This is a genomic window from Aeromonas sp. MR16, from assembly GCF_022549315.1.
GTDB lineage: Bacteria > Pseudomonadota > Gammaproteobacteria > Enterobacterales > Aeromonadaceae > Aeromonas > Aeromonas aquatica.
In genome coordinates this window covers 1-57,671 of sequence record NZ_JAKZFK010000004.1, presented here as the reverse complement: position 1 = coordinate 57,671, position 57,671 = coordinate 1, and the positions used below count along the sequence as shown (strand labels likewise).

49 protein-coding genes and 2 tRNA genes (1 of these 51 running past the window's edge) are annotated in these 57,671 nt (G+C 62.3%); 32 read left to right on the top strand and 19 right to left on the bottom strand.

Annotated features, from left to right (window positions below; translation table 11 throughout):
* Positions 1–1,164, top strand: the 3' portion of a protein-coding gene (locus MM194_RS05165; protein ID WP_241342926.1) for an HD domain-containing phosphohydrolase. Its footprint begins 354 nt before the window's first position; the window shows 1,164 of its 1,518 coding nt (coding positions 355–1,518); its start codon lies beyond the left edge, outside the window; its stop codon occupies positions 1,162–1,164.
* Positions 1,165–1,234: 70 nt separating this feature from the next.
* Here MM194_RS05165 and MM194_RS05160 read toward each other — a convergent pair whose 3' ends face one another.
* On the bottom strand, positions 1,235–2,494 hold the full coding sequence (locus MM194_RS05160; RefSeq protein WP_241342924.1) for a TIGR03503 family protein: 1,260 nt from the start codon (positions 2,492–2,494) through the stop codon (positions 1,235–1,237).
* A complete protein-coding gene (dnaQ, locus tag MM194_RS05155) occupies positions 2,491–3,225 on the bottom strand; it encodes a DNA polymerase III subunit epsilon (RefSeq protein WP_033129347.1) in 735 nt (244 codons plus the stop codon). The genes MM194_RS05160 and dnaQ overlap by 4 nt, the downstream gene beginning before the upstream one ends.
* Positions 3,226–3,278: 53 nt before the next feature.
* On the opposite strand from dnaQ, the gene rnhA reads away from it, so the two are divergent.
* Entirely contained in the window at positions 3,279–3,743 is a 465-nt protein-coding gene (rnhA, locus tag MM194_RS05150; RefSeq protein WP_033129346.1) for a ribonuclease HI, read from the top strand.
* 31 nt (positions 3,744–3,774) lie between these two features.
* Here the strand turns inward: rnhA and MM194_RS05145 are convergent, their stop codons facing one another.
* Positions 3,775–4,497, bottom strand: coding sequence for a methyltransferase domain-containing protein (locus MM194_RS05145; RefSeq protein WP_241342922.1), 723 nt, complete (start codon positions 4,495–4,497; stop codon positions 3,775–3,777).
* An 81-nt stretch (positions 4,498–4,578) separates the two neighbouring features.
* On the opposite strand from MM194_RS05145, the gene gloB reads away from it, so the two are divergent.
* Together gloB and MM194_RS05135 are read left to right on the top strand one after the other, a co-directional pair.
* On the top strand, positions 4,579–5,343 hold the full coding sequence (gene gloB / locus MM194_RS05140; protein WP_033129344.1) for a hydroxyacylglutathione hydrolase: 765 nt from the start codon (positions 4,579–4,581) through the stop codon (positions 5,341–5,343).
* A gap of 69 nt (positions 5,344–5,412) precedes the next feature.
* Positions 5,413–6,954 (top strand): LysM peptidoglycan-binding domain-containing protein, encoded by a 1,542-nt coding sequence (locus tag MM194_RS05135; RefSeq protein WP_033129343.1) that lies wholly within the window; start codon positions 5,413–5,415, stop codon positions 6,952–6,954.
* A 68-nt stretch (positions 6,955–7,022) separates the two neighbouring features.
* On the opposite strand, the gene MM194_RS05130 is transcribed toward MM194_RS05135, so the two are convergent.
* Entirely contained in the window at positions 7,023–7,868 is an 846-nt protein-coding gene (locus tag MM194_RS05130; RefSeq protein ID WP_241342921.1) for an endonuclease/exonuclease/phosphatase family protein, read from the bottom strand.
* Positions 7,869–7,979: 111 nt separating this feature from the next.
* On the opposite strand from MM194_RS05130, the gene MM194_RS05125 reads away from it, so the two are divergent.
* A complete protein-coding gene (locus MM194_RS05125) occupies positions 7,980–8,204 on the top strand; it encodes a hypothetical protein (protein ID WP_033129341.1) in 225 nt (74 codons plus the stop codon).
* A gap of 6 nt (positions 8,205–8,210) precedes the next feature.
* On the opposite strand, the gene yciA is transcribed toward MM194_RS05125, so the two are convergent.
* From yciA to MM194_RS05100, 5 genes are all read right to left on the bottom strand, one after another.
* A complete protein-coding gene (yciA, locus tag MM194_RS05120; RefSeq protein WP_241342917.1) occupies positions 8,211–8,609 on the bottom strand; it encodes an acyl-CoA thioester hydrolase YciA in 399 nt (132 codons plus the stop codon).
* A 206-nt stretch (positions 8,610–8,815) separates the two neighbouring features.
* Complete coding sequence (locus MM194_RS05115; protein ID WP_241342915.1) at positions 8,816–9,628, bottom strand: NAD-dependent epimerase/dehydratase family protein; 813 nt, start codon at positions 9,626–9,628, stop codon at positions 8,816–8,818.
* A 245-nt stretch (positions 9,629–9,873) separates the two neighbouring features.
* Positions 9,874–10,872, bottom strand: a complete 999-nt coding sequence (locus MM194_RS05110) for a LacI family DNA-binding transcriptional regulator (RefSeq protein WP_033129338.1) — start codon at positions 10,870–10,872, stop codon at positions 9,874–9,876.
* A 179-nt stretch (positions 10,873–11,051) separates the two neighbouring features.
* Positions 11,052–12,968, bottom strand: coding sequence for a transglycosylase SLT domain-containing protein (locus MM194_RS05105; RefSeq protein WP_241342913.1), 1,917 nt, complete (start codon positions 12,966–12,968; stop codon positions 11,052–11,054).
* A gap of 84 nt (positions 12,969–13,052) precedes the next feature.
* Entirely contained in the window at positions 13,053–15,560 is a 2,508-nt protein-coding gene (locus tag MM194_RS05100; protein WP_241342911.1) for a GGDEF and EAL domain-containing protein, read from the bottom strand.
* Positions 15,561–15,955: 395 nt separating this feature from the next.
* Between MM194_RS05100 and raiA the strand changes: the two genes are divergently transcribed.
* Positions 15,956–16,300 (top strand): ribosome-associated translation inhibitor RaiA, encoded by a 345-nt coding sequence (gene raiA / locus MM194_RS05095; protein WP_042641944.1) that lies wholly within the window; start codon positions 15,956–15,958, stop codon positions 16,298–16,300.
* Positions 16,301–16,373: 73 nt separating this feature from the next.
* Here the strand turns inward: raiA and MM194_RS05090 are convergent, their stop codons facing one another.
* Positions 16,374–16,898, bottom strand: coding sequence for a VC2046/SO_2500 family protein (locus tag MM194_RS05090; RefSeq protein WP_033129334.1), 525 nt, complete (start codon positions 16,896–16,898; stop codon positions 16,374–16,376).
* Between the two features lie 124 nt (positions 16,899–17,022).
* Between MM194_RS05090 and MM194_RS05085 the strand changes: the two genes are divergently transcribed.
* Together MM194_RS05085 and MM194_RS05080 are read left to right on the top strand one after the other, a co-directional pair.
* Positions 17,023–17,107, top strand: a tRNA-Tyr gene (locus MM194_RS05085).
* A 46-nt stretch (positions 17,108–17,153) separates the two neighbouring features.
* Positions 17,154–17,238: transfer RNA gene (locus MM194_RS05080), tRNA-Tyr, on the top strand.
* Positions 17,239–17,362: 124 nt separating this feature from the next.
* On the opposite strand, the gene MM194_RS05075 is transcribed toward MM194_RS05080, so the two are convergent.
* The gene (locus MM194_RS05075; protein ID WP_241342910.1) at positions 17,363–21,205 is read right to left on the bottom strand and encodes a translocation/assembly module TamB domain-containing protein; all 3,843 of its coding nucleotides are present in this window, start codon (positions 21,203–21,205) and stop codon (positions 17,363–17,365) included.
* Positions 21,206–21,391: 186 nt separating this feature from the next.
* A complete protein-coding gene (locus tag MM194_RS05070; RefSeq protein ID WP_347006495.1) occupies positions 21,392–23,116 on the bottom strand; it encodes an autotransporter assembly complex family protein in 1,725 nt (574 codons plus the stop codon).
* Between the two features lie 591 nt (positions 23,117–23,707).
* Between MM194_RS05070 and MM194_RS05065 the strand changes: the two genes are divergently transcribed.
* From MM194_RS05065 to mltB, 10 genes are all read left to right on the top strand, one after another.
* On the top strand, positions 23,708–24,082 hold the full coding sequence (locus tag MM194_RS05065; RefSeq protein ID WP_241342908.1) for a hypothetical protein: 375 nt from the start codon (positions 23,708–23,710) through the stop codon (positions 24,080–24,082).
* A gap of 59 nt (positions 24,083–24,141) precedes the next feature.
* Positions 24,142–24,420 (top strand): peptidylprolyl isomerase, encoded by a 279-nt coding sequence (locus tag MM194_RS05060; protein WP_033129332.1) that lies wholly within the window; start codon positions 24,142–24,144, stop codon positions 24,418–24,420.
* 178 nt (positions 24,421–24,598) lie between these two features.
* Positions 24,599–25,309, top strand: coding sequence for a DUF1499 domain-containing protein (locus MM194_RS05055; protein WP_033129331.1), 711 nt, complete (start codon positions 24,599–24,601; stop codon positions 25,307–25,309).
* 11 nt (positions 25,310–25,320) lie between these two features.
* Complete coding sequence (locus MM194_RS05050) at positions 25,321–25,914, top strand: carboxymuconolactone decarboxylase family protein (protein ID WP_033129330.1); 594 nt, start codon at positions 25,321–25,323, stop codon at positions 25,912–25,914.
* Complete coding sequence (locus tag MM194_RS05045; protein ID WP_033129329.1) at positions 25,914–28,067, top strand: bifunctional TVP38/TMEM64 family protein/FAD-dependent oxidoreductase; 2,154 nt, start codon at positions 25,914–25,916, stop codon at positions 28,065–28,067. The genes MM194_RS05050 and MM194_RS05045 overlap by 1 nt, the downstream gene beginning before the upstream one ends.
* A gap of 22 nt (positions 28,068–28,089) precedes the next feature.
* Entirely contained in the window at positions 28,090–29,304 is a 1,215-nt protein-coding gene (locus MM194_RS05040) for an ABC transporter substrate-binding protein (RefSeq protein WP_033129328.1), read from the top strand.
* A 3-nt stretch (positions 29,305–29,307) separates the two neighbouring features.
* Positions 29,308–30,969: an ABC transporter permease gene (locus MM194_RS05035; RefSeq protein WP_033129327.1), complete on the top strand. Its 1,662-nt coding sequence runs from the start codon at positions 29,308–29,310 to the stop codon at positions 30,967–30,969.
* A gap of 10 nt (positions 30,970–30,979) precedes the next feature.
* The gene (locus MM194_RS05030; protein WP_241342996.1) at positions 30,980–31,630 is read left to right on the top strand and encodes an ATP-binding cassette domain-containing protein; all 651 of its coding nucleotides are present in this window, start codon (positions 30,980–30,982) and stop codon (positions 31,628–31,630) included.
* Positions 31,623–32,225 (top strand): CDP-alcohol phosphatidyltransferase family protein, encoded by a 603-nt coding sequence (locus MM194_RS05025; protein WP_241342906.1) that lies wholly within the window; start codon positions 31,623–31,625, stop codon positions 32,223–32,225. Before MM194_RS05030 ends, MM194_RS05025 begins: the two co-directional genes overlap by 8 nt.
* A 133-nt stretch (positions 32,226–32,358) precedes the next feature.
* Positions 32,359–33,450, top strand: coding sequence for a lytic murein transglycosylase B (mltB, locus tag MM194_RS05020; protein WP_241342904.1), 1,092 nt, complete (start codon positions 32,359–32,361; stop codon positions 33,448–33,450).
* A gap of 43 nt (positions 33,451–33,493) precedes the next feature.
* Here the strand turns inward: mltB and MM194_RS05015 are convergent, their stop codons facing one another.
* Positions 33,494–33,976, bottom strand: a complete 483-nt coding sequence (locus tag MM194_RS05015; RefSeq protein ID WP_241342902.1) for a MarR family transcriptional regulator — start codon at positions 33,974–33,976, stop codon at positions 33,494–33,496.
* Between the two features lie 94 nt (positions 33,977–34,070).
* Between MM194_RS05015 and MM194_RS05010 the strand changes: the two genes are divergently transcribed.
* Positions 34,071–34,952 carry an EamA family transporter gene (locus tag MM194_RS05010; RefSeq protein WP_033129323.1) on the top strand — a complete coding sequence of 294 codons (882 nt, stop codon included), beginning with the start codon at positions 34,071–34,073 and terminating at the stop codon, positions 34,950–34,952.
* A gap of 95 nt (positions 34,953–35,047) precedes the next feature.
* Here MM194_RS05010 and pgm read toward each other — a convergent pair whose 3' ends face one another.
* Together pgm and seqA are read right to left on the bottom strand one after the other, a co-directional pair.
* Positions 35,048–36,697, bottom strand: a complete 1,650-nt coding sequence (pgm, locus tag MM194_RS05005; RefSeq protein WP_241342900.1) for a phosphoglucomutase (alpha-D-glucose-1,6-bisphosphate-dependent) — start codon at positions 36,695–36,697, stop codon at positions 35,048–35,050.
* A 52-nt stretch (positions 36,698–36,749) separates the two neighbouring features.
* Positions 36,750–37,262, bottom strand: a complete 513-nt coding sequence (gene seqA / locus MM194_RS05000; protein ID WP_241342898.1) for a replication initiation negative regulator SeqA — start codon at positions 37,260–37,262, stop codon at positions 36,750–36,752.
* Between the two features lie 290 nt (positions 37,263–37,552).
* Here seqA and MM194_RS04995 point away from each other — a divergent pair, with 290 nt between their 5' ends.
* From MM194_RS04995 to fldA, 4 genes are read left to right on the top strand one after another with little or no spacing between them, the layout of a single operon-like run.
* Entirely contained in the window at positions 37,553–38,317 is a 765-nt protein-coding gene (locus tag MM194_RS04995; protein WP_241342995.1) for an alpha/beta fold hydrolase, read from the top strand.
* A 55-nt stretch (positions 38,318–38,372) separates the two neighbouring features.
* Positions 38,373–38,594 (top strand): DUF2788 domain-containing protein, encoded by a 222-nt coding sequence (locus tag MM194_RS04990; protein ID WP_033129318.1) that lies wholly within the window; start codon positions 38,373–38,375, stop codon positions 38,592–38,594.
* 20 nt (positions 38,595–38,614) lie between these two features.
* Positions 38,615–38,911, top strand: coding sequence for a LexA regulated protein (ybfE, locus tag MM194_RS04985; protein ID WP_033129317.1), 297 nt, complete (start codon positions 38,615–38,617; stop codon positions 38,909–38,911).
* Between the two features lie 39 nt (positions 38,912–38,950).
* Entirely contained in the window at positions 38,951–39,475 is a 525-nt protein-coding gene (gene fldA / locus MM194_RS04980; RefSeq protein ID WP_033129316.1) for a flavodoxin FldA, read from the top strand.
* Positions 39,476–39,536: 61 nt separating this feature from the next.
* Here fldA and MM194_RS04975 read toward each other — a convergent pair whose 3' ends face one another.
* Positions 39,537–40,010 carry a DUF4442 domain-containing protein gene (locus MM194_RS04975; RefSeq protein ID WP_033129315.1) on the bottom strand — a complete coding sequence of 158 codons (474 nt, stop codon included), beginning with the start codon at positions 40,008–40,010 and terminating at the stop codon, positions 39,537–39,539.
* 243 nt (positions 40,011–40,253) lie between these two features.
* On the opposite strand from MM194_RS04975, the gene fur reads away from it, so the two are divergent.
* On the top strand, positions 40,254–40,682 hold the full coding sequence (gene fur, locus MM194_RS04970) for a ferric iron uptake transcriptional regulator (RefSeq protein WP_241342897.1): 429 nt from the start codon (positions 40,254–40,256) through the stop codon (positions 40,680–40,682).
* Between the two features lie 100 nt (positions 40,683–40,782).
* On the opposite strand, the gene glnS is transcribed toward fur, so the two are convergent.
* Positions 40,783–42,444, bottom strand: coding sequence for a glutamine--tRNA ligase (glnS, locus tag MM194_RS04965; protein WP_241342894.1), 1,662 nt, complete (start codon positions 42,442–42,444; stop codon positions 40,783–40,785).
* Positions 42,445–42,963: 519 nt separating this feature from the next.
* Here glnS and MM194_RS04960 point away from each other — a divergent pair.
* Genes MM194_RS04960 through MM194_RS04940 form a run of 5 tightly spaced genes read left to right on the top strand, consistent with a single transcriptional unit; the run spans position 42,964 to position 49,074 of the window.
* On the top strand, positions 42,964–45,795 hold the full coding sequence (locus tag MM194_RS04960) for a molybdopterin cofactor-binding domain-containing protein (protein ID WP_241342892.1): 2,832 nt from the start codon (positions 42,964–42,966) through the stop codon (positions 45,793–45,795).
* A complete protein-coding gene (locus MM194_RS04955; protein WP_111911271.1) occupies positions 45,792–46,322 on the top strand; it encodes a 2Fe-2S iron-sulfur cluster-binding protein in 531 nt (176 codons plus the stop codon). Before MM194_RS04960 ends, MM194_RS04955 begins: the two co-directional genes overlap by 4 nt.
* Positions 46,319–47,536: a cytochrome c gene (locus MM194_RS04950; RefSeq protein WP_241342890.1), complete on the top strand. Its 1,218-nt coding sequence runs from the start codon at positions 46,319–46,321 to the stop codon at positions 47,534–47,536. Before MM194_RS04955 ends, MM194_RS04950 begins: the two co-directional genes overlap by 4 nt.
* Complete coding sequence (locus MM194_RS04945; RefSeq protein WP_241342888.1) at positions 47,529–48,518, top strand: XdhC family protein; 990 nt, start codon at positions 47,529–47,531, stop codon at positions 48,516–48,518. Before MM194_RS04950 ends, MM194_RS04945 begins: the two co-directional genes overlap by 8 nt.
* Positions 48,508–49,074 (top strand): nucleotidyltransferase family protein, encoded by a 567-nt coding sequence (locus tag MM194_RS04940; protein ID WP_033129308.1) that lies wholly within the window; start codon positions 48,508–48,510, stop codon positions 49,072–49,074. The genes MM194_RS04945 and MM194_RS04940 overlap by 11 nt, the downstream gene beginning before the upstream one ends.
* 198 nt (positions 49,075–49,272) lie before the next feature.
* Here the strand turns inward: MM194_RS04940 and MM194_RS04935 are convergent, their stop codons facing one another.
* Both MM194_RS04935 and nagE read right to left on the bottom strand, forming a co-directional pair.
* A complete protein-coding gene (locus tag MM194_RS04935) occupies positions 49,273–51,936 on the bottom strand; it encodes a beta-N-acetylhexosaminidase (protein ID WP_241342886.1) in 2,664 nt (887 codons plus the stop codon).
* Positions 51,937–52,057: 121 nt separating this feature from the next.
* A complete protein-coding gene (gene nagE, locus MM194_RS04930; protein WP_033129306.1) occupies positions 52,058–53,512 on the bottom strand; it encodes an N-acetylglucosamine-specific PTS transporter subunit IIBC in 1,455 nt (484 codons plus the stop codon).
* Between the two features lie 271 nt (positions 53,513–53,783).
* On the opposite strand from nagE, the gene nagB reads away from it, so the two are divergent.
* Genes nagB through MM194_RS04915 form a run of 3 tightly spaced genes read left to right on the top strand, consistent with a single transcriptional unit; the run spans position 53,784 to position 56,958 of the window.
* Positions 53,784–54,584: a glucosamine-6-phosphate deaminase gene (nagB, locus tag MM194_RS04925; protein ID WP_033129305.1), complete on the top strand. Its 801-nt coding sequence runs from the start codon at positions 53,784–53,786 to the stop codon at positions 54,582–54,584.
* Between the two features lie 9 nt (positions 54,585–54,593).
* The gene (gene nagA, locus MM194_RS04920) at positions 54,594–55,739 is read left to right on the top strand and encodes an N-acetylglucosamine-6-phosphate deacetylase (RefSeq protein ID WP_033129304.1); all 1,146 of its coding nucleotides are present in this window, start codon (positions 54,594–54,596) and stop codon (positions 55,737–55,739) included.
* Between the two features lie 4 nt (positions 55,740–55,743).
* Entirely contained in the window at positions 55,744–56,958 is a 1,215-nt protein-coding gene (locus tag MM194_RS04915; RefSeq protein ID WP_033129303.1) for an ROK family protein, read from the top strand.
* Positions 56,959–57,671 lie beyond the last annotated feature (713 nt).

Here is a 57,671-nt window from a genome sequence, read left to right as displayed (position 1 = left end):
GATGACGTCGTCACCAACTACGACATCAACGACTACAAAGACAAGACCGAGCTCACCTCCCAGAAGTTGCGCACCCTGCTGCGCGCCAGCCTGCGCTCCTACCGGGATATCCGCACCCTGGAGAGCAATCGACAGGGACTGGAGAAGGTCATAGAGGCGTCCAAGGGGATCTTCGAGCAACGGGCACTGCGTCAGTTCGTCGAGGGGGCCCAGACCCAGCTCAGCGCCCTGCTCAATCTGGAAGACTCCCAGATCTACGATGTGAAGCACCTGGCCTACGAGGTCCGGGATCAGGAGCTCGAACCCCTGCTCAGCGATGAGCCGCCCCTGCGACTGAACGAGGCACCCGTCATTCTGCGTCACGCCATGACCAGGGGTGCCAACGTCTACGACGGCAACCAGATGGTGCTCTACTGCCAGAATGCCCGCCACCACCTGCTGTTCCACATCGAAACTTTCCGCCCCCTCAACCAGATGGACACAGGCCTGCTGAGTCTGTTTACCGAGAACATCATAGTGGCGCTGGAAAACATCCGGCTCAACGAGGTCATCGGCGACAACCAGCGCGAGATCATCTACCGCATCGGTGAACTGGTGGAAACCCGCTCCAAGGAATCCGGCCTGCACGTCAAGCGGGTGGCACTCTATACCGAGCTGTTCTGCCAGCTGCTCGGCATGAACGAGGAGCGCTGCGAACTCATCAAACGCGCCTCTCCCCTGCACGACATCGGCAAAGTGGGGATCCCGGATGCCATCTTGCACAAGCCGGGCAAGCTCACACCGGAAGAGTGGGAGATCATGAAGACCCACGCGCAATTGGGGCAGGACATGCTCTCCGGCAGCGATCTGGCGCTGTTCCAGATAGGCGCCACCATCGCCGGCAGCCACCATGAGAAATGGAATGGCAGCGGCTATCCCCGCGGGCTCCGGGGCGAGGCCATCCCGCTGGAGGGGCGGATAGTCGCGCTGGCCGACGTGTTCGATGCCCTGGGATCGGATCGCTGCTACAAGCAGGCCTGGCCGCTGGATCGCGTGCTGGAGCTTATCGAAACCGAACGGGGTCAGCACTTCGACCCGCAGCTGGTGACGCTGATGCTGGCCAATCTGGACAAGTTTCTCGACATCCGCGAACAGCACAAGGACATCTATATAGGTGCGCACTGAGCCGCCCTGGTGCTGGTTTCTCATGAAAAAGCCGCCCACTCGGGCGGCTTTTTCACAACCAGCGTTAGGCCTACTGCTCCGGCAGGTTCAGGTCCAGCGTGGGCGCAGGTGCGGCCTCGCCCTGCGCCTTTTGCGCCGCCATCGCCTTGTGCAGGGTCCGGCGCTTTTGCAGCACGATAAAGCCGCCCGCCCCAAGCAGCAGCAACAGGACACCGCCGCCTCCCAAGGCCCAGGGCAGCCAGCTGCTGTCCTGCTCCTCAGGTTGCGGCTCGACCGGTGTCACCACCGGGGTGGCTGAGGCCGCAGAGGGCTCGGGTGCCAGCACCGGCAGTATGTTGAACGACTTGGTCGGCAGCTGCAGTTGAATTTCACGCCCGAGCCGGGTCGTGCCAAACAGGGTTGCCTCGACCTTGTACTGCCCCACCGCCTTGAGGGTGGGGAGATCGATGCTGATGCGAGGTTCACTCGCCACCGCATTGAACGCCAGGCTCTCCCCCGTGCTGTTGACGGCCTTGCCCTGGATAGCCACCGAGGCCGGATCCAGCTCGTCGGCATCAATGAGCAAGGAGAGCTTGGCCCCCGCCTCACCCGAGGGCGCCGCCAGGGTGTAACTGACCGGCCAGGGATAGAGCAGCACCTGCTGTGACTGAGCGCGGGAGAACACCTGGTTGCCGGTGCTGTAGAGGGCGCGATACTTGCCGGCCGGGACGTCCAGCACGGCCTCGGCGGTCATGACGCCATCACCCGGCACCTCGTCGAGCCCCTTGCCATCGTCCAGATAGCGGCCAAGGGTCTCCTCAAACAGAGGCTCCCCGCTCGGGTCGCCCTCCCCAAACTGCTGCAGCGTCACCGTCATGCCGAGATCGGAGAGGTAATAGCCAGCCCCGGGCGCCGCACCATCGATCAGCAGCCGGGATTGCAGCTTGACCAGCTCCCCCTGATAGAGTCGGGACGGCAGCGGCTCGCTCTCGAGCCGGATGTCAGACAGCAGCCGCACCCGGTTATCGGGGTCGATCCCGCCAATGGCTTGCCAGGGGCCCGCCATGGGATTGCGGACAGTAATGAGATCCTGATCCTGCTGCGCCAGCCAGCCTACGTCCGGTGGCGTGACCTTGCCCACATAGAGCTTGCTGCCATCGGGTTGCACCAGGATCACCGAGGGGGTACCCGGCTTGCGTTTGATGATGAAGGTGATCTCCTTCACCCCGTAATCGATGCGAAAGCGGTTGTCGAGCAGCGGAATGTCGGAGGGGGCAAACACCTCGTTGGCCATGGTCGCCATCGGGAGCGACAGCGAGGCCAGCAGCAACCCGCCCCAAAATGGACTCATTGCCGCCACAGGCAGGCGCCTCCCTTCTTCTGCACCAGATCGAGCCGTCCCTCGTGAGTCGCCACCACCTCGTCACTGGCTCGGATCACCTTGAGCGGCGGGCGGTTGCTCTCCAGCCGGCGGATCCCGGTGTCCTGGTTGCTGTCGTTTTCACTGCTCTCGCTGGCCAGATTAAGCTTGGTCTGGCCACCCGTCATCAGCAGATAGACGTCGGCCAGGATCTCCGCATCGAGCAAGGCCCCATGCAGGGTGCGGTGAGAGTTGTCGATGCCGTAGCGATCGCAGAGCACGTCCAGGTTGTTACGCTTGCCGGGGAAGAGATCCCGCGCCATCGCCAGGGTATCGGTGATGCCGCAGATATCCGCCGTCTTGAAGCTCAGGCCAAGCTTGCTGAACTCGTAGTCCATGAAGCCCACGTCGAAGGGCGCGTTGTGGGCGATGAGCTCGGCGCCGCGGATGAACTCGATGAAGTCGTCCGCTATCTGGCTAAAGGCGGGCTTGTCGACCAGGAAGGCATCGGTGATACCGTGCACCGCGATGGCCTCGGGGTCCACCAGTCGATCCGGCTTGATATAGACATGGAAATGGTTGCCGGTCAGTTTGCGGTTGATCACCTCCACACAGCCGATCTCGATGATGCGGTGCCCGAGGTAGACGGGACCGCCTGCCGTGTTCATACCTGTGGTTTCAGTATCCAGAATGATCTGGCGATTCAGTTGGGGTGTGTTCATGATCCAATCTATGTCAAACTTCGGTTTTACTCGCTAGTTTACCCTCAAGCACCATGCAAAAACAGATTGATTTATATACGGATGGTTCCTGTCTCGGCAATCCGGGCCCCGGTGGCTATGGCGCCGTCATGGTCTATGGCAAACATCGCAAGGAATTGGCGGGAGGCTATCGGCTGACCACCAACAACCGGATGGAGCTGATGGCCGCCATCATGGGACTGCGTACCCTGAACGAGCCCTGCCTGGTTCGCCTCACCACCGACAGCCAGTATGTGCGCCAGGGGATCACCCAGTGGATCATCGGCTGGAAGAAGAAAGGCTGGATGACGTCAAACCGCCAACCGGTCAAGAACGTGGATCTCTGGCAGGCGCTGGATGCGGAGGCAAGCCGCCATCAGATAGAGTGGCTCTGGGTCAAGGGACACTCCGGCCACCCGGAGAACGAACGCTGCGATGTACTGGCACGCGATGCCGCCAGCGGCAAACAACTCGCCGAAGACACGGGCTATCAACCCTGAGGCTCTGGTGCCGCCCGGCTATTAACGCCTGCTACCAGCCCTGACGCGCCATGCCCGGCGCCGCTATCGACTCGGGCAGACGCCAGCGACGGCGCACCGGCGTGATGGGAAAGCGCCGCTTGCGGGCGGCTATTACATAGACCGAGGCCAGGGGCCGGCAATAGTCCTGCCCAAGACTCTCTCGCCACCAGCCGATCCGGCTCTGCTTGCCCATAAAAGAGAAGCCGAAGCGCTCGTCAAACATCACCTCGCACCCCAGCAACTGCAGCCAGTCGGTCACCCGCAGCGGGGTGAACATGCGCGCCGACCAGGGCAGACGCTGGCGCATCACCGGCAGGTAATGGCCAAGCCCCACCAGACTGGCGGGGTTATAGCCGCTGACGATGAGCCAGCCATCCTCGGTCAACACCCGCTCAGCCTCGCGCAGCACCTGATGGGGATCCGGTGAAAAATCGAGGCAATGGGCGAGCAGACAGGCATCCACGCTGCCGGATCGTACTGGCAAGGCCAGGGGATCGCCCTTGATATCCAGCGGTCTGCCGTCGGGGGCAATGCCAATCTGATGACGGATGGAGGAGTTCCCGCAGGAGAGCTCGGCACTCAGGGCGCCAATTTTCAGCAGATGATAACCAAACAGGTGCGGGCACCAGTTATCGAGCCGTTCCTGGATTTCGGCCGCCACCCAATCCCCCATGGGCAGCGCCGACCAGCTGGTCGGGATCTCGATCTGTTGTTCGGTACGTGCCAGCTGCATAATGGGACCAATCCGGGGTTCAAACGCCATTCTGTTATATAAGATCCCTCCCATAAAGAGAACACAAAGAGAAACCGACTCATGTATACCGTCATCACAGTTCCAGCCTTCAGTGACAATTACATCTGGTTGATCCGACACGAGAATCACTGCCTGGTTGTCGATCCGGGCGAGGCGGCGCCCGTGCTGGAACGGCTCGAGGCCCTGGGGCTAGAGCTCGACGCCATCTTGTTGACCCACCACCATCGCGATCATGTGGGCGGCGTGCTCGAGCTGCTTCACCACTTCCCCCATGCCCGCCTCTATGGCCCGAAACTGGATCCCATGCCGGACCATCACGGCCAGTGGCTGGAAGATGGCGATCAGATCAACTGGCATGGCCTGAGCCTGGACGTCATCCATGTGCCCGGCCACACCCTGGGTCACATCGCCTACCACGGTCAGGGCATGCTGTTTTGCGGCGATACCCTCTTCTCCGCCGGCTGCGGCCGTCTGTTCGAAGGCACCCCGGCCCAGATGCACGATTCACTGCAACGGCTCGCGGCCCTGCCCGATGACACCCTCCTCTATTGTGCTCATGAGTACACCCTCTCCAACCTGCGTTTCGCCCACGCGGTCGAACCCGACAACCTGGCGATCCAGCAGCGGATCGGGGTGATCAGCAAGTTGCGCCAACAGGGTCTGCCGAGCCTCCCTTCTCGGCTGGGGGATGAACGGCATTTCAACGTTTTCATACGCTGCGAGCAGGATTCCGTGAGATTTTCTGCTGAGAAATACGCCCTTAAATGCTTGGAAAATCCAGAGGATACCTTCGCCGTGCTGCGGGGCTGGAAGGACGTTTTTTGAACAAACCTTGATCAGGGGGCCATTGCCCCTTATGATGCGAGCTGTTTTTCAATAGATGACCTGAGCGAGATGAAGCTACGAACGGCCTTATTGGCAGCGCTGTTTCTCAGCGGCTGTCAAAACCTGAGCCATCAGGATGACCGGGCGGTAACGGCAATCGAGCCGATCAAATCCCCCCAAGTCAGCAAGAAAACGTACAAGAAACACTCTTCCAGAATGCTGTTCGGCGACGAGCAGTTAGAAGAGATGGATGACACCGATAACCTGTGGGTGCGTATCAGCGATGATATGCAGCTGGACTCGCATGATAATGCCCGGGTCCGCCAACAGCGTGATTGGTTACTGCGTAATGATAAGCATATGGCGACCATTGCCAGCCGGGCTGAGCCCTACCTGTATCTGATGGTAGAGGAAATCGAACGGCGTGAGCTGCCAATGGAGCTTATTACCATCCCCATGATCGAGAGCACCTTCGATCCCAATGCCCGCTCCCGCAGCAATGCGGTCGGTCTTTGGCAATTTGTGCCTGCCACCGGCAGAAACTTCGGCCTGCGCCACGACAACTGGTATGACGGCCGTCGCGATGTGATTGCGTCCACCAATGCGGCGCTGGATTATCTGGAATACTTGAACCGCTTCTTCGACGGTGACTGGTTGCAGACGCTGGCCGCCTACAACGCCGGTGAAGGCCGGGTGCGCAACGCCATCATCCGCAACCAGAAGGCCGGTCGACCGACCGACTACTGGTCCCTGGACTTGCCCCGCGAGACCCGGATGTATGTGCCCAAGATCCTGGCCATGGCGGACATGATCCGCAACGCGGACAAGTACAATGTCCCCCTGCCTGTGCTGGCCAACAAGCCACAGCTGCGGACCATCAACACCGGTGGTCAGATCGATCTGAACGTGGCCGCCCAGTTGGCGGGGGTATCAGCCTCCCAGCTCAAGGCCCTCAATCCCGCGCTCAAGCGTGGCACGACGTCGCCGCAGGGGCCTTACAACCTGCTGGTGCCTGTCGAATATGCCGACACCCTGGAGCTGGCGCTGGCCGACCTGCCCAAGCGTGAACGCACCCGTGGCGTGCGCTCCTATCAGGTCACCAGCGGCGATACCCTCTCCCGCATCGCCCAGAACCACGGGGTGAGCGTGCAGCAGCTCAAGCTCGCCAACAACCTGCGTGGCACCAACCTGCGCCGTGGCCAGAGCCTGGTGATCCCCAACGGCGGCACGTCGAGCCAGGTCGCCCAGAGCAAGCCGCAGCAGCTGGCCAGCCGCAGTGGCAACAAGGTGAGCTACCAGGTGCGCTCCGGTGACAACCTGTGGAGCATCAGCCAGGCGCACGGTGTGGCACACACCGATCTGGCCAAGTGGAACGGATTGAATGCCAAGTCGGCCCTGAAGCCGGGCATGAAACTGGTGGTCTGGCCCAAGCAGGGCAAGGGCAGCAACAAGTCCATGGTCTATCAGGTCCGTCGCGGAGACTCCCTCTCCTCCATCGCCGCCCGCTTCCAGGTCGCCGTCAACGACGTGATGCGCTGGAATCAGCTCGGCAAGCGTGACAACCTCAAGCCGGGTCAGGAACTGACCCTGTTCGTGAAGAACAACAGCTGATGGCTGAGACCCGATAAAAAAATACCCCGCCTGGTGCGGGGTATTTTTTTGTCTGCCATCCGGCCCGATCAGGGCGTGATGGCCTGAGCCGCGAAGCGCGCCATGATGGGGTTGTGATCCGAGGCATCGGTGGCAGGTGAACTCACTTCCACCAGATCCAGGTTGCGGTAGTAGAGGTGATCCAGCGGGCGGCCGAAGGCGGTACGGCGCAGATCCGGCACCGGGATGGCTTCCTGCAGGCCGAGCTCCCCCACCAACTTGTTCAACCAGAATTCCCGCTTGTCGCTCCAGGTGTTGAAATCCCCCGCCAGAATGACCGGGCCCTGATGACGATGGATCAGTGCGGTCAGATCGTTGATCTGCTCGCGGAAGGTCGCCATGCCCAGCTCGAAGTTGACCGCATGCAGGTTCACCACCAGCACACCGTCAGGATCGCCCTGCAAGGGGTACAGGCTCACCAAGCCGGACTTGGGAATACGCAGCAGTGGCTCGGGGGAGCGCACGCCGCAGACGAAGGCCTGTGGCGTCTTGGCCACCGTCATGACACCGAAGGAGACACCCCCCTGGGTAAAGGCTTGCAACTGCTGCCACTGGAAGTCACCGGTCTTGAGCCAGTCCAGCATCTCGGGTCGGGTGACCGACTCCTGCAGCAGCACCAGATCCTGGGACTTGGCGTACTCGTCCAGCCCTTCGCGCCAGTTCTTGCGCTGACCCTTGTAGAGATTCCAGACGGTGATGCCGAACTCGCGGGGCAAGGCGGTGGACGCCAGCGCCACCAGCGGCGGTTGCTGGCAGTTGACGCCGGGCACTATGCCCGCCGCCGTGACCAGATGATCCTGATCAGGCACCTCGAAACAACCGACCAGTCCCAGCGTCAGCAGGGAAGTCCCCAGAATCCGATAACTATTTTTCATTGGCTAACAATCACCTGCCTCTGCAATCGGCCATGACCAACACAAGTGTCATGGTCGCCGACTAGTCTCATTATTCGTGTCCGGCCCGACTCATCCATGAGGGATCCCGCAATGGCGAGACAGCACCAGTACCGCGTGACATTTTATGATCAACAAGGAACTTGTCATCAAGTGGAGCTCTCCACCGTTTACCAGATCAGGCGGGATCCCCAGTGCGATCTCTGCCTGTTTGACGCCCAGCACTGCGTTGGCTCGGAAGAGATGCTGGAGCGCATGATACGGCAAAAAACCGGGCTTGAGCAGGAAATATCCATCATCAGCGCCCGGATCATCTGAGCAGGATCAGACCGGGACGGGACGGGATTTACCCTGATCGTCGATGGCTACGTAGGTGAAGACCCCCTCGGTCACGCAGTAGCGCTGGGCTTCATTCTCCCGCAGCACCGGCTTGACCCAGACTTCCAGCTTGAGGCGCATGGAGCTGCGCCCGATCTTCAGGCAGCGGCCGTAGCAGCACACCACATCCCCCACCTTGACCGGACTGTGAAAAGTCATGCCCTCGACCGACACGGTACAGATGCGCCCCTTTGCCAGCTCCTTGGCCATGATGCCCCCACCTATATCCATCTGGGACATGATCCAGCCCCCGAAGATATCGCCATTGGGGTTGGTATCGGCTGGCATTGCCAGGGTTCTCAGCAGCAGTTCCCCATCGGGGTGACGCTTGGTATCGACCATCATTACGACTCTCTATGACTGGTATGAATGGCGGTATGACGGCGAGAACCCGGCGTCCCATCGAGGCAGGCCGGGTATAGAGCGCCGCATGACCGCACTCAGGATATGGGTGGCGGCATGATAGGGGGCGATCCCGACCTTGGCAAATCGCAATTACCCGCCAAGCTCTTGGATGGAGTGCAGCAGATAATATTGAGCCCCATCTTTTTTCAATCTGATTGTGCTGCCTGTTCGGCAAACCAGTGGGCCGGATCCGGCCAGCGGTAGACGAAGCCGAGCCGCTGGCAGATGCGTTGCCCCTCGATGGGGGCAAAGTCGCCGCTCGGCTCGGTGAAGATCGGCGGCGCCAACCCGAGCAGGCGCGAGGCAAACGGATAGAGCTGCTCGCGCCTGGGGTGCACAGGGGCACTCAGGTTATAGGCGTCCCCATCCTGCCCTTGTGCCAGCATCAGCAGACAGGCGGCCACCACGTCGTCCAGGTGCACCAGGTTCACCGCTTGAGCGCCCCCCGCCAGCGTCTTGCCCGCGAGGAAACGGCCGGGATGGCGATCCGGGCCATAGAGACCGGCGGGACGCAGCACCATGGCGCACTCAAAACCTGCGCCCAGCACCCCCTGCTCGGCGGCCAGCATTCGCATCCCGCGAGCATGAGCAGGTTGAGGGGCTTCGTCCTCCCCCTGCCCCGGTGCCCACACCGAGGTGGCACTGATGAACAGCACCCGCTGCGTGCCCGCCGTCCTGGCCAGCTGGCACAGGCGCGCCACCGCGGCCGGGTAATCTTCCGTCTTGCTCGGCGGCACGCAGACAACCAGCTCGCGGCAGTGAAACGGCAAGGCGTCCAGCTGGGCCGACAGTTGCAGCGGCCAGGCCGGCATCCCTTCGGCCACCAGGCGCGCGGCCTTCTCGCTCGAGCTGACCGTCACCGCGACCGATTGACCCTGCACCTGCAGCACCTTCGCCAGCGGCAATCCCAGCCAGCCAGCCCCCACTATTCCCGTCTGATACTCACTCTCGACTGTCATCGGTAAAATCCTGGCAAAAAAAAACGGCCATCCATGATGACCGTCGAAAGTAACGAAGGAAATAGCTGGATTAACCAGTTACCTCCCACAGCGGGAAAATCGGGAGCGCACGCTCCTAATTCGTGGGCCTATCCTAGTGGCAGCGCGGTCAAAAAGCTTTGAAGCGGATCACAGTTGAAAAGGATTTCTGAAAGCGCTTTCAATGTTTTACGAATAAATTGGCCCGTTCAGGGCCAATTTCTTGTTCAGGCGACGGATTCGCGGGGCACCAGTTCTGCCTCGAACTTGAGTGCCAGGCCGTCGACCGGCTTGTGATCCAGCAGCCGCAAGGCCAGTTCAGCGGCCCGCTCGCCCATCTCTTCGATGGGGTAGCGCACAGTGGTGAGCTTGGGGTAGATGTAGCGGGCGTAGGGAATGTCATCGAAGCCGACCACTGACACCTGCTGGGGGATCTTGTAGCCGCGCTCCAGCAGACAGGAGATGGCCCCCGCCACCATGGCGTCGTTGAAGCCCAGCACGGCGCTGAACTCAACACCGCGCTCCAGCAATTCACTCATGGCCACATAGCCACCTTTCTCATCGGCATAGGCGCGACCGATCAGGGACTGATCCAGCTCGATGCCGGCTCGCTGCAGGGCAACCCTGTAGCCCGCCATCCGCTGTTGACCATCGACGAACGCCTCGTCATCCGAGGTGACGAAGGCAATCTTGCGATGCCCCGCATCCAGCAAGTGCTGACAGGCGGTGGTGATGCCCGCCTGGTTGTCCAGCCAGACGCAGCGATCCTCGCAACCCGGCACCTGGCGGTTGATGAAGACGATGGGAGTGGAGCCCGTCGCCAGCTCGATCAGCTCGGCATCCGGCAGCGCCTTGCTGTGCAGGATCAGGGCGTCACACTGGCGCTGCAACAGCGCCTGAATGGCGTGCCGCTCACGGGTCGCATCGTGGTTGCCGGACACCACTATGGTGAACTTGTTCGCCTTGTCGACCATGCTCTCGATGCCGCGCATCATCTGGGCGAAGAAGGGGCCACCGCAGAGATCCCCTACCAGTACGCCGATGCAGTTGGAACGTTTGCTCACCAGGGCCTGGGCAAAGCTGTTGGGACGGAAACTCAGCTCTTTCATGGCCGCGAGAACAGCCTCGCGCTTCTCGGGGGCGACCTGCGCCGTGTTGTTGATGACTCGCGACACCGTCGAAATGGACACATTCGCCAGCTGAGACACATCTTTGATCGTTGCCACTCTCAATTCCTTTGTTGGGGAAACCTGTCTGTGTTGATCGGGCTATTGTATCGAACCTGCCAGCCCAAGATGCGGTGCCCGATCACCTGGCAGGTTTCCTTTTGTAACAAAGCTTAAGGGATGATAACCATTTTGAGGCAAGAATGGGAGGCAACCGCCGCGGCGACTGCCTCCCCTTCTCAATAGGCGTGATTCAGCTCGCGTTCCGACATGAAACGCAGGGGTTGCTGCAGCTTGTGCTGATAGATGAGATCGAAGGAGAGCACGTTCTGGACGTAGTTGCGCGTCTCCCGATAGGGAATGCTCTCCACCCAGACGTCCATCGGCTTGTTCTCGCTCTGATCGCGCCAGCGTTTGACCCGGCCGGGCCCAGCGTTATAGGCCGCCGCCGCCAGGATCCGGTTGCCGTCATACACATCCAGCAAGCGCTTGAGGTAGGCGCTGCCGAGCCGGATGTTCATGGCCGGATCGAACAGCTGCTGCTCGTTGCGATAGGGTACACCCAGCTTGGCGGCCGTCTCCTTGGCAGTCGCCGGCATCAGTTGCATCAGGCCACGTGCCCCGACCGGCGACTGCGCCAGCGGATAGAGGGCGCTCTCCTGGCGGGAAATGGCGTAGAGCAGGCTGGTGTTCATGGTGCGCTCCTGCGCCATCTGGGAGAAGGTGCGCTTGAGCGGCAAGGGGAAGCGCAAGTCGAGCGCGTCCCAGGCCTCGGCCCGGATGCTGGAGAGGATCGCCAGCTCATGCCAGCCCTGATTGAGGGCGATGTGACCAAACTCGAGGCGCTGGGCCACCGGGTTGCGATCCATGTTATGGATCCACTCAGAGCGTGCCGCCGTGATCTCGTTCATGTCCAGCAACTCGCGCACCCGCAGCAGGAAGGGCCAGCGGCTGCTCGCCGTGCGCCAGTCCGGCACCTTGTGCGCCGAGCTCTGGTTCTTGATGCGATAGGGTACGCCGGTGCGCTGGGCCGCCATGAAGCCGTAGAAGCCGCGCAGGTTGGCGGTCTCGAGATAGAGATCCCGCGCCGCCTTCTGCTGCCCCTTCACCTCGAGGGAGCGAGCCAGCCAGTAACGCCAGCGATCCTCCTTCTGCAGCGCCATGGGCATCTTCTTGACCCAGCCTTCGAGCCCTCGCCAATCCTCTTCCCAGATGGCGAGCCGCGCTCTTAGCTCCAGCAACTCGCCATCCTTGCTGCGCGCCAGGGTCCCATCCAGCCAGCCACGCTGGGCGGGGGATCTGTCCAGCAGCAGACGGCGCGCGGCGGCGCGCTCCACGGCCGCCACCTCGGTCTGGTTCAGACCGAAACGACGCTTCATCTCCCCCAACTGGCGCAACACGGCCTCGGGCTCCTGATTGGCGTAGCGGGCCAGCCCCAGGGCGAGCAGGTGTCTGGATTGGGGCGCCGCCGTGAAGTTGGCCGGGTTCATCGCCCTGGCGGGTTGATCAAACAGGGCGATCATCTGATCCCCATAGGGTTTCAGGTTGCCACTCAGCTGGGCGCCGAGGTGACGGATAAGGTCGGGATTTTGCGCCTCGAACGCCAGCTTCATCCGCTGCCAGATCTTATCCTGGGTGCGCAGACCGGCCTGTTGCCAGAGCTGGAATAGGGGATCGCAGGCATCGGGCCTGGATTGGCCGCTCAGCCAGAGCTTGTCCGCTTCATTCAGGGCTTGTGTCCGCTGTCCGGTGTAGTAGCGCGCCTGATAGTGCATGCAGAGCAAGTCGGTGGAGCTCGGCTTGGCCGGGTAGAAGCGCAGGAACTGGGACCACTGCTGGCTCTGGGCCAGGTAGGTGAGATAGCTGCGCTCCAGCCGGTTGGACTGGGGCGTGTCCCCGTGCTGGCGGATGAAACGGGTCACGTCGTCGTAGTCCGCCGCCCCCGGTCGGAACGCCAGCTGGTAGTAATCCAGATAGGGCAGCAGCGGATAATGGGTCAAGCGGGCACGGATCTGCTGGAAACGGGCCTGATCGTCCGCCCGTACCGCATCATAGGCCTGACGATAGAGGGATTGCTCCATGGTTTGAGCAGAGGCTTGCGGCAGAAGCCCAGGCACACACAGCGCCGATAAGATGATTCCCCAGACGGCTTTCACGAATAGCGTTCTCCCTTGAGAGGCACAACCACCGCCCGTTGGCGGTGGTGACATGCCTTTCATTCTACCCGTTAAAGATGGGGGCTACGCCACACTATTTTTATCGGTCTGGGGGTTGCGATCGTGGCGCGTCAGTCGGCTGATATAGCGCTCCAGATAGGGCACAGGCAGCGGCTTGGAGGCGAGATAGCCCTGGAAGAAATGACAGCCCTGCGCCTGCAGGAACTCCAGCTGCTGGCGCGACTCGACCCCCTCGGCCGTCACGTTGAAGCCCATATGACGGGCCATGGCGATCACCGCCTCGACGATGGCCATGTTGTCGCCATCCTTGGGGATGTCCTGAATGAAGGAGCGATCTATCTTGAGCTCGTCCGCCGGCAGTCGCTTGAGGTAGCTCAGGGAGGAGTAACCGGCGCCGAAGTCGTCGATGGCAAAGCTGATGCCAAGGGTCTTGAGCTCGGCCATCTTGCTGATGGTGTCCTCCGCATGGCCGAGCACCACGGACTCGGTGATCTCCAGGTTCAGGCAGGCGGGATCCATGCCGGTGGCGGCCAGCACGTCGTGAATGCAGTCGACGAAGTCATGGGCATGGAACTGCTTGGCACTGACATTGACCGACAGCTGGGGCACGTGGATCCCGCTCTCCTCCCAGGAGACATATTGGGCACACGCCTCGTGCAGCACCCAGTTGCCGATGTCGACGATGAGATCCGTCTCCTCGGCGATGGGAATGAACTCGGCGGGGGAGACCAGCGCGCGGCCAGGAGGTTGCCAGCGGATCAGCGCCTCCACACCTATGATGTCCCCCCCTTCCACCATGTGCTGGGGCTGATAGTGGAGCGTCAGCTCCTGGTTGTTGAGGGCGCTGCGCAGCTCGTTGTGGATGAGCAGACGGCGATCGGCCTGCAACTGCATGGAGGCATCGAAGAAGCGCCGGGTCTTGCGGCCCGCCGACTTCGCCTGATACATGGCGGTGTCCGCCTGCTTGAGCAGGTCCCCCGCCTCCTGCTCCCGCCCGGGAAACAGGGTGATGCCGACGCTGGCGCCGATGTGCAACACCTGGCCGCCATGGCTGTAGGGCGCGGCAATCTCGCCGATGAGCCGCTCGGCGATGAGGTCGGCCTGCATCTCAGCCTGGGGAGGGCTGATGGAGAGGGAGGGCAGCAGCAACACAAACTCGTCGCCGCCGAGCCGCGCCAGACAATCCCCTTGCCGCACCAATCGCTTGAGGCGGCTGGCCACCTCTTTGAGCAGCCAGTCGCCGGTAGCGTGGCCGAGGGAGTCGTTGATGGTCTTGAAATGATCGAGATCGATAAACAGCAGGGCACCGATCAGGTGCTCGCGGCTCGCCTCCATGAACGCCTGGGCCAGGGTCTCGTGCAGCTGGCGGCGATTGGGCAAGCCGGTCAGCTCATCGTAATAGGCGAGATCCTGGATGCGGCGCTCCGCCGCCTTGCGCTCCGAAATGTCTTCAAAGAAGATGACGTAGTGACTGATGCCCCCCTTGTCATCCTGCACCGGCGTGACGATTTCCCACTGAGGATAGCCATGACCGTCGGCGTGCAGCCGCTGGGTTTCCCCCTGCCAGCGATCCAGGCCATTGAATTCATAGCCAAGCCCACCCAGCCCGGACCAGAGGTCGTTGCCAAGGTAGCGGCCTATCACGCCCTGGTTGTCAAAACCGGTGATCTGGCCAAAGGCGTTGTTGACGCGCAGGATCTTGAAGTCGGGATCCGTGATGATGATCCCTTCATGAGTTTCGAACGCCACCGCCGACAGGCGCAACTGCGCATCGCTTTGCAGACGTTCCAGCTCGGCCACCATGCGCACCGAGAAGATGGTCAGCACGGAGCCCAGGTTCGCGGTCTGGGTCTGACTCGGGAACAGCAACGCCAGATGGCCCAGGACCTGCCCCCTGCGATCGAGCAGGGGCTGAGCGTAATAGTGCTGACCCGGTGGCAGGCCGGTGCAGCCGGTCAGGGGCTCGCTGATGGGGGTCACGGCGACGGCATCTTGCCGGTAGAGCCGCTGACAGGGCATGTCGGCGAGGGCATATTCTTTGAGGTCGATCCCGTGGCCCGCCAGCACCCTGAGTCGATCGCGGCCAACGCGCTCCGTCAGCCAGACCGCATTGGCCCCCAGAATATGGGCGAGCTCGTTGACCAGGGTATTGCAAAAATCGAGGCCGGTCTTGGCGGAAAGGGCCTGGGCCAGCTGGGTCAGCAGGGGATCTTGCAACTGATGGGAGGGTTGCACCAGGCCGTCCGGCAGTTCGGCTCCCTGGACCCCGTCCAGCGGTGCCAACCAACCACAGCACACCTGCTGGGCTGGCACATACTGACCGCTCCAGAGCACGTGGTGCACGGCGCCGTTCTCATCGCAGAGGTGGCCAATAAACTGGCCAGGTTGACGCGAGTGATAGAGTCTGGTGAGAAAATCGGCGAAGCCGGATTCATCCTCTTGCGCCAGCTGCCCGGCCCAGGGATGAGCCCCCTCCCCCTGCCAGGGCTGGCAAGAGACATGATCAGACAGGCTCCATTGCTCATGCTGCCGATCATAAAACCACATCATCTGGGTGGCTTGTTGCTTCATTTACGACTCCAACACTACAGCAACCACGTTATCCACCCCGCTCGCTTGAGGGGGAGGAATACCCGCTTCTACGCATACGCCATTCGCGCATGGCAATCAATCTGCGATGCGGTGACGAGGATAGACAGAGAAAATACGAAACTAAGCGGCAAAAACCAGACATCAGGTCGACACAAGGCGCTGCCAAGAGGGGACAGAGACGAGCCTAGTTTCTTCATACTGCCTGCCCGTTTCGTGGAGCTCAAGCGGTTTTTGGCATGAAACGGGAAAAGCTCACAATTTATAAATCGCTAGATAACCAAGGCCTTATTTTGTGACGCAGATCACATTTCAATCTGGCGACATGGGTAATCTGGAGGTGAAGACACAAGCAAGACGACCCAAAGGGGGCCAATATGAAAATCGAAATCACCAGCAAAATCATCGACATCACCCCAGCCATTCGCGAGCGCATCGAATCCCGTTTTGAAAAGCTCGAGCGTCTTCAAGTGCCTCTTATCACACCCCATGTGATCATCTCCAAGGAGCGTTTGACCTATATCGTCGAGGCCACCGCCGGCATCCCCAACGGCAAGCTGTTTGCACAGGCAGAGCACGAGGATCTGTACGCCGCCATCACGGATCTGGGCCAGAAGCTGGAACGCCAGCTCAATCGCCACACCGAGAAACCCCTTGCTCGCCGCGCAGCCGCCGCAGGCAAGGACATTCCCCAGACGGAGCCTGACGAAGCCGACGCCTGATCCGGGCAGTCATCTCATCCATTGAGCAAAAAGGCGGGTCATCCCGCCTTTTTGCATACTGCCACTCAGCTCCTCAACTCAGCCAGCGCAAGCGGGCATCTACTCCTAGTTTCAACTCCTCCAGCAGCGGCAGCATCAGCATGGGCACCTCCCCTCCAGGGTAGGAAGCCAGAGACCGGGCAGCTTGTCTCTCCTGCCAGCGCTCACGTCCCAACGCCGAGAGGTTGTCGTAGATGGCGGGATCCAGGGCCGGCGCCTTGCTCACCAGCGGGGGCGAGCGCAGCGCCAGCCAGAGCCGCACATCCACCATGTTCCCCCCCTGTTGCAGACGCTCGTTGAGCTCGCTGGCATCGGGCTCCGCCACAGTCCCTTGCAAGGCCGCCTTGGGCGGCAGACCGAAATGGCTGCGCCATTCCTGCTCTTGCGGCTGCGCCGCCGGCGTGGCCCCAAACCAGGGCTGATCTTCGACGGCCCCGCTCAGCAGGGCGAGGTGCAGCCGGAAGTCGGCCCTGTCCCCTTGCCGGAGATCCTGGTTGAGGCGCTGGCCCAACTGGGCTTCATCAACGAGCAGTCGATCACGAATCGCGCTGGGCAGCATGAGATAAATCTTGGAAATGGGGGTTTCATTGCTTATCGGCCGTCAACCCGATCCTTTGAGCATTAAAAATAAAGCCAAGGGGTTCACAAGCGCGACAGATCTGTTAGTATGCGCTCGCACTCGAGGAGGGGTTCCCGAGCGGCCAAAGGGATCAGACTGTAAATCTGACGGCTCTGCCTTCGAAGGTTCGAATCCTTCTCCCTCCACCATTCAAGTGCAAAAAAGCAGTACCACATCGAAAGAGAAATACCCCGTGGAGGGGTTCCCGAGCGGCCAAAGGGATCAGACTGTAAATCTGACGGCTCTGCCTTCGAAGGTTCGAATCCTTCTCCCTCCACCATTCTTCAGACAACCCGGCCCAGCGCCGGGTTTTCGCTTTTTAGCCCCGGCGTATTCACTCCCGGCCACCCGTCGCCAATAGCAAACGGGAGGCCAAGGCCTCCCGTCGTCACACTCCTTTCTCCTCACAGGGTGAAGCGGTAGAAGATATCCACCGCCTGGGCTACCCCGCTCACCGCCTGCAGATAGAGCCTTGGCAGCACCTCGTAGCGCAGCTTGAACTCGGCGATGGGGCTGAACACCCCGACCCCGTACTGGAACTGCAGGCCGGGCAGCAGATAGGCCGACAGGGTCACCTGAGTGTCGTCACCGCTGCCGGCGGTATCCAGAGCCACATCGCTCATGCCGAGGGACTCCCCTATGCTGGAGACCACCCCGTTGGCCTGACTGACGGCGCCGGCCACCAGCAGGCCGTTGAAGCCGCCATCCTCACCGCTGGTCTGCAACCCCTTGCCGCGCAGCAGGTAGGAGAGCTGCTCGGACTGCGCCATCTGCGGCTCGGAGTAGACGGTGATCTTCGGCTTGGCCGCCGGTCCCGTCACCCGTACCCCGACGGTGACATTGTCCTCTATGGTATCGGGATCCCGGTTCGCCTCGATATTGAGATAGGGTTGATCGATGGGGCCGGAGAACAGGATGCGGCCTTCCTTGATGATGAGGTTCTGACCATAGGCCTTGAAACGCCCATCTTTCAGCTCCAGTTGACCGTTGCCCGACAGCGGTTTGGAGGGATCCTGGCGAATGTTGAGCGCCCCGGTCATCTTGGTCTTGAGCCCCATGGCCTCCAGCCGGACATCGTCGCCAAGCCGGATGGCGAGCTTGATCTCCATCGGTAGCGGTGCCGCTTTGGGTACCGGCGGCAGATCATCGTAGATCACGGTCACGTCATCGGAGACGGCCACCGCGCTCTCGGGCAGGCTCTTGACCAGGATCCGCGACCAGGGAATGTCCACCTGACCGCTGACCAGGGTCTCCTCTCCCAGCGATATGGCGATGTCCGGGGTCACCCGCACCCGGCCCATGCCAGGGTATTGCGCCTCCAGATCCTTGCCCTTGATGGTGAGGCTGCCGGTAACGGGTTGTTGGGCCCAGCTCAGCCAGCCCCCCAGCACGAGCGGTCCCTTGCCCACCATCATGGTGCCATCGAGTTCGGCTCTGTTGCCCTCGATCTTGAGGCGAGTCACCAGCTTGGAGAGGGTCACCATGTCGGAGTGGGTCTGCACCTCCCCGTCTTGCAAGTTGAGGTCGCCGTACAGCAGGGGTGAGGCCAGGGTGCCATCGAAGCGGGCATCCGCCGAGATGAAGCCCTGCAAGGAGCGCACCTCGGGGATCAGGGGGGCGAAGGTGGCGAGCTTGAGCTGGTCAAACTTGAGCTGACCCGACAACTGGCCCCGCCCGGCGGGCTCTTTTATCAGCAGATCGGTGTCGATGTTGCCGATCTGCTTGGAGGCAAAGTCGAGCCGGATGGCGGCCTGCTGGCGTTCGAAATCGACGCCGAGTTCAAGCTGCTGGTACTCGGTCTTGAGCTCGTCGGCGATGAAGGTACCGGCCGTGGTACGCACTGTGGCGTGCAACGTCGGCTGGGCGCCACGCCAGCTGGCACGGCCATCGGCCGACAGCACCGCTTGCCAGCGGAAGTTGTCCGGCAGCCAGGGGCGCAGTCGCTTGAGATCGAGGGCATTGAGGGCAAACTCCAGGCTGCCCTGGGCCGCGGAGATCTGGCTGCCCTTGACGCAGAGACTGGCCTTCTGGGATCCCAGGCAGAGATCCCCCATGGTCAGCTGCTGTTTGGACAGCGCCAGATCCAGCGCCCAGGGCGCCATCAGCTCCCAGCGCTTGAGGGGCGTCTTCATCTTCAGGGTCGAAAGGGTACCGCGCCAGTGATCGCCGCGCAGGCCGCCATTCAGACTCAGATCCGCGGCCACCGGCTCCCCTTTCATGGTCAGGGTGAGATCGTGGCGATTGAGATCGCCGCTGAGGTTCAGGGCAAGCTGGGAGAGGGCCGTCGTCCCCTGTACCAGGCTCGCCACCGTCAGCGCCAGCTCACCGGCGGGTTTGTCTCCCACCAGGGCATTACCCTTGATGGCGATCCCTTTTAGCACTGTTCCCGCATAGGAGAGGCGACCGGACGCCAGATCGGCGTTCACTCTCGGCGCCTGCTGGCTGCCGGTGAGCCGCACCTGTCCCTTGACGTCCCCCTTGAGACCGGGGTAGATGCCGCCGAGGGTGGGGGCGTCGATATCCGCATCCAGCTTCCAGGCTTGCGCCGTGAGAGCGCCCTTGGCCTGCAGGTGGTTGGGGCCGCTTTGCAGCGCCAGCGCCGGGATGGTCCATTCCATCTTGTCGTTACCGCTGAGCGCTCCTTTAAGCGCCAGCGGATACTGGTTCAGCTTGCCCTCGACCTTGAGCTCGGGCAGCGTCAGCAGCCAGTGGCCCGCCTCGCTGAGCTCGAAGCGGCTGACTATCTTGCCCGCCAGCTTGCCCTTGATCTCGGGCACCAGCTCGGCCGGGTTGATCTCCTTGAATTCGGTGGTGCCCTGCCACTGGACCCCCTTGCGCCACGCCAGCTTGCCATCGAGTTTGAGCTCCCCGGTCAGGGCATTGAGCAGCAGTTCGATGCGCTCGAGCTGGGTCAGGTCCCCCTTGCCGGACAGGGCCAGCTTGAAGGGGGGCACGTCCGTCCCCTTGCCGCCGGTGTTCAAGGCAAACTGATAGCCGGAGAGCTTGCCCTTGGCACTCAGGGTCCCCTTGTCCAGCTGATAGCTGGGCTCCTCTTTTGCGGGCTTGTGCAGCGGCCAGCCAAGGCGCTTCCAGTCCAGCGCCAACTCGAACGGCAAGTCAGGATCCAGCGCCCCCAGGGTGCCCTTGAGATTGGCCGCCACCGGCCCCTTGGCCTGCAGTGCCAGCGCCAGCTTGCCGACAGAGCCATCCAGGGTCAGTTTCGCCTGCTCGGTGTCGAGTTCCCACGGCTTGAGCCCCTTGCGGGCCTTGGCATCCAGGGTCAGGGAGAGGGGGTAATCATCCACCAGCCGGACATGGCCGCTGAGCGCCAGATCGGCCATATCGTGACGCAGGGAGAGCTCGCGCACATCGATGCGCTCCTCCTTGGCCGTGGCGCTGAGCAGCAGGGTGTCGAGCCCCTCGATCAGCTCCCCCTGCTGGTAGCGCAGCCTGGTGATGCTCAGGCCTTCCAGCTGGATGGGGAATGGCAGGCGGATGGCGGGCAGCGCTATGGGCGCGGGCTTGCTTGCGGCCTTGCTCTTGCTGCTCTTGTCAGCCTTGCTCCCCTCGGGCGGCTTGGCCGCCGCCAGGGAGACATCCTGACCCTGCTTGTCCTGTTTGTCAGTGGCCGCCTTGTTCTGCGCCGCCTTGGCGGGCGTCTTCGCCTTGTCGGCGGACTTTTTGTTGTCGGCAGGCTCCTCGGGGGCATCCGCCAGTACGATGTTGAGCCCATCGAGCGCGGGCCCCCGCACGATCAGCCCCTTGCGATCCAGGGTCGCTCCTATGTCGAGAGACTTGAGGGTCAGCGCCACCCCCGGCACGGCGAGATCCAGGTCCGTCACCTTGAGGCTGTCGATCTGGATACGCAGCGGCAGTGGCCGCCAGACGAAGGGCGCCGTCGGCTCTTCGGCCGCCGGTTCGGACTTGGCCGCCCGGGCCACAGGATGGGTCACCTCCAGCGACTTGATCCAGATCTTGCCCTGCAGCAACTTGCCGAGATCCCAGTCCAGCACGGCGTGCTCGATGGTGACATCCACCAACGCATCTTGCCAGCCGAGTCCTTTCAGAGTCCAGCCGTAGCCGAGCTGGCCGGCCACCAGCTCTCCCTTGAGAGACGGCAGCGCCGACTTGGCCTGTTGCCATAGCCACTGGTTGCCCGGATGGGTGAAGCCCAGCAGGCTGACGCCGATGAGCAGCAGGAAGATGAGGCCCATCAACCACAGGAAGATGCGTTTTATCCAGATCACGGTGCCACCCCCTGCGAAGAGGAGAAACTCGTCGGCCACAAGAAAATACGTTTTATCCAGATCACGATGCAGACCCCAGCGAGAAATGCAGCCGCAGCGGCCGAACCAGCATAATTGAATTGAAAGTAGCGATATTTTCAGCGCAGGATATCACTGAGTTTTTAATAAATAGCGTATTTAGCTGCCTCATAGTTCAGGCCCCAGCGCGAAGTGCAGCCGCAGCGGCTTGTCTTCCTCGGAGATCCCCACCGCCAGATCCAGCCTGACCTGACCGATGGGGGTCACCCAGCGCACCCCGACCCCGGTGCCTATCTTCCAGGCCTCGGTGTAATCGTTGGTGGCGGTACCGCCATCCACGAACAAAGCGCCAAGCCACTTCTCGCTGAAGCGGTAGTTGTACTCCAGGCTGCCCACGCTGGTGTAACGGCCGCCGGTGAGCTTGCCATCGTCCCCCTTCGGGGAGACGGTCTCATAGCCGTAGCCACGGATGGTCTGATCGCCACCGGTGAAGAAACGCAGGGAAGGGGGCACCAGGGAGAAGTCGTCGCCGATGATGGCCCCCTGCTCGACCCGCATCAGGAAGCGGTGATCCTCCCCCAGGGTCCGCAGCCACTTGCTGCGCCCCCACACCCGCATGAAGTTGATGTCAGAGCCCCAGTAGGGACTGGAAAACTCCATCGTCAGTTGTTGGCGATCCCCCCAATCCGGCACCAGACCGCCACGCACCCGCAGCCTCGACCAGGAGACACCCGGGATCAGCAGCAGGCTGTTCCCCTCGTCGTTACCCTGCACGTAGCGCTCGTTCTCCAACCGGATGAAGACGTCTCTGTCCCAGCTCTCCGGCCGCCGCGTCCAGCGGTGCACGCCGAAGGTGGCCAGATCGGAGCGGGTATCGTTGTTGTCGGTGTACTGGTAACCCGCCTGCAGGGAGTAATAGTCCCGCAGCGGGTTGCCCACCGGGATCTGGTAATCGAAGCTGAGCTCCGCCTCCGGGGCCGAGATCTTGGCGGTACTGGAGAGGCTGTGCCCGTAGCGGTTGACCCAGGGCTTCTCCCAGGTGGCGCTCAGGCGCGGTCCGACGTCGGTGGCATAGCCGATACCGGTCTCTATCTCGTGATCGACCCGGTTGGCGAGCGTCACCTGCACCGGCACCCGGTTGCCCTCGGCCTGGCTTATCATGGGCTTGATGTCCACCTGCTTGAACAGCTTGGTGGAGGAGACATCCTGCGACATCTCGGCGAGGCGGATCGCCAGATAGGGGTCGCCGCTCTTGATGTTGATCAGCGGCCGGATGAGGCGCAGGGCCTCCGGCGTCGCATCGTAGTGGATCTCGCCGAAGTGATAGCGGGGGCCTGAGCGGAACAGGATGAAGATCTCGGCCTTGCCCTGCTCCGGGAAGACCTTGACCTGGCTCTTGCTGATCTTGGCGTCAAAGTAGCCGCGAGCCAGCCCCAGGCTGCCGAGATCCGCCTTGATGGATTCGTACTTGCCATGGTTGAGGGGATCCCCCTCCTTGAGGGGCAGCTTGTCCAGCAGCTCGCTGTAGACCTCGTCACTGCCCGCATCCCCTTCCAGCAGGATGTCGAGGCGCGAGATGAGCACGGGCTTGCCCTTCTCTATGGCCACCACCACCTTGGCGGGGGCTTGCTTGTCGCGGCTCAGGGTGATCTTGGGCTGGTAGTAGCCGTAGACCTGCAGGGCTTGCTGCACGCTCTCGGTGATCTTGGCGCGGGCGGTGCGATACTGACGCTCCTGATAGACGGGCAGGGCATTGAGGTAGGCTTCGACGTTATCCTTCTGCTCCCCTTTGACCCCCTTGATCTGATAGGTCAACTTGGCCGCCATGGCGGGAGTCACCAGCAGCAACAGACAGAGCGCGAGCCCCCACGGAGCCAGCCCACGGCGAAGCATGTACCAGAGCGATCGGTTGTCCGCCGGTTGGATAGGATAGCATCCTGTCAAACGTAATTTTCCCCGCATAACATTATTAAAAATCTGTAATATTTAGAATGATAATGAGGCTCACTCGGTGGCAAGCGCCGTGCATCCTAGCATAATCGGCGCGGCAGCCGCAGCGGGATCCCCCACGCGGCCCTCCCCTATTCTGGCACCACCCCGTCCGTAACATAGCGACCAGACAGGGAAAATCCCATCCCGGGAGGGTGAAAGCGAACACTCTCTCGGCAGTGCGGTACAAAAAAAAACCGCCACCGGCACTCGGCCACCTTCCCACAGGCGGCATCCCCTGCGTATTTCACCACCGGCGTCACGCGACAAACCCTGTCGGAAAACCGGCGATGGCGGACCGGGCTGCCGCGGCATGGCTTGACATCCGCCCCTGTCATCAGGGCACACCCTTCTCGCTATTCAACAGGAAAATAAATTTAAATCAATAAGTTGAATGGGTGAGATGAAAGCTTCGTTCAATCCAATCGATTTATCCCGCTGCCACTGGGCACCCGCCTGCTCCACACTGATGACATCAATCGCAGGAGACATCCCATGCCCTTACGTAGCGAACAGATGGCTGACTACATCGCCGACCGGCTCGAGTTCATCACCTTCCTGGCCTGTTGCAGTGCCCTGCTGGCCCTGCTGACCGGCATGAATGGCCAACAGGCCCTGGCCTTCACCGCCCTCAACCTGCCCTTCGGTCTCGCCCTGTTGCTGGGGCTGGCCATGCTGGCGCCGCTGCCGGCGCACTGGCGCCTGCCCGGCATCACCTTGCTGCTGGCCGGTGGCGCCCTGCTCACCCTGCAACTGGGCGGTCAATGGCTCAATCCGCTGGCCATCTGGAGCCTGTATGGGCTGCTCGGGCTGGAGATCCTGTGGCAGGCTCGCCCCAGGGCGCGTCTGGCGGCTGACGCACGGAGCTAATTCGGGTAATCTTGCGCCCCGTTTGTCATCCGCCCACCATCCACTCATGGAGCGCCCACATGAAAAAAGCCTGTGCCCAACACATCCTGGTCAAGACCGAGAAACAGTGTCTCGAGATCAAGGAAAAGCTCGCCAAGGGCGCCGATTTTGGCCAGATGGCCAAGCGTTTCTCCACCTGTGCCTCCGCCAAGCGCAGCGGCGATCTGGGGGAGTTCTCGAAGGGAGACATGGTCAAGGCATTTGACGATGCGGTGTTCAAGGGGGAGCTCCTGACAGTGCTGGGTCCAATTCGCACCAAGTTCGGCTTCCACCTCATCAAGGTGCTGTACCGCAACTGAGCCCCGGGGCACCGCGAGAGCGCCCAGCCCGCTCACCCCCTAATAGGGCGAGGATGCCGGCAGCGAACGCCCGCTCCGCCGGGGGAAATGACAGTGGCGAGATAAATTTACTAACGTTATCAGTTAATTAAGTTTATCCTTCTGGGTATTGCTCCATCATCACCCGTGGATCCCTCCTATGCCCAGTTATTTGTGGTGGCCCCTGCTGGCCTGGTTGCTGCCCCTCATTGGCGCCCTCGGCAGCCGCGTCCACCTCTGGCCCTGGTGGGTCGGCTTCAGCCTCTGCCTCGCCAGCGCCCTGATCAGCCTCGGACTCTTGCTGCACCTGCTCTGGCGCCGATACGGGGTACCACGCCGGGCGGACAACCAGTGGAGCCAGTTGTGGGGCCATCTGTGGGGTGTCGTCCCGCTGCTGCTGCCCCTGCTGTTTGTGGTGCAGGCGCTGCGCGCCCCGCTCACCAACGACGTCAGCACGGATCCCTACCACCCGCCCCGCCTCCAGTGGGCCGAGCGGCTGAGAACGGCGCAAGATCTCCCCATCAATGCCGCCCCCCTGCAAGCATTTGCCGGCAACCCCGGTCCTCTCTATACCAGAGCCCCCCCCATCGAGGTCGTCACCGAGGCGAGCGAGCTGATGAGCGAGCTGGGCTGGCAGGTAGAGCCCAGCCCGGACGGCCTCGATGCCGTGGTGACCTCGGGCTGGTTCGGCTTCCAGGACGATGTGGCGCTGCGGGTCTTCCAGGGGCCGAAAGAAACCCGGGTCGACATGCGCTCCGCCTCCCGCCAGGGGCGCAGCGATCTGGGCGCCAACCGGGCGCGGATCCAGGACTTTTTGACCCGCCTCAACGAGCGGCTCGGTCAGGCCTACAAACCCAATTTGAAGCAATAAGAAGGTAATCAATGCGCGTCGAGGTCAAGCCCGATCGGGAATATGCCTGGTTTATCCGCCCCTTCTTCTGGCTGCAGCAACGCAACTACGGCCAGGTGCTGATCCCGGGCAAATGCTGGGGCCGCTCCCCACGGCTGTTTGCCGCCGTGGCCACCCTGTACGGGGTGATCAACCGCAGCCGCTCCCCCATCGACCCCGTGCTGCGCTCCCTGGTGACGGTGCGGGTCTCCCAGCTCAACTGGTGCCGCTTCTGCGTCGACATCAACGCCATGACGCTGATCAAGCGGGCCGGCTCCAGTGCCAAGGTGGAGGCCCTGGCCCAGTGGCGTGACAGCCCCCTGTTCGATGCGCGGGAGCGGGCCGTGCTCGACTACACAGAGGCGATGACCGGGCTGGAGGGGGTGAGCGACGAGCAGGCCAAGCGCCTCAAGCCCTGGTTTGACGACGATGCCCTGGTGGAGCTGACCGGCCTCATCGCCTTCCAGAACATGTCCGCCAAGTTCAATGCCGCCCTCGACATCGCGCCCCAGGGCTTCTGCCAGCTGCCGGTGCAGCCGGTGCGCCCCTCATCGGCCGACGATCACAAACAAGACAAGGCGCCCTGATGACGCGCACCCGCCTGCTGCTGCTCCTGAGCATGGGGTGCCTCATCGGCGCCTTCTTCGCCCTCGATCTCGGCCGCTACCTGAGCCTCGCCGAGCTGCAAGCACGCCAGGCGCAGCTCTCCGTCTGGGTACAGGCGCACTTCACCCTGGCTGCCCTGTTGTTCGTGCTCGTCTACGTGCTCAGCACCGCCCTCTCCCTGCCCGGTGCCAGCCTGCTGACCCTGGGGGGCAGCGCCCTGTTCGGCGTCGGTTGGGGGCTCTTGCTGGTCTCCTTTGCCAGCTCGCTTGGGGCCACCCTGGCCTTTCTCAGCGCCCGCTTCCTGCTGCGCGACTGGGTGAGCCGCCGCTTTGGGGACAAGCTGGCCACCTTTGAGGCCGGCATGGCGAAGGATGGCGCCTTCTACCTGCTGAGCCTGCGCCTCATCCCCCTCTTCCCCTTCTTTCTGATCAACCTGCTGATGGGGCTCACCCCCATCAGAGTCAGCACCTACTACTGGGTCAGCCAGCTCGGCATGCTGCCGGGTACCTTCGTCTATGTGCTGGCGGGCAGCGAGCTCGCCACCCTCACCAGCACGGGCAACATCCTCTCCCCCGGCCTGGTGGCGGCGCTGACCCTGCTCGGGCTGATGCCTTTATTGATGAAGAGCCTGGTGAGCCTGCTGCAACGCAGGCTCGCCCTGCGCCGCCTGCACGCCCCCTATCAGAAACCCCGGCGCTTCGACTACAACCTGCTGGTGATAGGCGCCGGCGCCGGCGGGCTGGTCACCAGCTACATAGCCGCCGCTGTCAAGGCCAGGGTAGCCCTGATCGAGCAGCACAAAATGGGGGGGGATTGCCTGCATACCGGCTGCGTTCCCTCCAAGGCGCTGATCCGCGCCGCCCGCTTCGCCTCCGATCAGCGCCGCGCCGCCGAGCTGGGCTTCACGCCCAGCCAATCCAAAGCCGATTTTGCCGCCGTGATGACGCGCATCGCCGAGGTAATCAAAACCGTCGAGCCCCACGATTCGGTCGAGCGCTATCAGGGGCTGGGGGTGGAGTGCATCCAGGGAGCCGCGCGTCTGGTTTCCCCCTGGGAGGTCGAGATCAACGGTCGGCGACTGTCCGGCCGCCACATCGTCATCGCCACCGGCGCCAGGCCGAGGGTGCCGGATCTGCCGGGTCTGGGCGAGGTGCCCTACCTCACCTCGGACAGCCTCTGGCAGTTGCGCGAGCCACCGCGCCACCTGCTGGTGCTCGGCGGCGGCCCCATGGGCTGCGAGCTGGCCCAGAGCCTGGCCCTGCTCGGCATCCCGGTCAGCCTGGTGGAGCTGGCCGAGCAGCTGTTGCCGAGGGAGGAGCCCGAGGTCGCCGCGCTGCTGCAGGCGCAGATGGAGGAAGACGGGGTGCGGGTGCTCACCGGCTGGCGGGTAGAGCGAGTCGAGCGCAGGAACCCCGGCGAGATCCGCCTGCACCTGAGCAGAGGCACGGAGCGCATGACCCTGGAGGGAGACCAGCTGCTGCTGGCCCTTGGCCGTGTCGCCAACGTGCACGGCTTCGGGCTGGAGGAGCTGGGGGTCACCCTTAACCCCGGAGGCACGGTGCGGGTGGATGCTTTCCTCGCCACCAACTACCCCAGCATCCTGGCGGTGGGGGACCTGGCCGGTCCCTACCAGTTCACCCACGTCGCCGCCCATCAGGCCTGGTACGCGGCGGTCAACGCCCTGTTCGCCCCCTTCAAGCGTTTTCGGGTGGACTATCGGGTGATCCCGGCCGCCACCTACACCAGCCCGGAGATCGCCCGAGTGGGATTGAATCAGGGCGAGGCCCGCGCCCGGGGTATCCCCTTCGAGGCAACCCGCTTCCCACTGGCCGAACTCGACCGCGCCATCACGGATGGCGAGCGGCAGGGGTTCGTCGAGGTGTTGACGGTGCCGGGCAAGGACAAGATCCTGGGGGCCACCATAGTGGGCACTCATGCCGGTGAGCGGCTCGCCGAGTTCGTGCTCGCCATGGGCCAGGGGCTGGGGCTGCGCAAGATCCTCGCCACAGTGCACGCCTATCCCACCCTGATGGAGGCCAACAAGCAGGTGGCCGGACGTTGGCAGCAGGCCCATCAACCCGTTCGTCTGCTGCCGCTATTGGCCCGTTATCACGCTTGGCGCCGCGGCGTCTGATCCCTTTGCAGAAGGTCACCCTATGTTCAAGACCCGATTTAGCTCCTTGCTCCGCCCCTTGCGCCGGGCCCTGCTGCTCACCGCCTTCCCCCTGCTGATGGCGAGCCCGTTGCAGGCGAGCGAACAACCGGTGGATGGGTTGCGCTGGCAGCAGACGCTTCAGGAGGCCCGCGGCCAGACCGTCTACTTCAACGCCTGGGGCGGCAGCCCGGAGATCAACGCCTATCTGGTCTGGGCCGGCCAAGAGATCGAACGGCAGTACGGGGTCAAGCTGGTGCAGGTGAAGGTGGATGACATCGCCCAGAGCGTCAGCCAGCTGCTGGCCAACCAGCAGGCGGGCAAGACGGAGGACGGCCCCATCGACCTGATCTGGGTCAACGGCAAGAACTTCAAGGCGCTCAAGGAGCAGCACCTGCTGGGCGCCCCCTTCAGTGCCGAGCTGCCCAACATGGCGCTGGTGGACGAGGCCCTGCCGGTGACAGAGGACTTCACCGTGCCGGTCGAGGGACTGGAAGCCCCCTGGGGCATAGGCCAGCTCAATCTGATGGTTAACACGGAGGAAGTCACCACAGCACCCAGCTCGGCGGCCGAACTGCTCGCCTGGGCCAAGGCCCACCCCGGCCGCTTCACCTACCCCAAGCCGCCCCAGTTTCACGGCGCCAGCTTCCTCAAGCAGATCCTGCTGGAGTTGACCGCCGATCCCGCGCCGCTCTATCGGGAGGCGACCGATGCCGAGTTTGATCGCCTGAGTGCGCCCCTCTGGGCCTGGCTCGATGCGCTTCACCCCGCGCTCTGGCGCAAGGGCAAGCTGTTCCCCACCGGCGCCGCCGAGACCAAGCAGTTGCTCGATGACGGCGAGCTTGCCATGGCCATCAGCTTCAACCCACAGGAGGCCCAGAGCTCGGTGCAAAACGGCACCCTGCCCCCCACCGTCAAGGCGGTGGCCATGGCAAAGGGGGCGCTGACCAACAGCCACTTCCTCGCCATCCCCTTCAATGCCAGCGCCCGGGCCGGCGCCAAGGTGGTGGCCAACTTCCTGCTGAGCCCGGACGCTCAGGCCCGCAAGGCGGACCCCGCCTTCTGGGGCGATCCCAGCGTGCTGGATCCCGCCAGGCTCGGCGTCAAGACCATGTCCACCACGGGGGCACCGGCACTGCGCTTCAAGGCTAAGCCTGAGCCCCACCCCAGCTGGCAGCTGCGGCTGGAAGCGGCCTGGGCCGAGCGCTACGGCCGCTGATCCATGAGCAGCCGGGCCTGGCGCCTCCTCTTTCTCTGGCTGTGCGGCCTGCTGCTGGCCGCGCCGCTCGCCGTCGGCCTGCTGCTCCTGCTGGCCGAGGGCGCCGCCATGGGCAATCTCAGGCTGCTGCTGGCACAGCCCGGGCTCTGGCATTCGGCGGGCCTGAGCCTCTGGATAGCGAGCGCCTCTACCCTGGGGGCCTTGCTCTTTACCGCCCTGCTGCTCGCCCAGGGCGACGGAAGTCGCTGGATGGGGATGCTGCGCCGCCTGCTCTCCCCGCTGCTAGCCCTGCCCCACGTGGCTTTTGCCATCGGCTTTGCCTTTTTGCTCGCCCCCTCCGGCTGGCTGCTGCGGCTGCTCTCTCCCACCCTCACCGGTTTTGAGATGCCGCCCGACTGGCAGACCCTCAAGGACCCCGCCGGTCTGGGCCTCATCGTCGCGCTCATCCTCAAAGAGACTCCCTTTCTGCTGCTGATGGCACTCTCGGCCCTGGATCCGGCCAAGGTGGCTCGCCAGCAGTGGATAGGCGTGAGCATGGGCTTCAGTCTCCCCCAGATCTGGTGGCGCCTGCTGCTGCCCGCCCTCTGGCCCGCCTTGCGCCTGCCGCTCTATGCGGTGGCGGCCTATGGCATCGCCGTGGTGGATCTCGCCCAGTTGCTGGGACCGGATGCGCCAGCCCCGCTGGCGGTGCGGCTCTGGCTCTGGTATCAGGACGCCGATCTGCTGTGGCGCGGGGCCAGTGCCAGCGGCGCCCTGCTGCTGCTCGCCGGCGGTCTGCTGCTGCTCGCCGGCTTGCGGCTGCTGGAGTGGGGGCATCTTGGCCTTGGCCGGCACCATTGGCTCGATGGCCGCCGCACCGCCCCTGCTTGCCTGGCCAGGCGCCTGGTCGGGGGCGGCGCCCTGGGGCTGCTCGCCATCAATCTGCTGGTGCTGGCCGCGCTGCTGCTCTGGTCCCTGACCCGCCGCTGGCCCTTCCCTGACGGGCTGCCGAGCCAGTGGAGCGGTCACCACTGGCTGGTGCTGCTGCCGAGCCTGGGTCCCCTGCTATGGCAGAGTCTGTGGCTCGCCATCGCGAGTGCCGGCATCTCCCTGCTGCTGGTGGTGCTCTGCCTGGAAGCGCAACGGGATCGACGCCCCTGGCCGCTCTGGCTCGTCTGCCTGCCGCTGCTGTTGCCCCAGGCCAGCCTGTTGTTCGGGTTGCGGCTCCAGATCGACTGGCTGGGCAGCGCCGGAGTCGACGGCATAGGCTGGGGCTGGGTGCTCTGGAGCCAGCTGCTGTTCGTGGCGCCCTATGTGTACCTCTGCCTGCACGGCGCCTATCGCCAGTTCGACCCTCGTATCGTGCAGGCGGCGCAACTGCTCGGGGCCAGCCCCTGGCGGGCCTGGTGGCGGGTGAAGGCCCCCTTGCTGGCGCGCCCCCTGCTGTTCGCCTTCGGGGTCGGCGCAGCCGTGAGTCTGGCCCAATATCTGCCGACCCTGCTGTTTGGCGCCGGCCGGGTCGTGACCATCACCACGGAGGCGGTGGCCATCGGCAGCGGCCTCAACCGGCGGCTGGCGGGGCTCTACGGCCTGCTACAACTGCTGTTGCCGCTGTGCGTCTACGCCCTGGTACTCTGGCTGCCGGCCCGCATCAACCCAGCACTGAAACACGGCTCATTAGGATGAGACAATGACCATGCTGCACAGCACCCCACTTATTCTCCACCTCGCAGGCAAACCCCTGCTCATCCTGCCTGCGCTCGAGGTGGCCCCCGGCGAGGTGCTGACCCTGATGGGGCCAAGCGGCTGCGGCAAGAGCTCGTTGCTGGCTGCGCTGGCGGGCGTGCTGCCACCCAGGGGTCCCTTTCGGCTGGAGGGCGACCTCTGGCTGGGCGAGCGACTGCTCACTCCCTTGCCCCCCCAGCGGCGGCGGATCGGCATGTTGTTCCAGGAAGACTTGCTGTTTGCCCACCTGACGGTGGCCGAGAACCTGATCTTTGGCATGCCGGCCAGCGTCAGAGGAGAGGCAGCCAGGAGGACAAGGGCACTGGACGCGTTGGCGGAGGTGGGGTTGACCGATCAGGCCGACAAGCTGCCCGGCCGGCTCTCCGGCGGCCAGAAGGCGCGGGTCAGCCTGCTGCGGGCCCTGCTGGCCGAGCCGCAAGCCCTGCTGCTGGACGAGCCCTTCTCCCGGCTGGACAAGCCGCTACGGGCCGCATTCCGGGCCCTGGTGTTCGATCAGATCAAGAACCTGAACATACCGGCCATCCTGGTCACCCACGACGAGGACGATGCGCCGGGCGCCATCCTCAATCTCATGCCCTTCGAGGAACAAAGCCTTGCTTGATCGCCATATCATTCCCCTGATCCGCCGTCCCCTCGCCGCCCTGGCCGCCCCCCTGTGCCGGGCCGGGATGAGCGCCAACCAGATAAGCCTCACCGGCTTTGCCATCGGCATGCTGGCGCTGCCGCTGCTGGCGCTGGGGCTGCACGACTGGGCGCTGCTCACCATCCTGCTGAACCGGCTGCTGGACGGACTGGATGGGGCAGTGGCGCGGCAGACCGGGATCACCGACTGTGGCGGCTTCCTCGACATCACCCTCGACTTCATCTTCTATGCCGCCGTGGTGCTGGGCTTCGCCCTGAGTGCCCCGGCCAACGCCCTGCCCGCCGCCACCCTGCTGTTTGCCTTCATGGGCACGGGCTCGAGCTTCCTGGCCTTCGCCATCATGGCGGGCAAGCGCGGCATCGAGAACCCCGTCTACCACCACAAGTCTCTCTACTACCTCGGCGGTCTGACCGAGGGCAGCGAGACCATCGCCCTGTTCGTGCTGATGTGCCTCTGGCCCGGGGCCTTCGGGCCGCTGGCCTACGGCTTCGCCCTGCTCTGCGGCATCACCACCCTGACCCGGCTCTGGAGCGGCTATCACACCCTTCGTTGAGGAAGGGCGCCAAGCGCTGGCGGCGAATCAATCAAAAGATGAATAGCGGCCCCCCGCCATGCACTGAGCACTTGCGCATGGATGCCAATGTCTTACCATGACGACACTCCTTATTCAGGCCTTCGAGAACCTTATGCGTCGCCTTGTCTGTGTCCTCACCCTATCCGCCTTCCCCCTGCTTTATGGCTGCAGCAGCACACCGGCCCCAACGCCCGTGGTCAAGCCACAGCCAAAGAGCGCCTTCATCAACCAGACACCACCGAGCAAACCCCTTTATAGCCAAGGGGTTAGCAAGGGCGACTTCGCCAATCGCCCCAATGTGGACAGATTCGTGCAGCGCATGGTCGAGAAGCACGGTTTCGACAGTGCGCAACTGCATCAGGTGCTGGCCCAGGCCCAGCGCTACGACTGGATCATCAAGCTGATGGACGCCCAGGCCCCCACCACCACACCGCCAACCGGCCCGAACGGCGCCTGGAACCGCTATCGCGCCAAATTCATCACCCCGGACAACGTCCAGAATGGCGTCAACTTCTGGCGTGAATACGAGAGCGAGCTCAACAGGGCGCAGCAGATCTACGGGGTGCCGCCGGAGATCATCGTCGGCATCATAGGGGTGGAGACCCGCTGGGGCCGGGTAATGGGCAAGACCCGCATCCTGGATGCGCTGGCCACCCTGGCCTTCGACTATCCCCGTCGGGCCGATTTCTTCACCGGCGAATTGGAAGCCTTCCTGGTGATGACCCGGGACGAGGGCATGGATCCCACCGAGCCGCAGGGCTCCTACGCCGGCGCCATGGGCTATGGCCAGTTCATGCCGTCCAGCTTCCAGAGCTATGCGGTGGACTTCGATGGCAACGGTCACACCAACCTCTGGGATCCGGTGGATGCCATCGGCAGCGTCGCCAACTACTTCAAGGCCCATGGCTGGGAGAAGGGACAACCGGTGGCGGTGCGCGGTCAGGGCCAGCTGCCCGGCTATGAGCACGGCTTCCAGACCCGCTACCCCGTCGCCACTCTGCGCGGGGCCGGCCTCGCGCCCACCAGCTCCCTCGGCAACCACCAGCAGGCGAGCCTGCTGCGCTTGGACGTGGGCACCGGCTACCAATACTGGTACGGCCTGCCGAACTTCTACGCCATCACCCGCTACAACCACAGTACCCACTACGCCATGGCGGTATGGCAACTCGGTCTGGCGGTCAGGGATGCCAAAGGCAGTTATTAATGCTGCATTTTGCTGACAAAGCGGGCCCGATGGGCCCGTTTTGTTATTCGTTTTCCAATAGCCAGCGCTTGAGCAGAGCGGCAAGCTGCACCTGCTCGACCTGGGTCAATGGGGCCAACAAGCGGCGCTCGTTCGCCACGTGCCGCTCCACCGCCCGATCGATCAGCTCTCTGCCCGCCTCGGTCAGACAGACCAGCAGGCTGCGCCTGTCGCTCGGCGCCGCCTGTCGCTCGATGAGACCCCGCTCGGCCAGCTTGTCGAGCCTGGCCGTCATGGCCCCCGAGGTCAGCATGGCGGATTGGTAGAGCTGGGTCGGCGTGAGGGGTTCTCCGGCGCGTCTTAAGGTCGCCAGGATGTCGAAGTCGGAGCCCAGCAGGCCGCACTCCTTGAGCTCCTCGCTCACCTCACGCCCGGCGATCGCCGCCATCCGCGCCACCCGGCCCAGTACCCCCATGGGGCTGCAGTCGAGATCCGGCCGCTGCCGGGCCCACTGCGCCAGCAGCAGGTCTACATGATCAGACTCCATCATGACTCCATTATCTTTTTATAAAGATACTTGATAATAAACCAACTGACGGCTAATGTATCTTTACTTAAAGATACTTTTTCGTGAGATACCCATGCCGCTGCTGATCGCCCTGCTCGCGCCCCTGCTGTGGGGGAGCACCTACGCCCTCGTCAGTCTCTATCTGACCGACTACTCCCCCTACTGGGTGGCGGTGTGGCGAGCCCTGCCCGCCGGCATGCTGCTGCTGTTGCTGCACCCCAGCCGACCACCGCTGACCTGGAGCAGGCAATTTCTGCTGGCGTTTTGCAACATCACCGCCTTCTTCGCCCTGCTGTTCGTGGCGGCCTTCCGCCTGCCGGGGGCCGTGGCGGGTACCCTGGGCGCGACCCTGCCGCTGATCCTGATGGGGCTGGCCTGGTTGCAGGATGGCAAACGGCCGAGCCTGAAGTGGCTGCTGCTGGGGCTGATGGGGCTCGTGGGCGTGTTGCTGCTGCTCAACCCCTCCGCCAATCTGGATCCCGTCGGCGTGGGCTGCGCCCTGCTCGCCACCCTGCTCATCGGCCAGTCCAGCCGCTGGATGCAACGCTGGCCGGTGAGCGATCTGCTGGCCCTCACCGCCTGGCAACTGCTGCTCGGCGGCCTGATGTTGATCCCGATCGCCTGGTGGCTGGCGGGCCCCATGCCGACACCCCGTCTGGCGAGTGCCCCCGCGTTTGGCTGGCTGATCCTGCTCAACACGGCGCTGGCCTACTGGGCCTGGCTGTGGGGCCTCAAGCGCCACGGTCCCGAGGTGATGGGCATGCTGGCCCTCACCAATCCCATGGTGGCGGTGTCGCTGGGGGTGCTGATGGTGGGCGAGACTCTGGACGGGCGTCAGTGGCTCGGCATCGGGGTGATCCTGCTCTCCCTGTTCCTGATGAAGCTGCCGGCGAGGCCCTTCTTCAAACGCTGGCAAGTCCGCAAGGCGAGCACCAGCAAGGCCGGCAATGACTGACCCGCGAGACGAATGGCTTGAATAGCCAACAGGATGCATAAAAAAAGAGGAGCCACCAGGGCTCCTCTTTTACATGGGGTGATCCGCAGAGAACGTCAGACGCCGGCCTTGGCCAGGGCGGCGGAAACGATCAGCTGGGCCTCCTGCTGGATCAAGTCCAGGTGTGCCTCACCCTTGAAGCTCTCCATGTAGATCTTGTAGATGGACTCGGTGCCGGAGGGGCGCGCCGCGAACCAACCGTGTTCGGTCACGACCTTCAAGCCACCGATGGCGGCGTTGTTGCCGGGCGCGCGGGTCAGCTTGGCGAGGATGGGATCGCCGGCCAGGGTAGAGGCCTCCACCAGTGCCGGGTCCAGCTTGGACAGCACCGCTTTTTGCGCGCTGTTGGCCGGGGCATCGATGCGGCGGTAGCTGGAGCGGCCAAATTTGGCCTCCAGGGCGTCGTAGTGCGCCTGGGGATCCTTGCCGGTGACGGCCAGGATTTCGGCGGCCAGCAGGGCCAGGATGAAGCCGTCCTTGTCGGTGGTCCAGACGGTGCCATCCTTGCGCAGGAAGGAGGCGCCGGCGCTCTCTTCACCGCCGAAGCCGAACTCGCCGCTGTAGAGGCCGTCCACGAACCACTTGAAGCCGACCGGCACCTCTTTCAGGGTGCGGCCAATCTCGCCTGCGACCCGGTCGATCATGGAGGAGGAGACCAGCGTCTTGCCGACCGCGGCCGTCTTGGGCCAACCGGTTCTGTGGGTGAACAGGTACTGGATCGCCACCGCCAGGTAGTGGTTCGGGTTCATCAACCCCGCCTTGGTGACGATGCCGTGACGGTCGTAGTCGGGATCGTTGCCGAGCGCGATGTCGAACTTGTCTTTCAGCGCGATCAGGCCGGCCATGGCAAAGGGGCTGGAACAGTCCATCCGGATCTTGCCGTCCTTGTCCAGGGTCATGAAGGAGAAGGTCGGGTCGACGCGGTAGTTGACCACCTCGATGTCGAGGTCATAGCGCTTGGCGATCACGTCCCAGTAGGCCACGCCGGAGCCACCCAGGGGATCCACCCCGATCTTGATGCCGGCCCGCTTGATGGCCGCCAGATCCAGCACGTTTTCCAGATCGTCCACATAGGGGGTGACGTAGTCGTGTTCGACCACGAACTCACTCGCCAGCGCCTCGGCGAACGGCATTCGTTTCACCCCGGCGAGGTTTGCCTCCAGGATGGCGTTGGCTCTGTCTTCCACCCACTTGGTGATCTCACCCTCGGCGGGGCCGCCGTGGGGGGGATTGTATTTGAAGCCACCGTCTTCCGGCGGGTTGTGGGACGGGGTGATCACCACGCCGTCCGCCAGGGCCGCCGGCTTGCTGGCGTTGTGGCGCAAAATGGCGTGGGAGATGACCGGGGTCGGCGTGAAGCCGAGGCCGGCCTGGATGCGGGTCTCGACGCCGTTGGCCGCCAGCACTTCCACCGCGCTGGCAAAAGCGGATTCGGACAGGGCGTGGGTATCCATGCCGACAAACAGCGGCCCCTGGATACCGGCCTGCTGGCGATACTCCACCAGCGCCTGGGTCACCGCCAGGATGTGGGATTCGGTGAAGGCGTTGTGCAGAGCGCTGCCCCTGTGACCGGAGGTGCCAAAGGCCACCCGCTGCTCGGGGCGGCTCATGTCCGGCTTGTTGAGGTAGTAGGCGCTGACCAGACGGGGGATGTTGGTCAAGTCGCTGAGGCGAGCCGGCTTGCCGGCGTGAGGATGCTGTGCCATGACGTTTTCCTTGAGCGAGGCCTTGCCGACAAGGCCTTAAGTCTGTGATGCGTTAAACTGCGCCGCACACCCGCGCAGTCAAATCCTCGTTGTACCCCATGCTGGCCATCAATTGGGCCACCATGTTCTGCTTGCGGCTGGTGTTGGTGTTGGTGATCACCCAAAACGGGGTATCCGGCACCTGTTTGGGCTTGGTGGTGCTGCCACTGGCCCGCAGCGCCTCGGGATCCTGGGAGAAATAGACGCGCTTGCGCCCCTTGATCTCGGTCGCCTGGGTGAAGCTCTCCGGATTGTCCCGATAGAGGGTACTCAGCACCAGCATGAAGCGATTGATGGACTTCTCTTCCTGTTGCAGCGCGCCGGAGTCGAGCAGCGCCTGCAGTCCCATGGCATCGGCCGGGGCCACTGGCTGGGCCTGCACCGCCGGTTCGACGGTGGCGGGCACTCGCGCCGAGGCGGGTTGTTCCAGCAGGCGGCGCAGGATATCGGAGGCACTCTCGCCGATGTGCCGGGTCTGGCTCGCGATAAAGAAGTAGAGATCGTCATCAAGCTCGATGGTTTTCATAGGGATGCGCTGGACTCGTCGAAGTTCGGATGCGGCGATTATACATAGGCAAACCCGGCAGCCCAAGGGAGCGGCTGGCAGATGTGCATGAATCTCATCGAGAATACGGCATAATGCGGGACCAAGTGTGTGATCCCCCGCACTGATAGCGGATCTCGGGCGGTTTTTTTGGAAAAAAACCACAGAAAAACCCTCCCAAAAAGAATGAAATCCTTTTCTTTCAATAGATTAAAAATCAGGCCTGCGTGCCAACGACCGATAAAGGTGTCATTTTGCAACACAACCCCCATTTGAATTTCAAGCAACAAGGTCAGGGTCCCGCCGTCGTGCTGATCCACGGTCTGTTCGGCAGCCTGGACAACCTCGGTCTGCTGGCCCGCCCCCTGAGCGAACAGTGTGATGTCATCAGCGTCGATCTGCGCAACCACGGTGCCTCCTTTCACTCAGGCGAGATGAGCTACCCGCAGCAGGCGGCGGATGTGATCGCCCTGCTGGATCACCTGGCGCTGGACCGGGTGGCGATAGTGGGCCACTCCATGGGCGGCAAGGTCGCCATGCAGGTCGCCAAGCTGGCCCCTGCCCGGGTCGACCGGCTGGTGGTGGCCGACATAGCCCCGGTCGCCTACCCCCACGCCCGCCACAAGAATGTGTTCGCCGGTCTCAACGCCACACTCGCCAATCCGCCCCAGAGTCGCAGCGAGGCCGAGGCCATACTGGCCCAGTACATCGAGATCCCGGGGGTACTCCAGTTCCTGCTCAAATCCTTCGCCAAGGGGGAAGCGGGTTGGGGCTGGCGCTTCAATGTGCCGGCGCTCGAACACAACTACGCCAACATCATGGGCTGGCCCGACGACCAGACGCGCTTCGAGGGACCGACCCTGTTCATCAAGGGGGGGGATTCGGACTATGTGTTGCCCGCATACACGGACACAGTGATGGCACAATTCCCGGCCGCCAAGGCCCGCGTCATCGCCGGAACCGGTCACTGGCTGCACGCCGAGAAACCGCTTTTATTCAATAAACTGGTTGTGGATTTCCTGTCGACAGGCGGTTAACAGTTTCAAATCCTTTGTGATATAGTGCGCCCGTCATAAGGAGTGTGCGCAATCCATGCTGAGTGAACATATCGATCTAATCGAGAGTCTGGGCCTGAAGTTGTTCTTCGTGGCCATCTTCCTGCTGATTGGTCTGGCCATTCATGACGTGCTCAAACGCGGCAACGTGCCCCGTTTCGGCCGTCTCGTCGTCTGGCTGGTTCTGTTTCTGGGTTGCGCGGGTTTTGTCGCCAAGGGGCTGATCGAAATGGGCTGGGAAGGCTCAGGGATCGGCTAACTTATTTTCATCTGTGATGTATGGCCAAACAGCAAACTGATCGAACAACACTGGATCTGTTCGCAAGTGAGAAGCGCCCCGGCAGGCCAAAGACCAACCCACTCCCCCGTGAGACCCAACTCAAGATCAACAAGCGCAACCAGCTCAAGCGCGATCGGGAGAATGGCCTGAAACGGGTAGAGTTGAAGGTGGAGGCCGAGTTGCTGGAGCGCCTGAACCAACTCGCGCTGCAACAGAACGTCAGCCGAGCCGAGCTGATCCAATCTATCCTGAAGCAACAGATTGAGTCTGCTTTTGCAGCAGGCGTCGCAATCTGACCGTTAAGCATCAACACCAGATACGGGTAACTAAACACTATGGCTAGTGTAGGTCTGTTTTTCGGCAGCGATACCGGTAATACCGAAGCTGTCGCCAAGATGATCCAGAAAGAACTGGGCAAGCAACTCATTGAAGTCCATGACATTGCCAAGAGCAGCAAGGCCGATATTGCCAACTTCGATCTGCTGATGTTTGGCATCCCGACTTGGTACTACGGTGAGTCTCAAGCTGACTGGGATGACTTCTTCCCCGAGTTGGAAGAGATAGATTTCACCAACAAGCTGGTCGCCATCTTCGGCTGCGGCGATCAGGAAGACTATTCCGAGTACTTCCTCGATGCCATGGGGACCCTGCGCGACATCGTCGAAGCCAAGGGCGCCATCATCGTCGGCCACTGGCCGACCGCCGGCTACGAATTCGAAGCCTCCAAGGCACTGGTCGATGACAAGCACTTCGTCGGTCTGGGCATCGACGAGGATCGCCAGCCTGAGCTGACCGCCGAGCGCGTCAAGGGCTGGTGCAAACAGCTGCACGAAGAGCTGAACCTGGGCGAGCTGGCGTAAGCCACCTGCTCCCAAAACAAGGGCCCCAACGGGGCCCTTGTTGTTTCTGCGGCGCGGGTCGTCAGCCGCCCCTGTGCTCCGGCTTGGACCTGACATAGAGAGTGCGTCTGACCTGGGCCACCAGCTCACCACGCTTGTCCTGCACCTGCACCTCAAACTCGGGGAAGTGCTTGTCTCCCCCCTCGGTTGCCGCGACGATGGACGCCAGCTTGGCGTCGGTCAGATTGAACTCGGCCACCAGCACCCCCTTGCCCGGCTTGATGTAGTTGATGCTGCCCGCCTTGTCCCAGACGTAATACCGATTCTTGAAGTGCCCCATCAGCATCAGCGGATAGATGGGATCCGTCATGGCGAACATGCTGCCGCCAAACTGGGTCCGGTTGGCATTCTTGTTCCACCAACGGGATTTCAGGGTGACCCTGCAGAAGCGAAAATCGGCGCTCAGGGTTTCGATCTTGATACCCGCTCCCCAGAAGGGAGGCCAGGCGTTGAGGGCGTGGCGCACCCAGGCTGCGTTGCCAAAAAGCCAATCCATGGATCTCATCCGACCAGATAATAGAGAAATTACATAGTATCAACATTCCCCGCGGGAGCAAGCCGAACCACGCCGCGCCATATTTATCTTCAGACGCGGGTTATATGCTAAAGCCCTTGAATTGCTGGGTTTATTTTTAAGCTGGCTACGACCTATAATGACAGGCCAAACGAGTTCGTGGTTGCCATTCCCTCGGCAGTCAATCAGAATAACCACACCTTCGAGAATGCGAATAAATAGAATATGGCAGACCACAATCAAGCATTAAAAAAGGCCGGGCTCAAGATCACCTTGCCCCGCGTCAAGATCCTGGAAATCCTGCAACAGCCGGACAGCCAGCACACCAGTGCGGAAGATCTGTACAAACGGCTGATCGATCAGGGTGAGGAGATTGGTCTCGCCACCGTCTATCGCGTTCTCAACCAGTTTGATGATGCCGGCATCGTCACCCGTCATCACTTCGAAGGGGGCAAGTCGGTGTTCGAGCTGGCCACCCAGGAGCACCACGACCACCTGGTCTGCCTCGACTGTGGCAAGGTGATCGAGTTCTCCGACGAGGTGATCGAGCAGCGTCAGCGCGACATCGCCAAGGCGCACAACATCCGCCTGACCAACCACAGCCTCTATTTGTATGGCCACTGCGCCTCCGGCGAGTGCAAGCACGACGAGTAAGTCGCTTCGCGTCAGCCAATAAAAAAGCCAGCATGATGCTGGCTTTTTTGTGTCCGCAAGGGGGCGGGCGATGGGCAGGGTCTCCCCTGCCCTTCTCGCATCAGCCTTCGGTCTTGCCCCAGACGTCGCGCAGGGCCACGGTGCGGTTGAACACCAGGTGCTCCGGGCTGGAGAGCTTGTTGTCGGCACAGAAGTAGCCTTCACGCTCGAACTGGTAGGCAAACTCCGGCTTGGCATCCTTGAGGGAGGCCTCGACCCGGGCACCGGCGATGATCACCAGTGAATCCGGGTTGAGCGCCGCCTCGAAGTCATCCTCGGCAGCGGGGTTCGGCATCTTGAACAGACGATCGTAGAGACGGATCTCGGCCGGCAGGGAGTGAGTGGCGCTGACCCAGTGGATCACCCCCTTCACCTTGCGGCCATCGGCCGGATCCTTGCCCAGGGTCTCGGGATCGTAGGAGCAGTAGACGCAAGTCACCTTGCCTTCCGCATCCTTCTCGACCCGCTCGGCCTTGATGACATAGGCGTTGCGCAGGCGCACTTCCTTGCCCAGCACCAGGCGCTTGAACTGCTTGTTCGCCTCTTCCTTGAAGTCTGCCTCGTCGATGAAGATCTCGCGGCTGAAGGGAAGCTCGCGGCTGCCCATCTCGGCGTTGTTCGGGTGCGCCGGTGCGGTCAGCACCTCGTCGCCCGCCAGGTTCTCGATGACCACCTTGAGCGGGTGCAGCACCGCCATGGCACGGGGGGCGTTCTCGTTGAGATCGTCGCGGATACAGGCTTCCAGCATACTCATCTCGACGATGTTGTCCTGCTTGGTCACGCCGATGCGCTTGCAGAACTCGCGGATGGAGGCCGGGGTGTAGCCACGGCGGCGCAGACCGGAGACGGTCAGCATGCGCGGATCGTCCCAACCGCTGACGTGCCCCTCGGTCACCAGCAGGTTCAGCTTGCGCTTGGACATGACGGTGTATTCGAGGTTCAGGCGGGAGAACTCGTACTGACGGGGGTGGCAGTCGATGCTGATGTTGTCCAGCACCCAGTCGTACAGCCGGCGGTTGTCCTGGAACTCCAGGGTGCACAGGGAGTGGGTGATCCCCTCCAGGGCGTCCGAGATGCAGTGGGTGAAGTCGTACATCGGATAGATGCACCACTGGTCACCGGTCTGGTGATGGTGGGCAAACTTGATGCGATAGATGACGGGATCACGCATCACCATGAAAGGGGATGCCATGTCGATCTTGGCGCGCAGGCAGGCGCTGCCCTCGGCCATCTCACCGTTCTTCATCTTGGCAAACAACGCCAGGTTCTCTTCGACGCTGCGATCGCGGAACGGGCTGTTCTTGCCGGCTTCGGTCAGGGTGCCACGGTACTCGCGCATCTGCTCGGGGGAGAGTTCGTCCACATAGGCAAGACCCTTCTCGATGAGCTCGATGGCGTAGCCGTGCAGCTTGTCGAAATAGTCGGAGGAGTAGCAGATCTCGCCGCTCCACTGGAAGCCGAGCCACTGCACGTCCTGCTTGATGGACTCCACGAACTCGATGTCTTCCTTCGCCGGGTTGGTGTCATCGAAGCGCAGGTTGCACTGGCCCTGATAGTCGCGGGCGATGCCGAAGTTCAGGCAGATGGACTTGGCGTGGCCGATATGCAGATAACCGTTCGGCTCGGGTGGGAAACGGGTATGCACGCTCTTGTGCTTACCGCTGGCCAGATCTTCATCGATGATCTGACGGATAAAGTTGGTTGGGCTGCTCGCCTCGGTCATGAATTCACCTCGAATGTCTCAGCTCGTGGGGCAACCGCGCGCCCCCGCTTAGAAACCGTCAATGATCCACTATTCATCCATGAGGCTCAACAGGAATTTGCCGCCACGGCAAGTGGGCCGCGCCACCAGGCCCCATTTGCGCTGGGGCCGACAAGCTTCCCACCTAGTGGATCCGCTAAACCTCGCGCGGCTTAGTCTCATCCGGGTAAATCATGAAATAGATCAATTCATATGGGTCTAGAATTAAACGGTCTCTTGTGAGTACACACAAAATACTTTTATCACGATAGTTACAATACAAAAGCTCAAAAATACAACTAAAACACCACGCAATTCAGCTTATTGCTCTGATAAATCGCATCAACTCAACATAAGATGCAACAGATGTTTTTCAAACCCCTCAATCCTTAGTATTCTATTTATCATTTTTGCTGCGACATCAGGGAAGATGGTCGACAACACCTGTCCCCTCCCTTTCCCCCGAGCCACTCGCCTCATCCTCACACAGGTAGCTGAACCATGTCCTATCCCTTATCAAGACGTGATTTCATCAAGCAGTGCGTCATCGCCGGCATCGCCGTCTACAGCGCCCCCCTCCTCGCCAACCTCTCCCTGTCCGGCATGGAAGACGAGATCTTCGATCCCGCCTTGCTCGGCCAGTGGAAGCAGGGGGGCAAGGTCAAGTTCCGCAGCGATGGCCTGGCCAAGGTCACCGGCCAGAAGATCTACAGCCGGGACTATCGCGCCCAGGATCTGGCCGGCTGGCCGTCCCAGCAACAACATGCGCTGCTGATCCGGCTCGACAAGGCGGATCGCGTCTATCTGGGGCTGGATCTTTCCATGCTGCCTGCCAATGCCCAGCCGACTCGGGTCGTCACCGCCGCCGATCTGGTGCGCGACGGCGTCGAACTGCCCGCCTTCTACGGCATCAACATGATGGTCAGCGAAGGGGCCACCCCGGACTATCTGGGTCATGCGGCCGCCATGCTGATCTTCCCGGACTTCGCCACCTTCAACCGGGCCAAGCAGATCCTGCAGTTCAACAACAAGGTGGTGCGCTACGGTGATATGACCCCCCTGGTCGCCACCACCCGCGATCCCTGGGCCTGCTGGCGTATCATCCGGATCGAGGGCAAGCTCGGCATGAGCGACCAGCACAGTACCTTGAAAAACGGGCTCTTCTTCCCGGCCATCGTCAGCCACCAGCCGGTGTGGCCGACGGCCAAAGCCGATGGCAACGCGGGTGAGCAGGGGATGTATCAGGCCGAGCTGGTGCACAAGGAGCTGGAGGCCGAGGACGCCCTGGTGCTGGATCGCAGCTATCAGACCCAGTTCATCGAGCCCATGATGATGGAGCCGGAAAACTTCAACGGCTGGTTCGATGCCAAGGCGCGCACCATGCACCTGGTGATTAGCACCCAGTCCCCTCACGACTTCTACTACCAGGCTGCCGAGATGCTGGCCAAGGGGCCGCTGGCAGGCAAGGTCGACAAGCTGGTGGTGCACTCCCCTTTCATCGGGGGTGGCTTCGGCGCCAAGGATCACACCATATTCCCCTTCTATGGCCTGCTCGCAACCCTTTATGGCGAGGGCCCGGTGCGTCTGGCCAACGATCGTTTCGAACAGTTCCAGGGTGGCCTCAAGCGTCATCCGTTCAACATGCACAACAAGCTGGTGATCGACAAGCAGAGCGGCCAGTTCCGCGCCCTGATCAGCGCCATGACAGTGGACGGCGGCGGCCGCCTGAACTTCACCGGCTCGGTGGCCAGCGTGGGGGCCAGCGCCATCCAGGGGGTCTACTACCTGCCCAAGAACGACATCACGGCGGTCGCCCTGCCCTCCGAGAACCCGGATTGCGGCTCCATGCGAGGGTATGGATCCCTGCAAACCATGGCGGCCATGGAGATGATGGTCAACGAGGCCGCCGCACTGCTGAAGATGGATCCGCTGGCGCTGCGGCGCCGCAACCTGATCAAGCCCGGCCAGCCCAATACCCAGGGGGCCATTCCCGAGGGCAACAACCGTTACCCCGAGATCCTGGCGATGGCCGAGCAGCACGAGATCTGGGCCCAGCGTCAGGCCAGGAAGCAGGCTTACGAGACCCAGCATCCGGACCGCCTGCACGGCACGGGTTTCAGCATCACCACCAAGGACTATGGCACCGGCGCCGTGGCCCCCTCCGCCTGCGTCGAGCTGACAAGCAAGGGGGAGATACTCCTCAAGATCAGCGGCATGGAGATGGGCACCGGGATCCAGACCTCCCAGGCCGAGATCGTCAGTCGCTACTTCGGCCAACCGGCCGACACCATAGCGCTCGCCGAAATCGCGCTCTGGGAGAGCTTCAAGCTGGTCGAGACCGATAACCCCTACACCATCTCTCAGGAACGCCAGGACGAGATGCAGAAGAACCCGCGCTGGACGCTGGCCATTCCGCAGGCCTCCTCGGCCTCCATCTCCTCCTACTTCCAGAGTCATGCCACCGTCACCGCGGCCCGCATCCTGTTCGAGCAGACGCTCTGGCCGGCGGCGACCGCCATCTGGCGCAAGCAGTTCTTCGTCGGTCAGGCGGGTCTGGACCTGGGCCCCGCCAGCGAGGCGAGCTGGACCCCCGCCGGGTTGACGACCCGTGGCATGCCACCGTTGCCGCTCTCCCTGCTGGCGGCTCATGCCCACGCCAACGGCCTCATTACCGGTGCCATGGTGCACAGCTTCAACCGCTGGGCCTGGGCCGAGTGCGACTTCACCATAGAGGGCCAGAGCCAGCGCCTGCCCATAGATGCGCTGGCGTTGCGCTACGGTGACGGCGCCAGCAGCGCGCAGCGCGCACAGGCCGATGCCAACGGCTACCAGCTGCTCGACCGCACCCAGGCTCACTACCCCAGTACCAACCTGAACAACGCCATGGTGACCTACTACGCCCCCTGCGCCACCCTGGTCGAGATAGCGCTGGAGAAGGGTTCCGGCAAGGTGCACATACTGTCCGCCCACAGCTGGCTTGACGCCGGTCGAGTCATAGTCCCCGAACTGGTGGAAGGCCAGATCCAGGGCGGCCTGGCCATGGGGGTCGGTCATGCTCTGTATGAATATCTGCCGTCAGGCCAGGAAGGGCCGGGCAACGGCACCTGGAACCTGAACCGCTATCAGGTCCCCCTGGCGCACCAGCTGCCGGTCTGGAATCTGACCCACACCCTGCTCGATCCCCTCTCGCCGACCGATGCCACCAAGGGCATAGGCGAAGTGGTGATGATCCCCGTGGTCGCCGCCCTGGTCGAAGCCATCTATCAGGCGACCGGCACCCGTTTCTATCATCTTCCCGTCACTGCAACCGACATTCAGAAGGCCATCCAATGATCACCGTAAACATGACCATCAACGACCGTCTCATTGGCCCGATCGAAGTGGATGACAACACCATGATGATCGACTTCCTGCACGAGTATGTGAACCTGACCGGCACCAAGTTCGGCTGCGGCGTCGGCGTCTGCCATGCCTGCACCATAGTGGTCGACGGGGCGGATGGCAGCAGCGAGAGCGTGCGCACCTGCATCAACGGGGTGGGCCGCTTCAACGGCCAGCGCATCCGCACTGTGGAAGGCCACGCCAAGCGTAACAACCTGGGCAAGATCATCGCCCTGAGCCCGGTGCAGAAGACCTTCCTGGATCACTTCTCCTTCCAGTGCGGCTGGTGTACCTCGGGTTTTGTCAACGAGACCACAGTGCTGCTGGAGCGGCTGCGCAAAGAGCCGGTGGCCATGGCCGATCTCGAATCCACCATAGAGGGTGCACTTAAAGATCACGTCTGCCGCTGCACCGGTTACAAGAAGTACTACGAGGGGGTCAAGGCCATGCTGATCTCGGAGGGGGTAGTACGCACATGATGCTCTCCAGACTCACATTCGCGCTCTTGCTGGGCTCAGGCGCCGTATCCGCGGCCGACACCCAGGATCCGCTGGTGGCACAGGGGGCATACCTCTCCAAGGTGGGTGACTGCGCCGCCTGCCACACCGCCGAGGGGGGCCAGAAATACGCAGGTGGGCTGGCGTTCAAGACACCCTTTGGCGTCATCTACTCCACCAACATCAGCTCCGACAAGCGCCAGGGGATAGGCAGCTACAGCTATGAGGATTTCTATGAGGTGATGCACAACGGCAACGCCCCCAAGGGACGCCTCTATCCCGCCATGCCCTACACCTCCTATCACATGGTCACGGATGAGGACATGAAGGCGCTCTACGCCTACTTCATGCAGACCAAGCCGGCCGCCACCCCGAACCGCGACAACGAGGTCGGCTTCCCCTTCAACGTGCGTACCGGCCTGGTGTTCTGGAACCTGGTGGCCCACGAGGACAGCCCCTTCCAACCGGATCCGGCAAAGAGCAGCAACTGGAACCGTGGCCGCTACCTGGTGGATGGGCTGGGACACTGCGGCGAGTGCCACACGCCGCGGGATACCTTCATGGCGATGGACGGCTCCCGCTACCTGAAAGGGGCCATGATAGAGGGAGTGATGGCCCCGGAGATCACCGCCACCGAGCTCAGGCGCCAGGGCTGGACCCATGACTCCCTGACCCGGCTGCTGCGCAAGGGCTACTCGGTAAAGGGCGGCGTCTTCGCCGGCATGTATCCCGTGGTCGAGAAGAGCTTCGCCTACCTGACCGACGAGGACATGCATGCCGTCACCAGCTACCTGCTCGGCAGCGACACCCCGTTGCCGGAGCCTGCACCCAAGCCGGTCACTATGGACGCATCGCACCCGGGTTACGGGCTCTACCGGGACTACTGCGCCGGTTGTCACGGCCAGGAGGGTCAGGGCAAGCCGAACGTGACGCCATCCATGTACACCAACGCCACCCTGGATCAGGCGAGCGCGACCAATACCCTGGCGGTGCTGCTGCGCGGGATCCCGGCCCAGAGCTACAGCCAGACCGAGCGCTTCGCCCCCATGCCCAGCTACGCCAAAGAGCTCAACGACCAGCAACTGGCGGATCTGGTGAACTTCCTGCGCCAGACCTGGGCCCATCAGCCCTCAGCCCTGAGTGCCGAAGACATAAAGACGCTCAAGGAGGAGATCGTCGAGGCGCACGATGAGTGACGCTCAGCTGGAGGTGCTGCGTCAGAGCCTCGCCTGGCTGGCCCAGGGCAAAGGCATCTGGCTGTGCAGCATAGTCGCGACCTACGGCTCGGCCCCCCGCCCCAAGGGGGCCCTGTTCGCCACCGATGGCATCCACCGCAGCGGCTCCATCTCGGGCGGCTGCATCGAGGATGCCTTCGTCGACATGCTGGCCAGGGGGGAGCATGACGCCCCCCTGAGCCTGCTGGACTATGGCTCCCACCTGGCCCCCGATGGCAGTGCGTTCGAGCTGCCGTGTGGGGGTCGCATCCGGCTGCTGGTGGAGCACCTCGAAGGGGACGCGGCCAGCGCGGATCTCGATGAGTGGCTCACCAGACTGCAAGGGGGCCACCCCTTCGTGCGGGAGGTGCTGCTCGAGCAGGGGAAACGCCGCTATCTGGACGAAGAGACGACGGATCCCAGCGAGCAAGAGGCGCCAGGCCGGGTACGCCTGAGCTATGCCCAGCGCTGGCGCCTGCTGCTGCTGGGAATAAGCCAGGTGAGCGAGCAGGTGGCGCGGCTCGGTCAGGCCGCCGGTTTCGAGGTGCGCCTATGCGATACCCGAGAGCCGTACCGCCGCGACTGGCACTGGGGGCCGGAGCAAGGAGGAATAGCGGTGGAATGGTGCGATCCCGAGCGCTTCGTCGAGCGCCATGCCACGGCCCGGAGCGCCGTGCTGGCACTGGCCCACGACCCCAGGATCGACGATGCCGGGCTGATGGCGGGGCTCGAATCCGACGCCTTCTACCTCGGTGCCATGGGCTCGGTCCGCACCAGCGCCCGTCGGCTGGAGCGGCTGCAGCGAATTGCCGAGGCGAGTCAGACCCAGCTTGCGCGGATCCACGCCCCCATAGGGCTGCCCATCGGCAGCAAGACCCCCATAGAGATCGCCATCGCCGTGCTGGCCGAGGTGATCGCCGTACGCCAGGGCATCAGATTGCGAGACGCCACAGATGCAGCCTGAGCGGATAGCCCTGCTGCTGGCCGCCGGCTTCTCCCGCCGCTACGGCAGCGACAAGCGCCTCGCAGGCTCCCCGCCCCTGATCCTGCGCACCCTCGCCACCCTGCTCCCCGACCATGATCGCGTGCTGGTGGTGCTCAGGCAGCGAGACGAGGCGGTACGCCAGCTGCTGGCGCCGACGGGAGCCCTGATCACCCAGGTGCCGGCAGATGGCGGCATGGGTGACAGCCTGGCCCACGGGGTGCGCACCCTGCTCGCCCAGGATTGGCCCATCCAGAGTCTGCTGGTGGCGCTGGCCGATATGCCCCATCTCTCCCGCACCAGCCTACTGGCCTTGCAGGCTGCTCAGCAGGGTCACTCGCTGGTGCGGCCCCTCTACCAGGGTCAGCAGGGGCATCCCGTCAGCTTTCCCGCCGATCTGCTGCCCGAGCTGGCCCGCCTCTCTGGTGAGCAAGGCGCCAAGCCGGTGCTCGATCGCCACGCCGACCGCCTGATCTGCCTGACGCTGGATGATCCCGGCTGCGTGCAGGATATCGACCGACCCGAAGACCCTCTCTGATCCACCCCGACGACGACGCCGGCAAAACGCGGGCAAAAAAAGCCCCGCACCAGGCGGGGTCACAAGTGATGAAAAACAGACAATACACACACACAACAAAGGCTCACACGCACAGTCAACCTTTCCCAAAACCGATGGCATATCGACCTTGGGAAAGGCGGGTCTTGCGACCCGCCTGGTGTTAGCGGTTGACAGCTATCAGTTCAGTTCGGTGACGCGGCTGGTGCGCTTGCCATCGAAGCTGGTGGTACGCAGGTAGACCTTGCCGTTCACGCTCGGCTTGGCCGCGGCGTCATAGGCGCTCCAGCTCTTGCCATCCAGGCTGTACTGGATGGGAAGACCAGGCAGATCCACGTTCGCTTCCAGCTTGCCGTTGACGACCTTGGCACCCGGTACCGAGAGACGGTACTCGACGCCGTAGGCTTCCAGCTTCGCCAGCTCACGCTGACCCAGCAGGTTGGCGAACTGGTTCCACTCCTTGTCCAAGGTGGCCTTGTTGACATGCTTGGTCTCGCCGGAGAACTCACGACCCTTCACATAATCCAGCTCGAAGCCACCCTTGTGCCAGGCACGCTCGGCCACGGAGAAGATCCGCGGGTAGACCATGTACTCGTACTGGGCATCGGTACGAACGGTTTCACCCCACTGCTGACCGGACATGCCCTTGAACTTGACGGGCTCCTGGTCACCCTTGGCCACGAAGGCATTGCCGTCGCGATCGGTCGAGGTCTCGGCGTTCTGCGGCAGGTTTTCCGGGGCGAAGTTGAACAACTTGCGGGTGTCGGTGAAGCGAGTCGCCCAGTAGTAGCCACGCTCGGCCGGATGCACCTCGTTCGGGAAGTCCAGGTAGAGGTAATCCGGGTTGGACAGCACCACGTCATAACCCTTGTGCGCCCACGCCATCGCGTTGTTGAAGCCGCCCCAGTAGAGGGTTTCCCAGAAGTTGACCTGGGTCTTGTCAGTGGCGAAATCCTTGGCACCGTCGGCGTACTTCAGGCCATCTTCCCACGCCATCAGGGTGGAGTAGCCATCCGCCTTGACCATCTTGGCAACTTCCTTCGCGTAGTAGACCATCAGTTCGTCTACGCTCTTGATCTTGCCCTCGTCGATCATCTTCTGGCACAGCGGGGACTTGCCGAACGGCTTGTCCTGCTTGCTCCAGTCGGTGTTACCCTTCCAGGCCACCAGATCGGCTTTCTTGGTGACGGCCGGATCCTGGTAACCATCGCGGATCATGATGTTCTTCGCTTCGTCACCACCGTAGTGCCAGACGGTCAGCGGCTGGCCGGCTGCCTTGTGCATGGCGCCGACTTCATCCATGACCTTGGCCACGAAGGCGGAAGAGCCCGGCTGGCAAGGGTTGATGAAGGACATCTTGTCGTAGAACTGGACCGAGGTGATGTTGGAGGTGTCGGCCGGATCGAGCAGACGGTACTGATTCGCCTCCTGCTCTTTCCCTTCGGCCATCAGCCGCTTGTAACGCGCCTCCATGGAGACCACGGCGGCACGGGCATGCGCCGGCATGTTGACCTCGGGGATCACGGTCACACCGCGCGCCTTGGCGTAACGGACCAGGTCGATATAGTCGGACTTGGTGTAGAAACCGCTGCCCATGTTGTCGCTAGTCGGGCCTGAACCCAGCTGCGGCAGGATGCACTTGGTTTCGGACAGATCGTGGCAACGCTCGCTGCCGACGTCGGTCAGCTCCGGCAGGCCCGGGATCTCGATGCGCCAGCCTTCATCGTTGGTCAGGCCCAGGTGCAGAGTGTTGAGCTTCTTGGACGACATCTGGTCGATCAGCTTGCGCAGGGTTTCCGGGCCACGGAAGTGGCGGGCCACGTCGGTCTGCATGCCGCGGTATTCGAAGCGCGGAGCATCCTCGACCGCCATCTGGCTGACCAGCTTGTCGTTCATCCCGAGCAGGGAGATCAGGGATTGCGCGCCCCAGAAGGCGCCGTCGATGTCGTGGCCCTGGATCAGCGCGCCCTGCGAGCCGATGTTCATGTCATAGCCTTCGGCCTGCTTGACCTTGCTGCCGAGCTTGATGGTCACTGGGTAGCCGGTGTCGGAGAGGGTAACACCCAGCTTGGTCAGTGACGCCTTGATGGCTTCGGCACGGTCGGTCGGCAGATCCAGCGCGTTGAGTTTGATGCTGGAGAGATCGACCTGCGGACCCGCCTTCACCACCTGCTTGAGCGGGGTCGGCATGATCTGGTCGTCGATCTTGCTGGCCGGCAGCAGCGTGCTGGCCTGATTGGCAGCGAAACGGGTCTCGCTGTTCATCAGGATGTTCTTGTCATCCTTGGTGCGCTTCCAGCCGTCGGCCGGCATCGGCTTCTCGTAGCTGGTGGCATCTTCGATGTTGGTCATGCTGGCGATCACCTTGGGCTCGGCGCCCTCGGTGGCGACGTACCAGTTCGGCATGATGTCGCTTTCAAACAGCACCCAATACTCCACCACCAGCGGCACTTCGACCGTGGCATCCTTGGCAAAGCCCTGGAACTTGTCGGTCGGCGTCATGCGATAGAGGTCGCCGGTCAGGTGGGTGATGGTGAACTGGTCGTTGTCCACCCGCTGGATGCGGCGGATGGAGTGGATGTAGATGTTCCAATCCTTGGAAGTCACGTCCGCACCGGTGTTGGTCAGGTGCAGCTTGGCAACGCCACAGCTAGCCCACTCGGAACCCAGTGCCTGACAATCCAAACCGGCACTGGCACCGTCGTTGGTGACCACTTCATACTTGACGACCAGGTTGCTGGCGAGGGAATCGACCACGGCTTGCTTGGCGGCATCGGCTGCCTGTACCTGAGCGGCACAAACGGTAGACATGGCAATGGCTAACAGAGAATGTTTCAAGTTCATAACTGCTGCTCTCATTTGAAGTAAAGGTTGGATTTTCTTGGCTTTTTTTATATGGGGCCCCTGAGCGGGGCCCTTAGTTATGTCAACAATGGACTTAGACTTGAGGTGAGCTTGCGCTCGATTAACGCAGGGATTTCATCTCACCGGCGATGATTTCGGCCAAGGGGCCCAGAATCACCTGCAGGTTCTGCTCACCGAGCTTGACCACACCGGCCGCGCCCAGGGCTTTCAGCTTGCGCTCATCCACGATGCTGCGGTCTTTCAGGGTCAGACGCAGACGGGTGATGCAGGCATCGATGGTGACCAGGTTCTCTTGACCACCCAGCACTTCCAGATACTGGCGAGCCAGCTCGGTGCGGTCGGTAGTCTGAGCCTGTACCGGCACGGCTTCGTCATCTTCACGACCCGGGGTTTTCAGGTTGAACTTGACGATGACGGTACGGAAGATGGCGTAGTAGAGGCCGAAGAACACCAGGCCCTGCACCAGCAGCATGTACCAATGAGTCGCCAACGGGTTGCGCGATTGGATGAACATGTCGACAAAGCCAGCACTGAAGCCGAAGCCTGAGATCCAGTGCATGCTGGCGGCGATGAACACGGAGATACCGGTCAGCAGGGCGTGGATGACGTACAGCACCGGCGCCACGAACATGAAGGAGAACTCGAGCGGCTCGGTCACACCGGTGAAGAAGGCGGCAAAGGCGGCTGCGATCATGATGGATGCAACTTTCTCTTTGTGCTCTTTCTTGGCGGTGTGGTAGATGGCCAAAGCTGCGCCCGGCAGACCGAACATCATGATGGGGAAGAAGCCAGCCTGGTACATACCAGTGACACCCACAACCGCTTTACCCGCGTCGATGGAGGTTTGACCGCCCAGGAAGTTCGGGATGTCGTTGATGCCTGCCACGTCAAACCAGAACACGGAGTTCAGGGCGTGGTGCAGACCGACCGGGATCAACAGACGGTTGAAGAAGGCGTAGATGCCCGCACCGGTGGAGCCCATGCTGACGATGGATTCGCCGAAGCTCACCAGGCCACCATAGATAACCGGCCAGACCGCCATCAGGATGAAGGAGACCACGATCATGACAACGGAGGTCACAATCGGCACCAGACGACGGCCGGAGAAGAAGGCCAGCGCCTTGTGCAGCTCGACACCGCTGAAGCGGTTATACAGCTCGGCGGCGATGACACCGGTCAGGATACCGATAAACTGGTTCTCGATTTTACCGAAGGCGGCAGGGACTTGATCCAGCGGAATTTGTTGGATCTGAGACACGGCGCCCGGGCTCAGCAGGGTGGTGACCACCAGGTAGCCGACCAGACCGGCCAGCGCGGCAGAACCGTCTTTATCCTTGGACATGCCATAGGCAACGCCCACAGCAAACAAGATGGCCATCTTGTCGATGATGGCGGCACCCGCCTTGATCAGGAATGCTGCCAGCGCACTCTCGCCGCCCCAACCGTTCGGGTCAATCCAATAACCAATCCCCATCAGGATCGCTGCGGCAGGCAATACCGCTACCGGCACCATCAGGGCACGGCCGATCTTTTGCAAATAACCGAGAATGTTCACGGTTCCTCTCCTTAGTTGATGTTTTTCTAGAAATTAAGTGCTTATCACGTTCGACGCATAAGCCATCAAGGCTTGATTGGCAGTCTATGGGTTTTATTTCGCTGCGCAAATTAATAAACCAGCTTTCGTGATCATTATCACTCAACAGAGATAAAGGTAACGGATAGATGTGGCTTAGTTCGCAATCTTTATTTACGCTATAAAACAACTTAACCCCATCTTATATTCTTGCCGTCGATAGACTGCCGCAACCCGTACAGAGGTATACATAATGCGCCTGATCCCGTTGAAGTCTGCCAGCCAGGTGGGTCTCTGGTCTGCCCGTTACATCGTTGACCGCATCAATGCGTTCAAGCCGACCAGCGATCGCCCCTTCGTACTGGGTCTGCCCACCGGCGGCACCCCGCTCAACACCTACAAGCGCCTGATCGAACTTCACAAGGCCGGTGAGGTGAGCTTCGAGCACGTGGTCAGCTTCAACATGGACGAGTACGTCGGCCTGCCCAAAGAGCACCCGGAGAGCTACCACAGCTTCATGTACAACAACTTCTTCAACCACGTGGACATTCGCCCGGAGAACATCAACATTCTCAACGGCAACGCGCCGGATCTGGCGGCCGAGTGCAAACGCTACGAGGAGAAGATCAAGTCCTACGGCAAGATCAATCTGTTCATGGGCGGCGTCGGCAACGACGGTCACATCGCGTTCAACGAACCGGCCTCCTCCCTCTCCTCCCGTACCCGGGTCAAGACCCTGACCGAGGACACCCGCATCGCCAACTCCCGCTTCTTTGGCGGCGACATGGAGCAGGTGCCCAAGCTGGCGCTGACCGTGGGTGTGGGTACCCTGATGGATGCAGAAGAGATCCTGATCCTGGTCATCGGCCACGCCAAGGCCCAGGCCCTGCAAGCCGCGGTGGAAGGCTGCGTCAACCACATGTGGACCATCTCCACCCTGCAACTGCATCCGAAGGGCATGATGGTATGCGACGAGCCCTCCACCATGGAGCTGAAGGTCAAGACGGTGCGCTACTTCCAGCAGTTGGAAGCCGACAACATCAAGCACCTGTAAGGAGCCGCAATGTACGCACTGACTAATTGCACTATCTATACCGGCAGCTGCGTGCTGACCGGCCACGGTGTACTGATCGAGGGCGACAGCATTGTCGCCATCGTACGCGAGGCCGAACTGCCTGCCGGAGTCGAACGACATGATCTGCACGGCGCCAACCTGAGCGCCGGCTTCATCGACGTCCAGCTCAACGGCTGCGGTGGCGTCATGTTCAATGGTCACATCACCACCGAGACCCTGGCCATCATGCAGGCGGCCAACCTGAAGTCCGGTACCACCAGCTTCCTGCCGACCCTGATCACCAGTCCGGATGCGGACATGAAGCAGGCGGTGGCGGTCACCCGCGACCATATGGCCGCCCACCCCAACGAGGTGCTCGGTGTCCATCTGGAAGGGCCTTATACCAACCTCAAGCGCAAGGGCATCCACCCGGCCGCGCAGATCCGCCAGCCGGCCGACGAGATGATCGACTTCTTCTGTGACAACAGCGATGCCATCGCCAAGATCACCCTGGCACCGGAGCGCAACAAGCCGGAGCACATCCATCGCCTGGTCGAGGCGGGGATCCTGGTCTCCGCCGGTCACACCGCCGCCAGCTATGAGCAGGCCATGGCCGGGTTTGATGACGGCATCCGCTTCGCCACCCACCTCTACAATGCCATGACGCCGACCCTGAACGGGCGCGAACCCGGGGTGGTCGGTGCCATCTATGATCGCAAGGATGTCCATGCCGGCATCATCGTCGATGGCCATCACGTGCACTGGGCCACCGTCCGCCTGGCGCACAAGATCCTTGGCGAGCGACTGGTGCTGGTCACTGATGCCACCGCCGCGGCCGGAGCGCCGGAAGGCTTTGAGAAGTTTGATTTTTGTGGCGCAACCGTCTATTTCCGCGATGGTCAGTGCGTCGATGAGAATGGTACACTCGGCGGTTCCGCCCTCACCATGATTGAAGGGGTGGAGAATCTGGTCAAACAGGTCGGATTACCGCTCGATGAAGCACTGAGAATGGCCACCCTTTACCCCGCTCGCGCCATTGGATGGGACTCACGTCTCGGTAGTATCCAGGTCGGAAAAATTGCCAACCTCACCGTCTTTGATCAGGCCTTCACGGTCTGCGGGACCGTGGTTAACGGACACTACACACAACAGTGACACTATGACTGGCGGACAAATAGCAAACGTAGATCTTATCAAGCAGGTGAACAGTGCGGTCGTGTATCGGCTCATTGACCTGCAAGGGCCCATCTCTCGCGTCAAGATTGCCGAACTGAGTCAGCTGGCCCCGGCCAGCGTGACCAAGATCACCCGGCAACTGATCGAGCATGGGCTGATCAGGGAGACCTCGCCGCAGGCCTCGACCGGTGGGCGGCGCGCCATCTCCCTGACCACCATCAAGCATCGCTTTCAGTTTGTCTCTGCCAAGCTTGGCCGCGGTTACCTGCAGCTGAGTCTCTATGATCTCGACGGCAAGGAGCTCGATCAGCACATCACCGAGGTGACCGAGATCGAGCAGCAACCCGTGGTCGACATGCTGCTGCGGGAAATTGGCGCCTTCATCGATGCCAATCGCGAGCGCAGCCGCAACCTCATCAGTGTCGCGCTCACCATGCCGGGTCTGGTCAATCCGGAATCCGGCATGGTCATCTACACCCCGACCTACCAGATCCGCAACTTAGGCCTGGCCAAGCTGCTGGAGCACCATTTCAACCTGCCCTGCTACGTGGGCAACGACACCCGCTCTCTGGCACTGGCCGAACACTTCTTCGGCGAGTCCCGTGACTGCATGGACTCCATTCTGGTGAGCGTGCATCAGGGCACCGGCTCCGGCATCATCACCAAGGGCAAGGTGTTCCTCGGTCAGAACCGCAACGTCGGCGAGATAGGCCACATCCAGGTCGAGCCGCTCGGCAAACGCTGCCACTGCGGCAACTTCGGCTGCCTGGAGACCATCGCCTCCAACGAGGCCATTGTCGACAAGGTCAAGGAGCTCATCAGCCGCGGCCACCTGAGCTCGCTGCAGGAGAAGCACATCACCATCCAGGAGGTGTGCAAGGCCGCCGTGGCGGGAGACGAACTCGCTCGCAGCGTGATCGAGAACGTGGGAGAACATCTGGGCCGGGCCATCGCCATCACGGTCAACCTGTTCAACCCGCAGAAGGTGCTGATCGCGGGTGAAATCACCGCCGCGGAAGAGATCCTGATCCCGGCCATCCGTCGCTGCGTCGAGCATCAATCCCTGCCGAGCTTCCACCGTGGCCTGCCCATCGTGAAGGCACGCTTCCAGAACCAGCCCACCATCGGCGGCTTCGCCCTGGTCAAGCGCTCCCTGCTGGAAGGGGATCTGTTGCAGATCATCATGGAGCAGAAGTAGTTTTCTCCTTTGCGACCCAATGAAAAAGGCAGCCTAGGCTGCCTTTTTACTGTTTAACATCATGAAGTGTCTTTCAGATGTTGATTTAATGGTCAAATCATCTCATCAGGCACCAACAAACGCCCTCCCCTCTTGTCTCCCGACAACAAAATCACCGCCTCCTGGTTGCCGTGTATCTTATCGGGTCCATAGACCCAAAGGCCGCACGCTTATCAACCCGGTTCGACTGCTACTTATCAGGCTTGCGAGTCATCAGGACGGAAAAATCCCAGCTCCCTTCTTCCAATAAAAATGGCAGCCCATCGGCTGCCATTTTTATCTGTGGATACCCGCTCAGACTCAACCCCTGCGGCAGGGCTTGAACATATCCAGCGCTCCGCCGTACACCTTGGTCTGCACATCCATGATCCCCAGACACAGGGCGGAACAGGTTGTCGTGGGAGCAGCTCAGACTCAGCCCCCGCGGCAGGGCTTGAACATATCCAGCGCTCCGTCGTACACCTTGGTCTGCACATCCATGATCCCCAGACACAGGGTGGAACAGGTTGTCGTGGGAGCAGCTCAGACTCAACCCCCGCGGCAGGGTTTGAACATATCCAGCGCTCCGTCGTACACCTTGGTCTGCACATCCATGATCCCCAGACACAGGGTGGAACAGGTTGTCGTGGGAGCAGCTCAGACTCAACCCCCGCGGCAGGGTTTGAACATATCCA

Bases quoted from the DNA above. Each gene is read 5' to 3' on its own strand.
- MM194_RS05160 (WP_241342924.1), bottom strand. From the start codon at position 2,494: ATGAGTCCATTTTGGGGCGGGTTGCTGCTGGCCTCGCTGTCGCTCCCG.
- dnaQ (WP_033129347.1), bottom strand. From the start codon at position 3,225: ATGAACACACCCCAACTGAATCGCCAGATCATTCTGGATACTGAAACC.
- rnhA (WP_033129346.1), top strand. From the start codon at position 3,279: ATGCAAAAACAGATTGATTTATATACGGATGGTTCCTGTCTCGGCAAT.
- MM194_RS05145 (WP_241342922.1), bottom strand. From the start codon at position 4,497: ATGCAGCTGGCACGTACCGAACAACAGATCGAGATCCCGACCAGCTGG.
- gloB (WP_033129344.1), top strand. From the start codon at position 4,579: ATGTATACCGTCATCACAGTTCCAGCCTTCAGTGACAATTACATCTGG.
- MM194_RS05135 (WP_033129343.1), top strand. From the start codon at position 5,413: ATGAAGCTACGAACGGCCTTATTGGCAGCGCTGTTTCTCAGCGGCTGT.
- MM194_RS05130 (WP_241342921.1), bottom strand. From the start codon at position 7,868: ATGAAAAATAGTTATCGGATTCTGGGGACTTCCCTGCTGACGCTGGGA.
- MM194_RS05125 (WP_033129341.1), top strand. From the start codon at position 7,980: ATGGCGAGACAGCACCAGTACCGCGTGACATTTTATGATCAACAAGGA.
- yciA (WP_241342917.1), bottom strand. From the start codon at position 8,609: ATGATGGTCGATACCAAGCGTCACCCCGATGGGGAACTGCTGCTGAGA.
- MM194_RS05115 (WP_241342915.1), bottom strand. From the start codon at position 9,628: ATGACAGTCGAGAGTGAGTATCAGACGGGAATAGTGGGGGCTGGCTGG.
- MM194_RS05100 (WP_241342911.1), bottom strand. From the start codon at position 15,560: ATGAAGCAACAAGCCACCCAGATGATGTGGTTTTATGATCGGCAGCAT.
- raiA (WP_042641944.1), top strand. From the start codon at position 15,956: ATGAAAATCGAAATCACCAGCAAAATCATCGACATCACCCCAGCCATT.
- MM194_RS05090 (WP_033129334.1), bottom strand. From the start codon at position 16,898: ATGCTGCCCAGCGCGATTCGTGATCGACTGCTCGTTGATGAAGCCCAG.
- MM194_RS05070 (WP_347006495.1), bottom strand. From the start codon at position 23,116: ATGCTTCGCCGTGGGCTGGCTCCGTGGGGGCTCGCGCTCTGTCTGTTG.
- MM194_RS05065 (WP_241342908.1), top strand. From the start codon at position 23,708: ATGCCCTTACGTAGCGAACAGATGGCTGACTACATCGCCGACCGGCTC.
- MM194_RS05060 (WP_033129332.1), top strand. From the start codon at position 24,142: ATGAAAAAAGCCTGTGCCCAACACATCCTGGTCAAGACCGAGAAACAG.
- MM194_RS05055 (WP_033129331.1), top strand. From the start codon at position 24,599: ATGCCCAGTTATTTGTGGTGGCCCCTGCTGGCCTGGTTGCTGCCCCTC.
- MM194_RS05050 (WP_033129330.1), top strand. From the start codon at position 25,321: ATGCGCGTCGAGGTCAAGCCCGATCGGGAATATGCCTGGTTTATCCGC.
- MM194_RS05045 (WP_033129329.1), top strand. From the start codon at position 25,914: ATGACGCGCACCCGCCTGCTGCTGCTCCTGAGCATGGGGTGCCTCATC.
- MM194_RS05040 (WP_033129328.1), top strand. From the start codon at position 28,090: ATGTTCAAGACCCGATTTAGCTCCTTGCTCCGCCCCTTGCGCCGGGCC.
- MM194_RS05035 (WP_033129327.1), top strand. From the start codon at position 29,308: ATGAGCAGCCGGGCCTGGCGCCTCCTCTTTCTCTGGCTGTGCGGCCTG.
- MM194_RS05030 (WP_241342996.1), top strand. From the start codon at position 30,980: ATGCTGCACAGCACCCCACTTATTCTCCACCTCGCAGGCAAACCCCTG.
- mltB (WP_241342904.1), top strand. From the start codon at position 32,359: ATGCGTCGCCTTGTCTGTGTCCTCACCCTATCCGCCTTCCCCCTGCTT.
- MM194_RS05015 (WP_241342902.1), bottom strand. From the start codon at position 33,976: ATGGAGTCTGATCATGTAGACCTGCTGCTGGCGCAGTGGGCCCGGCAG.
- MM194_RS05010 (WP_033129323.1), top strand. From the start codon at position 34,071: ATGCCGCTGCTGATCGCCCTGCTCGCGCCCCTGCTGTGGGGGAGCACC.
- pgm (WP_241342900.1), bottom strand. From the start codon at position 36,697: ATGGCACAGCATCCTCACGCCGGCAAGCCGGCTCGCCTCAGCGACTTG.
- seqA (WP_241342898.1), bottom strand. From the start codon at position 37,262: ATGAAAACCATCGAGCTTGATGACGATCTCTACTTCTTTATCGCGAGC.
- MM194_RS04990 (WP_033129318.1), top strand. From the start codon at position 38,373: ATGCTGAGTGAACATATCGATCTAATCGAGAGTCTGGGCCTGAAGTTG.
- ybfE (WP_033129317.1), top strand. From the start codon at position 38,615: ATGGCCAAACAGCAAACTGATCGAACAACACTGGATCTGTTCGCAAGT.
- fldA (WP_033129316.1), top strand. From the start codon at position 38,951: ATGGCTAGTGTAGGTCTGTTTTTCGGCAGCGATACCGGTAATACCGAA.
- MM194_RS04975 (WP_033129315.1), bottom strand. From the start codon at position 40,010: ATGGATTGGCTTTTTGGCAACGCAGCCTGGGTGCGCCACGCCCTCAAC.
- fur (WP_241342897.1), top strand. From the start codon at position 40,254: ATGGCAGACCACAATCAAGCATTAAAAAAGGCCGGGCTCAAGATCACC.
- glnS (WP_241342894.1), bottom strand. From the start codon at position 42,444: ATGACCGAGGCGAGCAGCCCAACCAACTTTATCCGTCAGATCATCGAT.
- MM194_RS04960 (WP_241342892.1), top strand. From the start codon at position 42,964: ATGTCCTATCCCTTATCAAGACGTGATTTCATCAAGCAGTGCGTCATC.
- MM194_RS04955 (WP_111911271.1), top strand. From the start codon at position 45,792: ATGATCACCGTAAACATGACCATCAACGACCGTCTCATTGGCCCGATC.
- MM194_RS04950 (WP_241342890.1), top strand. From the start codon at position 46,319: ATGATGCTCTCCAGACTCACATTCGCGCTCTTGCTGGGCTCAGGCGCC.
- MM194_RS04945 (WP_241342888.1), top strand. From the start codon at position 47,529: ATGAGTGACGCTCAGCTGGAGGTGCTGCGTCAGAGCCTCGCCTGGCTG.
- MM194_RS04940 (WP_033129308.1), top strand. From the start codon at position 48,508: ATGCAGCCTGAGCGGATAGCCCTGCTGCTGGCCGCCGGCTTCTCCCGC.
- MM194_RS04935 (WP_241342886.1), bottom strand. From the start codon at position 51,936: ATGAACTTGAAACATTCTCTGTTAGCCATTGCCATGTCTACCGTTTGT.
- nagB (WP_033129305.1), top strand. From the start codon at position 53,784: ATGCGCCTGATCCCGTTGAAGTCTGCCAGCCAGGTGGGTCTCTGGTCT.
- nagA (WP_033129304.1), top strand. From the start codon at position 54,594: ATGTACGCACTGACTAATTGCACTATCTATACCGGCAGCTGCGTGCTG.
- MM194_RS04915 (WP_033129303.1), top strand. From the start codon at position 55,744: ATGACTGGCGGACAAATAGCAAACGTAGATCTTATCAAGCAGGTGAAC.